Annotated in this window: 48 protein-coding genes (2 of these 48 running past the window's edge); 21 read left to right on the forward strand and 27 right to left on the reverse strand. The window is 71.0% G+C overall.

The window, feature by feature from the left end; genetic code table 11:
* From ABD932_RS31685 to ABD932_RS31700, 4 genes are all read left to right on the forward strand, one after another.
* Window positions 1–1,522: the end of a nitrate- and nitrite sensing domain-containing protein gene (locus ABD932_RS31685; RefSeq protein WP_345017923.1), read on the forward strand. It extends 1,733 nt beyond the left edge of the window; the window shows 1,522 of its 3,255 coding nt (coding positions 1,734–3,255); its start codon lies beyond the left edge, outside the window; its stop codon occupies window positions 1,520–1,522.
* A gap of 10 nt (window positions 1,523–1,532) precedes the next feature.
* Complete coding sequence (locus ABD932_RS31690) at window positions 1,533–1,946, forward strand: roadblock/LC7 domain-containing protein (RefSeq protein WP_004983065.1); 414 nt, start codon at window positions 1,533–1,535, stop codon at window positions 1,944–1,946.
* A 95-nt stretch (window positions 1,947–2,041) separates the two neighbouring features.
* A complete protein-coding gene (locus ABD932_RS31695; protein WP_126395317.1) occupies window positions 2,042–2,614 on the forward strand; it encodes a DUF742 domain-containing protein in 573 nt (190 codons plus the stop codon).
* The gene (locus ABD932_RS31700) at window positions 2,595–3,176 is read left to right on the forward strand and encodes a GTP-binding protein (RefSeq protein WP_026248371.1); all 582 of its coding nucleotides are present in this window, start codon (window positions 2,595–2,597) and stop codon (window positions 3,174–3,176) included. Before ABD932_RS31695 ends, ABD932_RS31700 begins: the two co-directional genes overlap by 20 nt.
* Before the next feature lie 77 nt (window positions 3,177–3,253).
* Here the strand turns inward: ABD932_RS31700 and ABD932_RS31705 are convergent, their stop codons facing one another.
* The 4 genes from ABD932_RS31705 to ABD932_RS31720 all read right to left on the reverse strand — a co-directional run bounded on the left by ABD932_RS31705 (window position 3,254) and on the right by ABD932_RS31720 (window position 8,226).
* Window positions 3,254–3,787, reverse strand: a complete 534-nt coding sequence (locus ABD932_RS31705; RefSeq protein ID WP_345017928.1) for a hypothetical protein — start codon at window positions 3,785–3,787, stop codon at window positions 3,254–3,256.
* Window positions 3,788–3,860: 73 nt separating this feature from the next.
* A complete protein-coding gene (locus tag ABD932_RS31710) occupies window positions 3,861–4,055 on the reverse strand; it encodes an acyl-CoA carboxylase subunit epsilon (protein WP_126395316.1) in 195 nt (64 codons plus the stop codon).
* A gap of 57 nt (window positions 4,056–4,112) precedes the next feature.
* Window positions 4,113–5,696, reverse strand: coding sequence for an acyl-CoA carboxylase subunit beta (locus ABD932_RS31715; protein WP_250090247.1), 1,584 nt, complete (start codon window positions 5,694–5,696; stop codon window positions 4,113–4,115).
* A gap of 154 nt (window positions 5,697–5,850) precedes the next feature.
* Window positions 5,851–8,226, reverse strand: coding sequence for a polysaccharide lyase 8 family protein (locus tag ABD932_RS31720; RefSeq protein WP_345017930.1), 2,376 nt, complete (start codon window positions 8,224–8,226; stop codon window positions 5,851–5,853).
* A gap of 152 nt (window positions 8,227–8,378) precedes the next feature.
* Between ABD932_RS31720 and ABD932_RS31725 the strand changes: the two genes are divergently transcribed.
* Both ABD932_RS31725 and ABD932_RS31730 read left to right on the forward strand, forming a co-directional pair.
* Entirely contained in the window at window positions 8,379–8,933 is a 555-nt protein-coding gene (locus ABD932_RS31725) for a YceI family protein (protein WP_425587541.1), read from the forward strand.
* A 124-nt stretch (window positions 8,934–9,057) separates the two neighbouring features.
* On the forward strand, window positions 9,058–9,696 hold the full coding sequence (locus ABD932_RS31730; RefSeq protein ID WP_345017931.1) for a hypothetical protein: 639 nt from the start codon (window positions 9,058–9,060) through the stop codon (window positions 9,694–9,696).
* Here ABD932_RS31730 and ABD932_RS31735 read toward each other — a convergent pair.
* Entirely contained in the window at window positions 9,665–10,261 is a 597-nt protein-coding gene (locus ABD932_RS31735; RefSeq protein ID WP_345017932.1) for a YdeI/OmpD-associated family protein, read from the reverse strand. The two genes, ABD932_RS31730 and ABD932_RS31735, sit on opposite strands and share 32 nt — an antisense overlap.
* A gap of 265 nt (window positions 10,262–10,526) precedes the next feature.
* Between ABD932_RS31735 and ABD932_RS31740 the strand changes: the two genes are divergently transcribed.
* Together ABD932_RS31740 and ABD932_RS31745 are read left to right on the forward strand one after the other, a co-directional pair.
* Window positions 10,527–11,759, forward strand: coding sequence for a Cmx/CmrA family chloramphenicol efflux MFS transporter (locus ABD932_RS31740; protein WP_345017934.1), 1,233 nt, complete (start codon window positions 10,527–10,529; stop codon window positions 11,757–11,759).
* 475 nt (window positions 11,760–12,234) lie between these two features.
* Window positions 12,235–13,017: a S1 family peptidase gene (locus ABD932_RS31745; protein ID WP_345017936.1), complete on the forward strand. Its 783-nt coding sequence runs from the start codon at window positions 12,235–12,237 to the stop codon at window positions 13,015–13,017.
* A 167-nt stretch (window positions 13,018–13,184) separates the two neighbouring features.
* Here the strand turns inward: ABD932_RS31745 and ABD932_RS31750 are convergent, their stop codons facing one another.
* Window positions 13,185–14,201, reverse strand: a complete 1,017-nt coding sequence (locus tag ABD932_RS31750) for a GlxA family transcriptional regulator (RefSeq protein WP_345017938.1) — start codon at window positions 14,199–14,201, stop codon at window positions 13,185–13,187.
* A 152-nt stretch (window positions 14,202–14,353) separates the two neighbouring features.
* Here ABD932_RS31750 and ABD932_RS31755 point away from each other — a divergent pair, with 152 nt between their 5' ends.
* The 4 genes from ABD932_RS31755 to ABD932_RS31770 all read left to right on the forward strand — a co-directional run bounded on the left by ABD932_RS31755 (window position 14,354) and on the right by ABD932_RS31770 (window position 18,358).
* The gene (locus ABD932_RS31755) at window positions 14,354–14,932 is read left to right on the forward strand and encodes a cysteine hydrolase family protein (protein WP_345017940.1); all 579 of its coding nucleotides are present in this window, start codon (window positions 14,354–14,356) and stop codon (window positions 14,930–14,932) included.
* Window position 14,933: 1 nt separating this feature from the next.
* Window positions 14,934–15,662, forward strand: coding sequence for an isochorismatase family protein (locus ABD932_RS31760; RefSeq protein WP_345017942.1), 729 nt, complete (start codon window positions 14,934–14,936; stop codon window positions 15,660–15,662).
* Between the two features lie 217 nt (window positions 15,663–15,879).
* On the forward strand, window positions 15,880–17,025 hold the full coding sequence (locus tag ABD932_RS31765) for a hypothetical protein (protein WP_345017944.1): 1,146 nt from the start codon (window positions 15,880–15,882) through the stop codon (window positions 17,023–17,025).
* Window positions 17,026–17,122: 97 nt separating this feature from the next.
* Entirely contained in the window at window positions 17,123–18,358 is a 1,236-nt protein-coding gene (locus tag ABD932_RS31770) for a CynX/NimT family MFS transporter (protein ID WP_345017946.1), read from the forward strand.
* Window positions 18,359–18,366: 8 nt separating this feature from the next.
* On the opposite strand, the gene ABD932_RS31775 is transcribed toward ABD932_RS31770, so the two are convergent.
* The 9 genes from ABD932_RS31775 to ureA form a co-directional block, all read right to left on the reverse strand.
* Window positions 18,367–19,683 carry a hypothetical protein gene (locus ABD932_RS31775; protein WP_345017948.1) on the reverse strand — a complete coding sequence of 439 codons (1,317 nt, stop codon included), beginning with the start codon at window positions 19,681–19,683 and terminating at the stop codon, window positions 18,367–18,369.
* A gap of 274 nt (window positions 19,684–19,957) precedes the next feature.
* Window positions 19,958–21,562, reverse strand: a complete 1,605-nt coding sequence (gene cimA, locus ABD932_RS31780; RefSeq protein ID WP_345017950.1) for a citramalate synthase — start codon at window positions 21,560–21,562, stop codon at window positions 19,958–19,960.
* Window positions 21,563–21,869: 307 nt separating this feature from the next.
* On the reverse strand, window positions 21,870–23,135 hold the full coding sequence (locus ABD932_RS31785) for a TolB family protein (RefSeq protein WP_345017952.1): 1,266 nt from the start codon (window positions 23,133–23,135) through the stop codon (window positions 21,870–21,872).
* Window positions 23,136–23,161: 26 nt separating this feature from the next.
* On the reverse strand, window positions 23,162–25,240 hold the full coding sequence (locus tag ABD932_RS31790) for a TolB-like translocation protein (RefSeq protein WP_345017954.1): 2,079 nt from the start codon (window positions 25,238–25,240) through the stop codon (window positions 23,162–23,164).
* A 124-nt stretch (window positions 25,241–25,364) separates the two neighbouring features.
* Window positions 25,365–25,970 (reverse strand): TetR/AcrR family transcriptional regulator, encoded by a 606-nt coding sequence (locus ABD932_RS31795; protein WP_345017956.1) that lies wholly within the window; start codon window positions 25,968–25,970, stop codon window positions 25,365–25,367.
* Window positions 25,967–26,458, reverse strand: coding sequence for a hypothetical protein (locus ABD932_RS31800; RefSeq protein ID WP_345017958.1), 492 nt, complete (start codon window positions 26,456–26,458; stop codon window positions 25,967–25,969). Before ABD932_RS31800 ends, ABD932_RS31795 begins: the two co-directional genes overlap by 4 nt.
* Before the next feature lie 9 nt (window positions 26,459–26,467).
* Window positions 26,468–27,520 (reverse strand): agmatine deiminase family protein, encoded by a 1,053-nt coding sequence (locus tag ABD932_RS31805; protein WP_345017960.1) that lies wholly within the window; start codon window positions 27,518–27,520, stop codon window positions 26,468–26,470.
* Window positions 27,521–27,540: 20 nt separating this feature from the next.
* Window positions 27,541–29,220 (reverse strand): urease subunit alpha, encoded by a 1,680-nt coding sequence (locus tag ABD932_RS31810; protein ID WP_345017962.1) that lies wholly within the window; start codon window positions 29,218–29,220, stop codon window positions 27,541–27,543.
* Window positions 29,217–29,897, reverse strand: a complete 681-nt coding sequence (ureA, locus tag ABD932_RS31815) for an urease subunit gamma (RefSeq protein WP_345017964.1) — start codon at window positions 29,895–29,897, stop codon at window positions 29,217–29,219. The genes ABD932_RS31810 and ureA overlap by 4 nt, the downstream gene beginning before the upstream one ends.
* A gap of 129 nt (window positions 29,898–30,026) precedes the next feature.
* Here ureA and ABD932_RS31820 point away from each other — a divergent pair, with 129 nt between their 5' ends.
* Complete coding sequence (locus ABD932_RS31820) at window positions 30,027–31,496, forward strand: cytosine permease (RefSeq protein WP_345017966.1); 1,470 nt, start codon at window positions 30,027–30,029, stop codon at window positions 31,494–31,496.
* A gap of 81 nt (window positions 31,497–31,577) precedes the next feature.
* Here ABD932_RS31820 and ABD932_RS31825 read toward each other — a convergent pair whose 3' ends face one another.
* Window positions 31,578–32,666 carry a branched-chain amino acid aminotransferase gene (locus ABD932_RS31825; protein WP_345017968.1) on the reverse strand — a complete coding sequence of 363 codons (1,089 nt, stop codon included), beginning with the start codon at window positions 32,664–32,666 and terminating at the stop codon, window positions 31,578–31,580.
* 263 nt (window positions 32,667–32,929) lie between these two features.
* On the reverse strand, window positions 32,930–33,973 hold the full coding sequence (locus ABD932_RS31830) for a 3-isopropylmalate dehydrogenase (RefSeq protein WP_345017970.1): 1,044 nt from the start codon (window positions 33,971–33,973) through the stop codon (window positions 32,930–32,932).
* Between the two features lie 142 nt (window positions 33,974–34,115).
* Here ABD932_RS31830 and ABD932_RS31835 point away from each other — a divergent pair, with 142 nt between their 5' ends.
* Window positions 34,116–35,696 (forward strand): purple acid phosphatase family protein, encoded by a 1,581-nt coding sequence (locus tag ABD932_RS31835; RefSeq protein WP_345017972.1) that lies wholly within the window; start codon window positions 34,116–34,118, stop codon window positions 35,694–35,696.
* Window positions 35,697–35,757: 61 nt separating this feature from the next.
* Here the strand turns inward: ABD932_RS31835 and ABD932_RS31840 are convergent, their stop codons facing one another.
* Window positions 35,758–35,889 (reverse strand): hypothetical protein, encoded by a 132-nt coding sequence (locus ABD932_RS31840; RefSeq protein ID WP_284060057.1) that lies wholly within the window; start codon window positions 35,887–35,889, stop codon window positions 35,758–35,760.
* 361 nt (window positions 35,890–36,250) lie between these two features.
* On the opposite strand from ABD932_RS31840, the gene ABD932_RS31845 reads away from it, so the two are divergent.
* Window positions 36,251–36,457: a DUF5988 family protein gene (locus ABD932_RS31845; protein ID WP_345017976.1), complete on the forward strand. Its 207-nt coding sequence runs from the start codon at window positions 36,251–36,253 to the stop codon at window positions 36,455–36,457.
* Window positions 36,458–36,520: 63 nt separating this feature from the next.
* Here the strand turns inward: ABD932_RS31845 and pruA are convergent, their stop codons facing one another.
* Both pruA and ABD932_RS31855 read right to left on the reverse strand, forming a co-directional pair.
* On the reverse strand, window positions 36,521–38,152 hold the full coding sequence (gene pruA, locus ABD932_RS31850; RefSeq protein WP_345017978.1) for an L-glutamate gamma-semialdehyde dehydrogenase: 1,632 nt from the start codon (window positions 38,150–38,152) through the stop codon (window positions 36,521–36,523).
* 33 nt (window positions 38,153–38,185) lie between these two features.
* Window positions 38,186–39,112, reverse strand: coding sequence for a proline dehydrogenase family protein (locus ABD932_RS31855; RefSeq protein ID WP_345017980.1), 927 nt, complete (start codon window positions 39,110–39,112; stop codon window positions 38,186–38,188).
* Window positions 39,113–39,219: 107 nt separating this feature from the next.
* Here ABD932_RS31855 and ABD932_RS31860 point away from each other — a divergent pair, with 107 nt between their 5' ends.
* Window positions 39,220–40,455 (forward strand): PucR family transcriptional regulator, encoded by a 1,236-nt coding sequence (locus tag ABD932_RS31860; protein ID WP_425587542.1) that lies wholly within the window; start codon window positions 39,220–39,222, stop codon window positions 40,453–40,455.
* Window positions 40,456–40,483: 28 nt separating this feature from the next.
* Here ABD932_RS31860 and ABD932_RS31865 read toward each other — a convergent pair whose 3' ends face one another.
* Window positions 40,484–42,052, reverse strand: coding sequence for an FAD-dependent monooxygenase (locus ABD932_RS31865; RefSeq protein ID WP_345017984.1), 1,569 nt, complete (start codon window positions 42,050–42,052; stop codon window positions 40,484–40,486).
* A 122-nt stretch (window positions 42,053–42,174) separates the two neighbouring features.
* Here ABD932_RS31865 and ABD932_RS31870 point away from each other — a divergent pair, with 122 nt between their 5' ends.
* The 4 genes from ABD932_RS31870 to ABD932_RS31885 are packed head-to-tail and all read left to right on the forward strand — an operon-like array spanning window position 42,175 to window position 47,105.
* Entirely contained in the window at window positions 42,175–43,671 is a 1,497-nt protein-coding gene (locus ABD932_RS31870; protein WP_345017986.1) for an ABC transporter substrate-binding protein, read from the forward strand.
* Window positions 43,672–43,688: 17 nt separating this feature from the next.
* Entirely contained in the window at window positions 43,689–45,443 is a 1,755-nt protein-coding gene (locus ABD932_RS31875) for an ABC transporter permease subunit (protein ID WP_345018095.1), read from the forward strand.
* On the forward strand, window positions 45,433–46,425 hold the full coding sequence (locus tag ABD932_RS31880; protein WP_345017988.1) for an ABC transporter ATP-binding protein: 993 nt from the start codon (window positions 45,433–45,435) through the stop codon (window positions 46,423–46,425). The genes ABD932_RS31875 and ABD932_RS31880 overlap by 11 nt, the downstream gene beginning before the upstream one ends.
* Complete coding sequence (locus ABD932_RS31885; protein WP_345017990.1) at window positions 46,422–47,105, forward strand: ATP-binding cassette domain-containing protein; 684 nt, start codon at window positions 46,422–46,424, stop codon at window positions 47,103–47,105. Before ABD932_RS31880 ends, ABD932_RS31885 begins: the two co-directional genes overlap by 4 nt.
* Here ABD932_RS31885 and ABD932_RS31890 read toward each other — a convergent pair.
* Window positions 47,092–47,676, reverse strand: coding sequence for a TetR/AcrR family transcriptional regulator (locus ABD932_RS31890; protein WP_345017992.1), 585 nt, complete (start codon window positions 47,674–47,676; stop codon window positions 47,092–47,094). The genes ABD932_RS31885 and ABD932_RS31890 overlap by 14 nt on opposite strands.
* Window positions 47,677–47,772: 96 nt before the next feature.
* Here ABD932_RS31890 and ABD932_RS31895 point away from each other — a divergent pair, with 96 nt between their 5' ends.
* Window positions 47,773–49,323, forward strand: coding sequence for an MFS transporter (locus ABD932_RS31895; protein ID WP_345017994.1), 1,551 nt, complete (start codon window positions 47,773–47,775; stop codon window positions 49,321–49,323).
* Between the two features lie 10 nt (window positions 49,324–49,333).
* Here ABD932_RS31895 and serA read toward each other — a convergent pair whose 3' ends face one another.
* The 5 genes from serA to ABD932_RS31920 all read right to left on the reverse strand — a co-directional run.
* The gene (gene serA / locus ABD932_RS31900; protein ID WP_126395276.1) at window positions 49,334–50,923 is read right to left on the reverse strand and encodes a phosphoglycerate dehydrogenase; all 1,590 of its coding nucleotides are present in this window, start codon (window positions 50,921–50,923) and stop codon (window positions 49,334–49,336) included.
* Between the two features lie 231 nt (window positions 50,924–51,154).
* Entirely contained in the window at window positions 51,155–52,153 is a 999-nt protein-coding gene (gene ilvC, locus ABD932_RS31905) for a ketol-acid reductoisomerase (RefSeq protein WP_126395275.1), read from the reverse strand.
* A gap of 117 nt (window positions 52,154–52,270) precedes the next feature.
* Window positions 52,271–52,795: an acetolactate synthase small subunit gene (gene ilvN, locus ABD932_RS31910; protein WP_030051183.1), complete on the reverse strand. Its 525-nt coding sequence runs from the start codon at window positions 52,793–52,795 to the stop codon at window positions 52,271–52,273.
* A 22-nt stretch (window positions 52,796–52,817) separates the two neighbouring features.
* Window positions 52,818–54,674 (reverse strand): acetolactate synthase large subunit, encoded by a 1,857-nt coding sequence (locus tag ABD932_RS31915; RefSeq protein WP_250092413.1) that lies wholly within the window; start codon window positions 54,672–54,674, stop codon window positions 52,818–52,820.
* Window positions 54,675–54,911: 237 nt separating this feature from the next.
* Window positions 54,912–57,671, reverse strand: partial view of a putative bifunctional diguanylate cyclase/phosphodiesterase gene (locus ABD932_RS31920; protein WP_345018001.1) — the 3' portion only. 246 nt of this gene lie beyond the right edge of the window; only the last 2,760 of its 3,006 coding nucleotides appear in the window; its start codon lies beyond the right edge, outside the window — the gene reads right to left on this strand; it ends in the stop codon at window positions 54,912–54,914.

Here is a 57,671-nt window from a genome sequence, read left to right on the forward strand (position 1 = left end):
GGAGGCCGAGATCCACGGCCGCGCCGTGACCGACCTCGTGCACCTGCTCGCCGAGCTGCTGGAGAACGCGACGACGTTCTCCTCCCCGCAGACCAAGGTTCGTGTCACCGCCACCCGTCTCCCCGACGGTCGGGTCATGATCGAGATCCACGACAAGGGCATCGGCCTCACCGCCGAGGACTTCGCCGACATCAACCACAAGCTGGCCAACCCGCCGACGGTGGACGCCGCGATCTCGCAGCGCATGGGCCTGTTCGTGGTCGGCCGGCTGTCCGACCGGCACGGCATCCGCGTCCAGCTCCGCCCCTCCGGCGAGCAGGCGGGCACCACCTCGCTGGTCATGCTGCCGGACGCGATCACGCACGGCGGTGGCGGCGAACAGCAGCCGTCCCAGGACGAGTTCACCGTCTCGCAGATCATCCCGGAGCAGGCCTTCCAGGGTGAGAACTTCAACCAGCAGCCGCTGCGTACGGCCGCCGAGCTCGGCTTCGACGACAGCCGCTACACCGAGGTCCCGGACGACATCCGCGAGCTGGACCCCGTCGGCCGCTCCCTGATGCGTGAGGAGCGCCGGGCGGCCCTGGAGGCCCAGGCGCACGGTCCGGAGGCCTCTGCCGAGGCACCCGCGTACGACGAGTTCACCGGTCAGCCCGGCTACGACGGCCGAGGGGGCTTCCCCGAGCAGCCCGGCGGCTACGACCAGCAGCAGGCGTACGAGGAGCAGCGGCAGACGCCGTACGAGGAGCAGCAGGCGGCGTACGAGGAGCCTCAGCGGGCCGCGTACGACGAGCCTCAGCGGCAGTCGTACGACGACCCGTACTTCGCGCCGAACGGCGGCCTGCCGCGCAACGACACCTTCGCGTCGGGCAGCGGCTACCCCGAGCCCGCGTATCCGGAGCCGACCCGCGAGGAGCCCGCGGCCGCGAGCCCGTCCGCCCCGGAGACCTTCCCTGCCTTCGAGCAGCGGCGTCACCAGGACGACTGGCCGCAGTCCAACGGCTACCGCAACGGCTACTCGGACGGTTACGCTCCGGAAACGGAATCCACGCAGGCCGATGACGCGAACGAGCGCGACCGCGTAGGCTTCGACCGTCCGGGACCGGCTCCCGCCGCCCCCCACGCGATGACCGACGCCGGGCTTCCGCGCCGCGGTTCCACCGCGAGCGGTGCCAACGGCGCACGGCCCGTGCGACAGGAAGCGCCGGCCCCCACGCCGGAGAGCAACGGCGACAGCTGGCGTTCGCAGAACGACGAGCGCTGGCAGCAGGCCTCGCAGCTCCGGAAGCCCAAGGCGGGCGGGGTCACCTCCTCCGGCCTGCCGCGGCGGGTACCCAAGGCCAACCTGGTCCAGGGAGCCGCCGAAGCCACCCCACAGGGCGGCCCACAGGTCTCCCGCGCTCCCGAGGACGTCCGGGGCAGGCTGAGCAACCTGCGCCGGGGTGTCCAGCGGGGTCGCAGTGCGGGAAGTGAAACGAACGGCCAGGGCTTCGGTCCTGACAGCACCTACAACCAGGAGCGTTAGTGTGAGCCCGATGAGCCAGGCGGCACAGAACCTGAACTGGTTGATCACCAACTTCGTGGACAACACCCCCGGGGTGTCGCACACGGTGGTGGTCTCCGCCGACGGACTCCTTCTGGCGATGTCCGAAGGCTTCCCCCGCGACCGCGCCGACCAGCTCGCGGCCGTCGCCTCCGGTCTGACGTCTCTGACGGCAGGCGCCTCCCGCATCTTCGAGGGTGGCAGCGTGAACCAGACGGTTGTGGAGATGGAGCGGGGATTCCTGTTCATCATGTCCATCTCCGACGGTTCGTCACTCGCGGTCCTCGCACATCCGGAGGCGGACATCGGCCTCATTGGGTACGAGATGGCGCTTCTGGTCGACCGTGCCGGTACGGTCCTCACGCCGGATCTGCGTGCCGAGCTCCAGGGCAGCCTGCTCAACTAACAGACAGTCGGTGCGTTTTGGCGTCCCGTAGCCGTAAGGTTTCGGGACGCGGCTCCACATGATGGGTGCCAGGCACAGTCGGAGGAGGAGAGAAAGTGGCAACACCCCCAGACGGTTCGTCATCGGGCAACTGGTCGTACGGCCCTGCCCAGGGGCACGGCGACGGTTCCCAGAACCGGTACAACTTCCCCTCCCAGCCGAGCCAGCGTCAGCCGTACGCCCCGCAGGGCCCCGGGCCCTCGCCGTACGACCAGCCGCCGGCACCGCGCATCCAGCCGGTACAGCCGCAGCGACGCGCCCCCGAGCCGGCGCCCGCCGGGGCGTCGAACAACCCCCTGGTGCGTCCGTACGCCATGACCGGCGGCCGGACGCGCCCGCGCTACCAGCTCGCCATCGAGGCGCTGGTGCACACCACCGCGCAGCCGCACCAGATGCAGGGCCAGCTGCCCGAGCATCAGCGGATCTGCAACCTCTGCCGTGAGATCAAGTCGGTCGCCGAGGTCTCGGCCCTGCTGACGATCCCTCTCGGCGTGGCCAGGATCCTCGTCGCCGACTTGGCGGAGGCGGGACTGGTCGCCATCCATCAGCCCGGCGGCGACGAGAACGCCGGCGGCCAGCCAGACGTGACACTGCTCGAAAGGGTGCTCAGTGGACTTCGCAAGCTCTAGCGGCGGTCCTTCCCGCTCCACCACCTCCGCGAAGATCGTGGTGGCGGGCGGCTTCGGCGTGGGCAAGACCACGTTCGTCGGCGCCGTCTCGGAGATCAACCCGCTGCGCACAGAGGCCGTGATGACTTCCGCTTCGGCGGGCATCGACGACCTCACCCACACCGGGGACAAGACCACCACCACGGTGGCCATGGACTTCGGCCGTATCACCCTGGACCAGGACCTGATCCTGTACCTGTTCGGCACCCCCGGTCAGGACCGTTTCTGGTTCATGTGGGACGACCTGGTGCGCGGCGCGATCGGCGCGATCGTCCTGGTGGACACCCGCCGTCTCGCCGACTGCTTCCCCGCGGTCGACTACTTCGAGAACTCGGGTCTCCCGTTCGTCATCGCCCTCAACGGCTTCGACGGCAACCAGCCGTACAACCCGGACGAGGTCCGCGAGGCCCTCCAGATCGGCCCCGACACCCCGATCATCACGACGGACGCCCGCCACCGCGCGGACGCCAAGTCGGCGCTGATCACGCTGGTGGAGCATGCGCTGATGGCGCGCCTGCGGTAGTACGCGGCGCCTGCGGCAGTTCGCACGCGTTTCGGCCCCGGCCGCTTCCTTCGGGAGGCGGCCGGGGCCGTTTCGCGTCACGTCCCGGCGGCGGCTCGCAGGATGTCCCGCATGGATCCCATCCCGTACTTGTCCTGGGCGCTGGACAGTTCGGCGACCTCCCGCAGGATCGGCCCCAGCTCGACGCCGGACTCGTGGGCCCGCGCGCAGAGGTCGTGCAGTGTCAGCAACTCGTCCCGGGTGTCGTTGCCCTGGTCGACGGCGGACATCCACAGCAGACGCGTCCGGAAACCCTCGGGTGTGGGCGCGAAGGGCGGGGCCACGGCCCAGCGGAATGACGTGCGGCGGCTCAACAGGGCCCGTACGGCGGCCCGTTCCGGCTCTCCCCCGCGCTCGTAGCGATCGATGAGGTCCCGCAGCGCGGCCTCCGCCTCCGCCCGCACGCCCGCCTCGTCCAACGGGTCGGGCCCCTCGCGCATCTTCCGTACCCAGTCGGGGTCGGTGATGTCCACCGGCCGACGGGCGATCGGCTCGACACACGCGTCGATCACGGCCACCCGTTCCTCGAGCTCCGCCCACTCCCCCATGCCGCCCCCAGGTGACTTCCGCACGGCCCCTCATCATGCCGACGGCCCCGCCCTCCCGACAGGGGGGAGGACGGGGCCGTGTTGGGCTCTGTGGGGCTCAGCGCCAGCTGTGCGGGGCGCGGAAGCCGGGCTCGCGCTCCAGGCGGCGCCAGCCGGCCTTGGCGCGGCCCCGGTGGGCCGGGGTGGTGTCGGCCGGCTGGGCGGCGGCGCGGGCCAGGAGGATCGCCGTGATGGCCGCGACTTCCTCGGGCTCGGCGTGACCCTTCTCGACGCGAATATCAGGGAGGTTCATGGGTGTCAGTCTCCGTGGCTGAGGTTTCCGCGGGGGTACCGCGAAGGATCCGCTGGGTTACTGCGGGGGGTTGCCGTGCTTGCGGGACGGCAGGTCGGCGTGCTTGGTCTGGAGCATCGCCAGGGAGCGGACGAGGACCTCGCGGGTCTCCGCGGGGTCGATCACGTCGTCCACCAGGCCACGCTCGGCCGCGTAGTACGGGTGCATGAGCTCGGACTTGTACTCCTTGACCATGCGGGCCCGCATGGCCTCGGGGTCCTCGGCCTCGGCGATCTGCCGGCGGAAGATGACGTTGGCCGCACCCTCCGCGCCCATCACGGCGATCTCGTTCGTCGGCCAGGCATAGGTGAGGTCGGCACCGATGGACTGGCTGTCCATGACGATGTACGCACCGCCGTACGCCTTGCGCAGGATCAGCGAGATCCTCGGCACGGTCGCGTTGCAGTAGGCGTAGAGGAGCTTCGCGCCGTGCCGGATGATGCCGCCGTGTTCCTGGTCGACGCCCGGGAGGAACCCGGGGACGTCCAGGAAAGTGACGATCGGGATGTTAAAAGCGTCACACATCTGGACAAAGCGCGCAGCTTTTTCCGACGCCTCGATGTCCAGGACGCCGGCGAGGGACTGCGGCTGGTTGGCCACGATGCCCACCACCTGACCGTCCAGGCGGGCCAGCGCGCAGATGATGTTCCGCGCCCAGCGCTCGTGGACCTCCAGGTACTCGCCGTCGTCGACGATCTCCTCGATGACCTTGGCCATGTCGTACGGCCGGTTGCCGTCGGCCGGGACCAGGTCCAGCAGCACCTCGCTGCGGCGGTCCGGCGCGTCCGAGGACTCCACCCGGGGCGGGTTCTCACGGTTGTTCTGGGGCAGCAACGACAACAGGTAGCGCACCTCGGCGATGCACGTCTCCTCGTCGTCGTACGCGAAGTGGCAGACACCGGAGGTCTCAGCGTGCACGTCCGCGCCGCCCAGGCCGTTCTGGGTGATCTCCTCGCCCGTCACCGCCTTGACCACGTCCGGGCCGGTGATGAACATCTGCGAGGTCTCGCGGACCATGAAGACGAAGTCCGTCAGGGCGGGGCTGTACGCCGCGCCGCCCGCGCACGGGCCGAGCATCACCGAGATCTGCGGGATGACCCCGCTCGCCTTGGTGTTGCGCTGGAAGATGCCGCCGTAGCCGGCGAGCGCCGAGACGCCCTCCTGGATACGGGCGCCGGCGCCGTCGTTCAGGGAGACCAGCGGCGCACCGGCCGCGATGGCCATGTCCATGATCTTGTGGATCTTCGTGGCGTGGGCCTCGCCCAGCGCGCCGCCGAAGATGCGGAAGTCATGGGCGTAGACGAAGACCGTACGGCCCTCCACCGTGCCCCAGCCGGTGATGACACCGTCGGTGTACGGCTTCTTGGCCTCCAGGCCGAACCCGACCGCCCGGTGCCGGCGCAGCTGCTCGACCTCCCGGAAGGTGCCCGGGTCCAGCAGCAGCTCGATCCGCTCCCGGGCGGTCAGCTTGCCCTTGGCGTGCTGCGCCGCGGTCGCCTTCTCGCTCGGGCCGGCCAGCGCCTGCGCACGGATCTCGTGCAGCTCGGCGGTCCGCCCGCGTGCGTCGATCGGCTCACCCGGTGCCTCTTCCAAAACGGTCATGTAGCGACCTTACGAAGGACACCAAGGAAAGCGAGCCGTTGACTCCGTACAGTCTCCGGACCCATTTCCTGGTACCCCTGAACAGAACCATGGCGGCATGCAGCCCTTCCGACTGGTCAGAGGGCGTGCGCGTTGTAGGGGTCGTACAAAGCCGTCAGCTGAGAGCCACCTCACAACGGTGGGTCGTACATACCATCCCCGGAGTGACACGGACCCGCAGTCGGCGGCCGGCGGAGAGGACCTCGACCGAGTCGTCCGCGCGCAGGACCCGCCCCACCGGGCGGTCCCAGATGATCTCCAGCGGCTCGCCGGTGCGCGGCGGCTCGCTCACGCAGAGGGTAGCGGTACGGGCCCGTCGGCGGAGCAGCACACTCGCACCGGCGGAGGCGGTGAGCGGGCCCGCCGTGCCCGCCTGCCAGAAGTTGGCGGCCGTCAGACCCAGGGAGGGGACGCCGACCGCCTGGCGGGCACGGTCGTTGGCGAGGACCGACAGCCAGCGGGAGCCCCGGGCGGCCCGTGCCGCCACCTCGTGCCGGCCGGCGCCGGGCATGAGCAGATAGACGTAGGTCGCGTCCGCGGGGTCCGTGCCGTGGTCCAGCCAGAGGGTCTGCCAGCGGCGGGTGCGGCACTCCGTCGTGCTGGTGGTGTTGATGTCGGCCCAGGCGCCGGTGCGGTCCTCGCGCAGGGTGCGCAGATCGCCGTACGGCACCACCCAGCCGCCGTGGCCCTCCAGGTGCGCCCAGCCGGGTCCGCGTACGAAGGCCGGGTCGCCGCCCTCCCCGAGGTTGCGGTTGTCGACGACGGTCTCGACGGGGACACCGTCGGTGCAGGTGATCCCGGCCCCGAGGCAGATCACGGCGTCATCGACGCAGAACCACGACTTGCGGGCCTCGAGCGTCGACCCCAGTCCCTTCAGGTGCTGCCCGATCGCCGCGAACTCGCCGTCGGTGGTGCCGCCGACCCACCGCACGTCGGGCTTGGGCACACCCCACTCGCCGCCGGCCTTGTCGGGGAGGCGGAGCGTGGAGAGGGTCGTGCCGGGGAGCCGGTACCAGTCGACGGTCGGCCAGTACCAGTCTGTGTACTGATCGGCCCGATCGGCCCGACCGGCCCGACCGGGCCGATCGCCGCGCCCTTCGGGCCACCAGGAGAGCATCCCTGCGCCGGTGTGCCAGCCGCGCGGGTTCTCGCCGTTGCCGCACTCGTAGTACGCGATGCGGTCGCTCGCCATGGCGATGTTCGCGACGAAGCGTGGGCGGCGGTGGACGGCCCGGTCCATCGCGGCGAAGAGGTGGTGGCCGATGGGCTCGGGCGCGGCGGCGACCGGCTGTGCGGCGACGGCGTGCAGCCGCGCGAGGTCGGCGACGCCGAACTGACGGGCCGTCAAGATCGGTGTGACGGTGTCCCGTTCGATCCATCCCTTGACACGTCCGTGCCAGCGCTCGCGTTCCGTCTCGCTCGCGCCGCCCGCGAGAAGGGCGATCGCGGCGATGATCCCCTGCCCGTGGTAGTGATCGCTGCGCAGGACGTGCCGGTCGTCGCTCTTGAGGTAACCCCGGCTGATGGCACGGCCGTTGACGCTGTCCATCACCAACCCGTCGTGGATGAGGGGCGCGTAGGCGCGCTCGACGCTGTCGAGGACGATCTGCTTGTTCGGGTCGGTCACCTCCCACTCGGAGCCGGCGAGCAGGGCGAAGAGGCGGCCGAGGCCGTCGAGCAGGACCTGGCCGTAGGTGCCGGAGTAGGCGACCCAGGTGTGCTGGACGAACGAGCCGTCGGCGTAGAGGCCGTCGCCCTTCGTGACGTACGGGAAGACCGGCGAGAGCGCGTCACGGGCGAGCGCGATCTTCGCCGGGGACCGGCCGAGGATGCCGCGCAGGGCGACGCTGCGGCACAGGTCGACGCGGTTGGCGCCGGTGGAGGTGCCGGAGTAGTCGGTGAGCACGGCGTCGGGGACGAAGTGGTCCACGGCGGCGCAGGCGGCGTCGATCCGGGCGGCGGTGAGGTGGTCGTACAGGGCGGCCGTGATGTCCATCAGCAGACGGGGGCTGCCGATCTGCCATTCCCACCAGTTGCCGTAGCGGGTGGTGGAGGGGTTGTAGACGGTGGCGGAGAGGTGGTCGAGGCCGCGCAGGACGTCGGCGAGGAGGGACGGGTCGGCGGTGGAGCCGGTGCCGGGCTGGACGTAGGCCTGGGTCATGGTCCACAGGCGGCCGTAGCTCTGGGTGATGCCGGCGGGTGGGTCGTAGGGGTGGCCGGGCCAGAGGGAGGTGCGGGCGGGGGCCATGGTGGCCCGGAAGCCGCGGGCGAGGGTGCCGGTCTCGGCGAGGCGGGCGGCGTACGGCTGTGCCGTCGGGTCGTAGCCGGTGCCGAGGGCGATGTCGAGCCAGCGGCGGCGGAGGGTGTCGTAGGCGTCGGCCGGGGCCGAGTGGGCGGCGGTGGCGGTGCCGGCGGTGGTGGCCAGGAGCGTCGCCGCGAGCAGGACGGCTCGGCGGCTGGGTCTTGTGGGCCCTGTGCGCTGAGAGGTCATGCCTGGGCATCTATCACCTCAGCGTAATCACGCCAACACTTTGCGGATGATGTTGAATCCCGAACGGAATAGGTCTACGGTCGGCTGCGTTGGTGTAGTTAAAGATTCAACATCACACCGCGCATCACTTACTTCCCCCGAAGGAGCACGTCATGGCGAACACCGAGCTCTCCACCCTGACCGGCGACTACACGATCGACACGGCCCACTCCACGATCGGCTTCACCGTCCGCCACGCCATGGTCACCAACGTCAAGGGCAAGTTCCTCGACTTCAGCGGCTCGCTGCACCTGGACGGCAGCGATCCGTCCGCGTCCACGGCGTCCATCGACGTCAAGATGGACAGCATCGACACCGGCTCCGCGGACCGCGACGGCCACCTGAAGAGCGCGGACTTCTTCAAGATCGAGGAATTCCCGACGATGACCTTCCGGTCCACCTCGGCGGAGGCCCTCGGCGACGACGACTACCGCATCACCGGCGACCTGACGATCCTCGGCACCACCAAGCCGATCACCATCGACCTGGAGTTCAACGGCGCCGCGAAGGACCCGTTCGGCAACGAGCGCGTCGGCTTCGAGGGCAAGGCGCAGATCCTGCGCTCGGAGTGGGGCCTGACCTGGAACGCCGCGCTGGAGACGGGTGGCGTGCTGATCTCGGACAAGATCAAGCTGAACTTCGACATCTCGGCGATCCGCAACGCGTGACCCTTCGGCGACCGCGCCGCGCGCCCTTTCTGCGCCCACTGAGCACACCCGCCCCCCACTCCCCCGTATCAGGAGGGCGGGTGCTCGGTCATGTAGGCAGAGATTCCGCATCGGGGGAGGCGCAATGCCCAACAAGACGGGACCGCAACGCTATCCGGGCGCGAGCCGCGACCGCTGGTACCAGGACGACTTCGACGGCAAGGCGATGGAGGTCAACGTCGTCGTCCTGCACACCACCGAGGGCCGCTCGTTGCCCGACTACCAGGGCGGTGCCCTGGCACCGAACCTCACGGCGGTGCCGGATCCGGCCGCCAAGAAGCTGAAGTGGTACCAGCACTTCGACATCGACGTCTCGTCTCGCGCGCTGCGCAACAAGCTGGGCGGCGTCGAGACGAACACACTGAACGTCTGCCAGGCCGAACTGGTCGGCACCTGCGACCCGAAGACCCACGCGAAGTGGAAGGACGCGGGCAAGGCGCACATCTACTGGCCGCAGGCCCCCGAGTGGGCCCTGCTCGGCGTCGCCCGCTTCCTGGCCTGGATGCACCTGGAGCATGACGTACCGCTGCGGGGTCCGGCCCTGTGGCCCGCGTACCCGAAGTCGTACGGGAACGAGGGCGGTCAGCGGATGAGCGGGGCGAAGTGGAACGGGTTCAAAGGGGTGTGCGGGCACATGCACGTCCCCGAGAACGCGCACGGGGATCCCGGAGCCGTCGACTTCGACCGGCTGATCAAGCTCGCGAAGGCGGCGCTGGAGGAGTGACGGAGGACTCCAGCTTCGCCACGGCGGCCTTCAGCTGGGCCGCCCGGCTCTTCGGGGTGCGAGCCCGGAGGATGCCGAGCATGGCGAGGTACTGCTCCGTCCTGCCAAGCCCCTCGAAGACGGCCTTGGCCCTGGGGTTGCGCTCCAGCGCGGCCGCGAGGTCCTCGGGGACGGCGGCGTCCTTCTGCGACTCGTACGCCGCCGCCCACCGTCCGTCCGCCTTCGCGGCAGCCACCTCCGCGAGCCCGGCGGGCCGCATCCGCCCGGCGTCCGCCAGCTCCTCGACGCGCCGCACATTGACCATCGACCACAGGCTGCCGGACCGTCGCGGGGTGATCCTCTGCAAGAAGTACCCGGCGTCCAGTCCCTTGCGCTGACCGGTGATCCAGCCATGGCAGAGGGCCACGTCGTTGACCTCGGCGGCGGTGACGGACGGGATGCCCGAGCCCTTCTTCGCGACCTTGATCCACAGGCCGGGATGCGGGGCGGGGTGGCTGGTCAGCCAGGCGTCGAGGGCGGTGGCGGAGTCGAAGGCGAGGGGGTCTGTGCCGTCCGAGGGGGTCATGGGAACACCGTAGGCGGCCTCTAGGTCAGGATCTGACCTAGAGAGGCCAGGCCAGGTGTCCTGATCGGAAATGGGTGGAGCCGCCGGCCCCGGTCCCGTTAGCCTGCGCTCGTGTCCAGCCCCGAAGCCTCCAGACTCCGGCCACCGGCTCTCCGGTGGCTGTTCGTGATGTCTGGCTGACGGGCCTACCCGTCGTCATCACCGCTGCCGGACGGCCGTTCGTCGTGCCGTTTTCGACTTCGACTTCGGGTTGCGGGGTTTCTTCGTGCCGTTTGCTCTCTTTCTGCTGGGCGTCGCCGTGTTCGCGCAGGGGACGTCCGAGTTCATGTTGGCCGGGCTGGTGTCGGACATCGCCCGGGATCTGGGGGTCTCCGTCCCCACGGCGGGGGCACTGACCTCCGCTTTCGCCGCGGGGATGGTCGTCGGGGCGCCGCTGATGGCCGCGCTCGGACGTCGCTGGTCCCGGCGAGGTGCGCTGCTGGGCTTTCTCGTCGCCTTTCTCGGCGTGCATGTAGTCGGGGCGCTCACCGACAGCTTCGGGGTGCTGCTGGCCACTCGGGTCGTCGGAGCGCTCGCCAACGCCGGGTTCCTGGCCGTCGCCCTCGTGACCGCCGTCGACATGGTCGAGCCGCGGGCCAAGGGGCGGGCAACGTCCGTCCTGCTGGGGGGAGTCACGCTCGCCTGTGTCGTCGGGGTGCCCGCGGGGGCGTTGCTCGGGCAGCTCTGGGGGTGGCGTGCCGCGTTCTGGGCCGTGGCGCTGGTGTCGGTGCCGGCCCTGCTCGCCGTGGTGCGGTCCGTGCCGGGTGGTGCCGGCGATTCCGCGCGTCCCGCTCTGCGGGGCGAACTGCGGTCCTTGCGCGGCCCCCGGCTGCGGGTCACGCTGCTGCTGGGCACCCTCGTGAACGGGGCGACCTTCTGTACGTTCACCTATCTCGCGCCCCTGGTCACGAAGGTGACGGGACTGGGCGGCGGGTGGGTGCCCGTCGTGCTCGCGCTGTTCGGTGCCGGGTCCTTCGTGGGGGTCGGCGTCGGGGGGCGGTTCGCCGACCGGCGGCCCGGAGTGGTACTGGGCGTGGGCGGCGGTGCCCTGTGCCTCGGGTGGGGTGCCCTCGCGCTCGGCGCCGGGACACCGGGCGTGGTGCTCGGGCTGGTCTTCGTGCAGGGGGCGCTGTCCTTCGGTGTCGGGTCCACGCTCATCTCCCAGGTGCTGTACGCCGCTCCCGGTGCGCCCACGCTGAGCGGTGGGTTCGCGACCGCCGCGTTCAACGTGGGCGCGGCGCTGGGGCCTTGGCTCGGCGGTACGGCCATCGGGGGCGGGCTCGGGTACCGGTCACCGCTGTGGGTCAGTGCCGTGCTGGTCGCGCTGTCCCTGGTGGTGGCGGGCGGGGCGGGCGGTCTGGCCCGGCGGCGAAATCGGGGCGCGGGCCGGAGTCGTACTCGGGCATCCTCAGAAGAGGTCTCCCCTGCCCCTGGCCGCCGTTCGCGCTTGACTGCGTGAACGCGGTATCGACTGGATGCCGTTCGGTGGGGACGAGGTCCGCTGGGACCGGGTGTGCGCGCCGGGGGTCGACGGGCACTGGCGTGCGTGGATCACCGTCCATGTGGACGCCGGTGCCTGTGGCGGCTCGGGCTGCATCCCGATCAGCCGACCGCTGCCGTCAACTCCCCGTCGCCGCCCGGCTGGTGGCATGCGGCCGGGGAGCGGTACGCGCGGCGGTGGCCGGCCGAGAGGACCGTGTCCTGAGCCGAAAGGCCCGTGTCCTGAGCCGGGAAGCCCGTGTCCTGAAACGGGCGTGGCCGGAATTGACCCCTTGTCCGGGCAGTCACAGGATCCACATAATCCAGCAACAGAATTGACCGGCGCATGTCACCAACCAGAAGGTGCTCCCCGTCTTCTCCCTATCTGACATGCCCCCGACATTTCAGCGCTCTCTCCACGTTCGCATGTCCAACCCCCCACGGAAGGCATCACGTTGAAGAAGCTCCTCACCGCCCTCAAGAGATGCGCGGTCCTCGGCGCCGCCGCTCTCGCGATCGTCAGCCTTCAGCCCGTCTCGACCGCGCAGGCCGCCGACTCGCGCGTCGTCGGCGGAACCCGTGCCACGCAGGGCGAGTTCCCGTTCATGGTCCGGCTCTCCATGGGCTGTGGCGGCGCGCTCTACACCCAGCAGATCGTGCTCACCGCCGCGCACTGTGTGGGCTCGACCGGCCCGAACACCAGCATCACCGCGACCGCCGGCGTCGTGGACCTGCAGTCCACCAGCGGTCGGGTCCAGGTCCGTTCCACGTACGTGTACCGGGCCCCCGGCTACAACGGCAACGGCAAGGACTGGGCGCTGATCAAGCTCGCCCAGCCCATCAACCTGCCGACGCTGAAGATCGCCACGACCACGCAGTACAACACCGGCACCTTCACCGTGGCCGGCTGGGGCGCGGCCACCGAGGGCGGTAGCCAGCAGCGCTACATGCTCAAGGCCAACGTGCCGTTCGTCAGCGACGCCCAGTGCCGTGCCTACAGCGGCTACAGCGGGCTCATCGCGAACGAGGAGATCTGCGCCGGCCTCCCGTCCGGCGGCGTCGACACCTGCCAGGGCGACTCCGGCGGCCCGATGTTCCGCCGCGACGCGAGCAACGCCTGGATCCAGGTCGGCATCGTCAGCTGGGGCATAGGCTGCGCCCGGCCCAACGCGCCCGGTGTCTACACCGAGGTCTCGACGTTCGCCTCGGCGATCGCGTCGGCCGCGTCGTCGCTCTGACCGCTCGGCGCCGCTGACCTGTCAGCGGTCCGACCCCTTCAGCACCACGGGCCCGGTGTCCTTCGGACGCCGGGCCCTTGCCGTGCCCCGCCGCTCGCGCCACCGCACGCACCCACGCGGCGAGCAGCACGGCCGCCACCGGCAGCCGGTGGCGCAACGCGCCCGGCTCACTCCGCTTCGGACGCCTCCCGGACCGGCGCGGCGCGGAACCGCGCCCGGTACTCGCTCGGTGTCGTGGCGAGGCGGCGGCGGAACGCCCGGATGAGCGTGTCGACCGTGCCGAACCCGCAGACGGAGGCGACCCGTTCGAGCGTGTCGTCGGTGGTCTCCAGCAGGTTGCCGGCCAGCTCGACCCGGGCCGACTCGATGTAGGCGTGCGGTGTCGTGCCGAGTTCGGTCTTGAAGATCCTGGTGAGCTGCCGGTCGCTGACATGCGCGTACGCGGCCAGGTCCGGGACGGTCAGGCGCCGGCCGATGTTGTTCAGGATGTGGTGCCTGAGGTCCTCGATGCGCCGGGTCGGCGACACCCGGTCCAACGGCACGCTGAACTGGGACTGCCCGCCGGGCCGTTTCAAGTACATCACGAGCTGGCGGGCGACGCGCAGCGCGACCTGCTCGCCGAAGTCCTCCGCGACCAGGGCCAGGGACAGGTCCAGGCAGGCGCTGATCCCCGCGCCGGTCCAGACCTCGCCCTCCTCGCGGATGAAGATGGGATCCGGGTCGACCCGGACGGCCGGATGGTCGGCGGCGAGCCGCTGCGCGGTCGACCAGTGGGTGGTGGCGCGCTTGCCGTCGAGGAGCCCCGCGGCGGCGAGGATGTGCGCACCGACGCACACCGACGTCACCCGCCGGGTGCGGGTGGCCAGAGCCTTCACCCACGCCACCGTGCCGGGGTCGGTGATGGGGTGGATCCGGCGCTCGCTGTCCACCTCGACGGAGCCCGGCACCAGCAGCGTGTCGATCGCCCGTTCCGCGACGTCACGGAACGTGGTGTCGGGCAGGATCCGCACCCCGGCCGCCGTCGTCACCGGCGCCGTGGTCTCGGCGGCCAGGACGACCTCGTATCCGACTCGCTCCGCCGTCTCGCGCGGGACGAGGGAGAACACCTCCGGCGGGCCGGTGACATCGAGGAGGTCGACGCCCTCGAACAGCACGATCACGATCAACCGGTTGACGGTCCCCACCCTGTAACCCCCTGTTTGGCCTGCGGTCGCGGGCGTCGGTTTCTGCAAATAGCACGTCATTGCCGACAGCCCGGTGCGAGCCATAGCGTCGCATACGTGTTCAACAACTTGTTGAACAACTCGCTGGAGTCCCCGACCCTTGGAGAAGACCTGTGGCAAGCAAGACGCTGCGCGCACTCGGCGGTGCCGACGAAACCCCCGCGGCCCTCGCGTCCTCGACGCTGATCCTCGTCGACTACCAGAACACCTACACCCGCGGTGCGATGGAACTCGACGGCTGGCAGCCCGCCCTGGAAGCGGCGTCGGATCTGCTGTCCCGTGCCCGCGCGGCCGGAGCCGAGGTCATCCATGTCCAGCACGACGGCGGCGAGGGGTCGCCGTACGACATCCGCGCGGAGATCGGCGAGATCCACCCCCGCGTGGCACCGATCGACGGCGAGCCCGTGGTGGTCAAGCAGGCCCCGGACGCCTTCCACGGCACCGACCTCGGCAAGCTCGTGGACGAGGCCGGGAACGAGTCCGTGATCGTCGCCGGGTTCATGACCCACATGTGCATCGCGTACACCTCGGCGTCGGCGGCCCTGCGCGGCAACAGGCCCACGGTCCCGGCGGACGCGTGTGCCACCCGGTCGATCGTGAACGTGTCCGCCGACGAGCTGCACCGCAGCGGGCTGGCGGCCATCGCCGACGCGTACGGCGTCGTCGTCGCGTCCGGGAAGGAGCTGGCCTGACATGGCGGGGCAGGAGCAGGGCGGCACGTCCCGCCGTGGGTTCCTGAAGGTCGGCGGTGCGGCCGTCGTCGGCGGCGCCGCGGTGTTCGGCGCCACCCGGCTGGGCGACTCCCCCGCGCAGGCGGCGGAGGCGGACACATCGGGTACGACGACGCTGCGCAAGCTCAACGGCCTGGCCGACAAGCCGGCTTCGCTCGCCTCCGCCACCTTGATCATGGTGGACTACCAGAACACCTACACCCGCGGCGTGATGGAACTCGACGGCTGGCAGCCCGCCCTGGACGCCGCGGCCGAGCTGCTGCGCGCGGCCCGCGAGGCGGGCGGGACGGTCATCCACATCGTCAACGACGGCGGGGCGAACACCCCGTACGACGTCCGCCGGCCGATCGGCCGCATCCACGACAAGGTCAAGCCCGCGAAGGGCGAGCGAACCGTGGTGAAGAAGGCCCCCAACGCCTTCGTCGACACCGACCTCGGTGACCTCGTCGACCGGGCGGGCAACGAGAACCTGGTCATCGCCGGGTTCATGACGCACATGTGCGTGACGTTCACCGCGGAGGGCGCGTTCCTGCGCGGGAACAAGCCCACCGTGGTCGCCGACGCCTGCGCGACGCGGCCACTGCCGTCGGTGGGCGGCGGAGTGTCCGCCGACCAGATCCACCAAAGCGCGCTGGCGACCATCGCCGACCTGTACGGCGTCGTCGTTCCCTCCCACACCGCGCTGACCTAGGGCGAGTCCGACAGGCCCCGGCGCGGGCCTGTCGCGCCCGCGACTCCCCCTCTCCGGCGCCCCCGCAGCCCCACGCTGCCGGAGAGGGATCCACCTCTCGCATCGCTCCCCGCGTCCCGGCCCTTCGTGGCTCCCGGCGGGTCAGTTCCCCCCACACACCACCGCTTTCCCCCCAGGCGGGAACACCTGACGACCGATTCGTTACGGAGAGCAAGTCATGGCAACACGCCGGACATTCATCGGTGGCGCGGGCGGCATCGGCGCCGCGACATTCCTGGGCCACACGGCTGCCCAGCCGACCACGACAACCGTCCTCGACGCCGCCCCCGCCGCGGAGGCGGTGAGCGCCCAGACCGCCGCGAGGGACTCCATCCGCGCGGTGAACGCGGCGATGCGCACCAACTACGCGGCGCTGAAGGCCGACCTGGTCAAGAACCTCGGACCTGTGATCGTGGTGCAGAACGACGCGAAGGGCGGCACCTTCACTCTCGTCCACGGGGGCAAACGGTACGTCGAACACCCGGTGGCGGAGGAGTTCGAGCTGGCGAAGTCCATCGCCCACGTGCCGCTGGGGATCTTCTCCACGGTCGCTGAGTACCTGTCGGACAAGGTCCCCAACGTCCCGAACGCCGACCGGATCGACGCCCACGACCTCGACATGGTGGCGATGCAGGGCCCCGGCACCGACGCCTGGACGACGCCGCTGCAGGCGTTCGCGGACAAACTGACCACCGCGAAGGGCAATCTCGCCGCGGCCAAACTGCCGCAGGCACTGCACAACTCCTGCGCGAAGATCCTCGACGAGGCGCTGACGTTCATCGCCGACTCCATCCGGTCCCGCGCCTTCGACATCGCCTCGTTCCAGGTCTTCGCGGGGCGCGTGTACCCGGCGATCCGCGTGAACATGCAGTACGCCGCCGAGGCACAGATCTCCGGGGTTCAGGGCCTGTGCAAGAAGTGGCGGGCGCAGCTCGGCGAGGCCGCCTGGGCCGACCTGTACACGGTCGTGCTGTCGATCTGGACGACGTCGGTGCTGAACCAGGCGGAGATCATCATCAAGCCGATGATGAACCAGAGGAAGGTGGACAGCCATCTGATCGACATCCCCACGGCGCAGTTGCCGTCGGACCCGATCGGGGTGGCGCTGGACAACCTGGCGCGGATCGTTCAGGACAACATCGCCGCGGAGCTCGTGTTCGTCTCCGACGAGAAGGTCGCCGACGCCCTCAAGGGCAAGGAGGACCTGCTGTCCGACGAGATCCTGAAGCAGCTCGGCACGCCCGCCTCCGCCGGCGCGACCGGTGTGGCGTTCCGCACCGCCGGCAGGGCCAAGTGTCCGGTCAACCACAGCGTGAGCATCTGACCGAAGCCCACGGGCACACCGAGCACTTCTCGAAAGCCCGGCGGCCCTCTCCTGGACGGAGGAGGGGGCCGCCGTCGCGTCCACGGGGGAAACACACGTGACCACCAGACTGTGGCTCATCACCGGTCTGATACTTCTGGCCGTCAATCTACGCGCGGCGATCACCGGGACCTCGCCGCTCATAGGGAACGTCCGGCAGGCTTTGGCCCTGTCCGGCACCGAGGTCAGCGTGCTGGCGACGTTGCCGGTGCTGTGCCTGGGCGCCTTCGCCTGGCTCGCGCCCCGGCTGGCCCGCCGGTTCGGAACGCAGGCGGCCCTGTGCGGCGCCCTCTGGGTGCTGGCGCTCGGCGCCGCCGTGCGGGCGGTTCCGTGGCCGACGGCGCTCTTCGCGGGGACGGTGCTGGCGGGGGCCGGCATCGCCGTCGGCAACGTGCTGCTGCCCGCGATCGTCAAGGACCACTTCGGCCGACGGATCGGCCTGTTCACCGGCCTCACCATGACCCTCATGGCCATCTCCGGGGCGCTTGCCGCCGGAGCCGCGGTGCCGCTGGCCGTCGCGACCGGATGGCAGTCCGCGCTGGCGGTGTGGGCGGTGCCCGCGGTGCTGGCCGCGGCGGTGTGGGGGCTGTTGGCCGCGCCCGGAGCGGACGGCAGACATCGCAGAACCCCGCCTCCGGCGCCGAGGACGACGGGCGGGTCCTTACTGCGCTGCCCGCTCGCCTGGTGGGTGTCGGCGTTCCTCGGACTGGTGTCGCTGCTGTTCTACGCGCTGGTGGCGTGGCTGCCGCAGATCATGCAGGCGAGCGGCTACACACCCGCTCAGGCCGGGCTGATGATGTCGCTGATGCTGACCGTCGGCATCCCGCTGGGGTTCGTCGTCCCCCTCGCCGCCGCCCGCATGCGCGGCCAGCGGCTCCTCGTGGTGGCCGTGACGGCGGCGCAACTGCTCTCCCTCGCGGGCCTGCTGCTGGCCCCCGCTCTCGGCTGGGCGTGGGTGTGCCTGCTGGGTGCGGCGACCGGCAGCGCCTTTCCGCTGGCGATGACGCTGCTCGGGCTGCGCGCGGACGGCCCGCAGGTTGCCGCCGATCTCTCGGGGATGGCGCAGACCATCGGCTATCTGCTGGCCGGCCTCGGCCCGCTGGCCCTGGGCGTCCTCCACGACGTCACCGACGGCTGGCGCGTGCCCCTCGCCGTCCTGATCGCCCTGGTCGTGCCGGAGGCGATCGCCGGGCTGCTCGCCGCCCGGCCCGGCCATGTACGCCCCGGCGGCCGCGAGGACCGCCCGGCGCAGCACACCGCCGCACGCGCCGACGGTCGCCTCGTCCGCCTGTAGCCGGATCCTCAGAAGCCTCCGCCGTCGAACCCTCCCCCGCCGAAGTCCCCACCGCCGAACCCGCCCCCGAAGTCCCCGGAGTCGAAGTCCGCCCCGGACACGTCGCCGCCCTCGTAGCCGCCACCGCCGTACCCGTACCCCGCCCCGTAGTCGGCCGCATAGGCCGGCATGGCCATCATGCTGCCCAGCATCGTGCCGATGAGGAGGCCTGGGAGGATGCCGCCGCCGAAGTAACCACCTGCCCAGGGGCCGTAGGCGGGGCCGGCGTCCCAGTACGGCCGGCGGCCGTGCTCGGTGTCGACCTCGCGGATCACGGGGTCGCGGCCCTCGGCCAGGCGGGTGCGGTCGGCCGCGCAGACCGGGACCTCGCGGGCCGCGCCGCCCGGTGGGGTCCAGGTCTCGTCGGCCATCGCCGGACCGTGCCGTGGATCGAAGAAGCACGGCGGCCGGCGTGCCGGGAGCGGCCGGTGCTCCCGGCGGGCGGCCAGCTGGGTGAGGGAGAAGCGGCCGTCCGCCAGGGCCTGGGTGACCGCCTTGACGTCCTCCGGTTTTCGGGCCCCGTCCATGAGCCGTTTCGCTTGTTCGTAGGCGTCCAGGGACCCCTCGTAGTCCGCGCGCATCGCGTCGTCGGCGCCGGGCTCGGCCGGATGGAAGTCCAGGCGGTCCAGTTCCTCGCCGAAGGCGGTGATGTCCTCGTCGACCACGACCCGCAGCTTCTCCAGCGCCGCCCGCTGCTCCGCCTCGTGGCGCTGCCGGTTGCGCCGGACCAGCGCGTACGCGCCCGCGCCGCCCGCCGCCAGCACCACGCCGAAGGCGATCAGACTGCTGACGTCCACGCCCTCGCTGCCCCCGCCGTCGCTCCAACTGGCGGGTGCCGTGCCGCCCACGTTGCGCAGCGCCGCGTCGACGAAGTCGTTCAGCTGGGCCTTGGGGTCACCGGCGGACTGCACCGAGGCGACCAGGTTGTCCACCGCCTGCCGGGACATCACGGCGGAGTCGGCCGCCGCGTCGAAGCGGTCATCGACACGGACGCCGTACAGGCCCGTGACACCCGTCTCCGTACGGAGGTTCAGCAGGAGGTTCTCGGTCGGCTGATCGGCCGGGAGGACGGCGACGAAGACCGGCTTGTCGGCGTCCTTGATCTTGTCGGCGAGCGCCTCGGCGTCGGCCGACGACAACTGGTCCGAGGCGGCGGGGTCCACGTAGACGGGATCCTCGCGCAGCGCCTCGGCGACCTGGGTAAGGTCCGTGGCCGCATGTGCGCCGGGCGCGCCGGCCGTGAGCACCGCGACTGTCGCGGCGACCGGCACGATCAGCAAGCGCATGAGACCCCGAAAGTGCGGAGTCCTCATACCCTCGACGCTACCTGATGGGCCGGACAAAAGGGTCGGTCCCGGCGGGGGAATCCCACCGGGACCGATGCCGTGCCGCGCTGCCGCACGACGGCTCAGTCTGCGCGGTACGCCGCCCGCAGCCGCTCCACCGCCGCCCCGTACCGGCCCGTCACCAGCAAGATGGTCGGCCTCGGCGAAGGGCCCCGCGACAAATGGGGCCTCAGGCGCGGCACCCCGCCGGCGCAGGCGAAGGTGACCGGTGCGGCTACTCCGCCGGCGTCACGCCCGCCCGCAGCAGCCCGTACGTGTACGCATCCTCCAGCGCCTGCCACGACGCGGCGATGACGTTCTCGGCGACGCCGACCGTCGACCACTCCCCCGCCCCGTCGGACGTGGAGATCAGGACGCGGGTGGTGGACTGGGTGCCGTGGACGCCCTCCAGGATGCGGACCTTGTAGTCGACGAGGTCCAGCTTGGCGAGCTGGGGGTAGATCTTCTCCAGGGCGACGCGCAGGGCCCGGTCCAGGGCGTTGACCGGGCCGTTGCCCTCCGCCGTGGCGACGATGCGCTCGCTCTTGGCCCACAGCTTGACCGTGGCCTCGTTGGCGTGCGTGCCGTCGGGGCGGTCCTCGACGATCGCGCGCCAGGACTCGACCTGGAAGTACTTCAGGGGCTTGCCCTCGACCTCGGCGCGGAGCAACAGCTCGAACGAGGCGTCGGCCGCCTCGTACGTGTAGCCCTTGAGCTCGCGTTCCTTCACCCGTTCCACGACCCGGCCGACCAGCTCCCGGTCGCCGCCCAGGTCGATGCCGAGCTCCTTGCCCTTGAGCTCGACGGAGGCACGGCCCGCCATGTCGGAGACCAGCATCCGCATGGTGTTGCCGACCTGCTCGGGGTCGATGTGCTGGTAGAGATCCGGGTCGACCTTGATCGCGGAGGCGTGCAGGCCGGCCTTGTGCGCGAAGGCGGAGACACCGACGTACGGCTGATGCGTGGAGGGGGTGAGGTTGACGACCTCGGCGATGGCGTGCGAGATGCGGGTCATCTCGCGCAGGTGGCCGTCCGGGAGGACCTTCTTGCCGTACTTCAGCTCCAGGGCCGCCACGACCGGGAAGAGGTTGGCGTTGCCCACCCGCTCGCCGTAGCCGTTGGCCGTGCACTGGACGTGGGTCGCGCCCGCGTCCACGGCGGCCAGCGTGTTCGCCACCGCGCAGCCCGTGTCGTCCTGGGCGTGGATGCCGAGCCGGGCGCCGGTGTCGGCGAGGACCGTCGAGACGACCGCCTGGACCTGGGCCGGGAGCATGCCGCCGTTGGTGTCGCAGAGGATCACCACGTCCGCGCCGGCCTCCGACGCCGTGCGGACGACCGCCTTCGCGTATTCGGGGTTGGCGCGGTAGCCGTCGAAGAAGTGCTCGCAGTCGACGAAGACGCGGCGGTCCTGCGACACCAGGTAGGAGACGGTGTCGCGGACCATCTCCAGGTTCTCGTCCAGCGTGGTGCGCAGGGCCAGCTCGACATGCCGGTCGTGGGACTTCGCGACAAGGGTGATCACGGGGGCGCCGGACTCCAGCAGCGCCTTGACCTGCGGGTCCTCGCTCGCCTTGCCGCCCGCGCGGCGGGTCGCGCCGAAGGCGACCAGCTGGGCGTGCTTGAAGTCGATCTCCTGCTGGGCGCGGAAGAAGAACTCGGTGTCCCTGGGGTTGGCGCCGGGCCAGCCGCCTTCGATGAAGCCCACGCCGAAGTCGTCCAGGTGACGGGCGATGGCCAGCTTGTCGGCGACGGTGAGGTTGATGCCCTCCCGCTGGGCGCCGTCGCGCAGGGTGGTGTCGAAGACGTGGAACGAGTCGTCGAGCTCGCTGGATACCGACATGGTCGTAAGGCTCCTGTACTGGATCTCGGTCTACCGGAATGACCGGCTCCACCGCCCCCACCTATGGTCCCTCACGCTCTCCGCCCGGCTGCGGGTGGGCCGGGAAACAGAAAAACCTCTCGCGGGTGCGAGAGGTCTGCGCGCGGGTCGAGGACGACGGTGTCCACCCGTACCTGGTCGTACGTGGTGGTCACTGCGGACCGGCGCGCCTGCTGCCAATAATCATGGCGAACGAGAGCACGGGGGCAGTCTGGCACAAGTCGCCCCCGTGCTCACCGTCCGTCTCAGGATGCGAGCACTGTGCTGATCACCGCAGGCGGCGGACGAAGCCGTCGCCCAGGCCGTTCGTGTCGCCGGCGACCAACTGGGCGGAGCTCGAACCGAGACCGAGCAGCTTGTCGCCGCCGAACGAGGTGGCGTAGACGCTGTCGTCGGTGACCGGGCCGCCGGCGAGCGAGGCGCTGGCCAGGGTGGAGGTGCCGGTGCGCAGGTCCCTCACGTGGATGTTGTCCTGGCCCTGGGACGGCCTGAATCCGTAGGCGACGTAGCGGCCGTTGCGGCTGATCTCGGGGCCGGCGATGACCGCCGAGCCGCCCGAGCCGTCGTGGACGATGCCGCGGGTGGTGTCGGTGCGCAGGTCGCGCACATAGGTCGACGTGTTGACGGCGGCGCCGTCCGGCACCAGGTCGTCGCCGACGTAGGTGAAGGCGAGGTGGCGGCCGTCCGCCGAGAGCGAGGGGTCGAGGCCGTTGCGCTGGGCGGGCTTGCCCTGCGGGGTGACGTCGGCCTGTTCCTCGCTGCCGGTGCGGCGGTCGTGGACCATCAGCGAGCCGCCCCCGCCCCGCGGCTCGAAGCGGTCGTACGCCACGTAGCGGCCGTCCGCGCTCATGTCCAGGTGGTACGAGCCCCGGCTCGGGTGGTCGCGGTTGGTGACGCGTTCGACGGTGCCGGTGCGGCGGTCGGTGACGTACACGACGGGATAGATGACCGTCTCGCCCGTCTCCACCCGGTTCGGCCGGGCGTTGAAGGCGACGTACCGGCCGTCGTCGGAGATGGCCGCGTCGCCGTGCGCGTAGGCGGAGCCGCTGTCCGGGGTCGTGCTGACCCACTCGGTGCGGCCGGTGACGCGGTCGTGGACGTAGATGTCCCTGGCCCAGTACTCCTTCGGCGCCGGCCAGTCCTTGAGGTTGTCGGCGGTCGAGACGAGGACGACGTAGCGGCCGTCGGCGCTGATGGCCGCGGGGTCGGTGCCGCTGTCGGCCTGGGTGCCGTCCGTCGCGACACTGATCCGCTCCAGCTTCCCGGTGCGCAGATCGCGTACGAACGTGTCCGCCACGCCGTTGGTGTCGCCGGGCACGAGGTTCGGTGCGTTGGATCCGAACGCGGCGTAGCGGCCGTTCGCGCTGAGGTAGGGGCCGGAGGCGTCGCTCGTGCCCTGCTCCCCCGTGCCGGAGACGGTGACCCGCTCGGTGGACGGGGCTTGGGGCGCGGCGCCCGCCTGCGTCGCCGTCAGCGCCATCGCCGCGGCGACGGAGACAGCGGTGAGTACGGTGAGCCGCTTGCTCTTGTGCATGGTTGTTCCCCCGTGGTCGGTCGTTGTCATTGCACTGTCCGTAGGAAGACGTCCGACACCCCGTTGGTGTCTCCCTCCACCAGATCGGGTGACGCCGACTCGAAGGCGACGACGGTGCCGTCGGCGTTGACGGAGGGGTGCCGGGCCGGGAGGTCGTTGCGGCCGCCCCAGCGGTCGACGCTGATCAACTGCCGCTTGCCGGTGGCGAGTTCGAGGATGTACACGGCACCGCCCGAGGTGTAGGCGACGCGTGTGCCGTCCCCGGAGAGCGAGGGCTGGGTGCCCCTGACCCGAGTCGTGGTCCCGGTGTTCAGGTCGCGGACGTAGGCGTCCCGGCCCTGCTGGAAGGCGACCTTGCGGCCGTCCGCGCTGAGGGAGGGGGCCGAGGCACCGCTGCCGGCCTTCTCCAGGGCGCCGGTGTCCAGGTCGCGGACGTGGATGTCACCGCCCTGCTCGAAGGCGACGTACCGGCCGTCGTAGTTGATCGACGGGTTGCCCGCCGCCTCGCCGGTGGGCGCGCTGACCACGTCGGTGGCGCCGTTCTGGAACCGGTAGCGGTAGACGCGGGGTTGCGGGTTCGGGTCGGTGTCGGTGGCGGGCAGGGTGGCGGCATAGGTGAGCCACTGGCAGGTGGGGTCCACCTGGGGCTGTCCCATCCAGGTGAAGCGGACGCCCTGGTAGGAGCCCAGGCTGGTCAGCTTGCCGACCGCGCGGTTGCGGATGTGGATCCCCGGGCCGCCGTCGGAGTCGAGCGGGGCCGCATAGCCGACCATGCGTCCGCTGTAGCAGGGCGTGCCCTCGTGCGAGGGGCCCTGGGCCGTGGAGTCGACCTGGGAGATGCCGCCGACCGCGTTCACGAAGACGTTCGTGTCCTTCGGATCGTCGGTCCCCTGTGAGGTGAAGGCGACGACCTTGTCCTCGCCCATCACCGGGTCGTACGACGCCCTGGACCGCTGCTGCCCGTCCGACGTCGTGCTGATCCGTTCGGTGACGGACGGCATCGGCTCCGGGTTCCTGCGGAGCGCGCCCGAGAAGACGAACACGTCGGACTCCCCGTTGGTGTCGCCCGGCACCAGGTGGGACGCCGTCGAACTGAACGCCACCGCACGCCCCTTGGCGGCCAGCATCTCGTCTCCCGGCTGGGCGGCCGGCGGCAGGGCCGCCCCGCGCAGTCCCGTCCGCAGGTCGCGCACCCGAACACCGTCCTCGCCCGCGACGACGGCGTACCGTCCGTCGGCCGTGGCCGAGAAGGCGGTCCCCTCGGCCACGCGCCGCGAGTCGCCCGTGCGGAGGTCGTGGACGTACACACCGTTCTCGGCGTTGAGGAGGACACGGTGACCGTCCGCGGTGATGCGCACCAGGTGCGCGACGCCGAGGCCCGTGTCGACCTGGGTCCGCTCGCCCGTCGCCCGGTTCTTGACGAACACGTCGACCGGGTCCGTCTCGGAGTCGACACGGACGCCGTACGCGACCCGCTCGCCGTCACCGCTCACCGAGGCCCCGGCCGCCTTGTCGCCCTCCTCGGCCGGTGAGATCAGCTCGTCGGTGCCGGTGACCGTGTCGCGAACGTACAGCAGCCGGAAGTTCTCCGAGCCGTGGCGGTTGCCGATGGTGTACGCGACCTGCGTGCCGTCCGGACTGATCGACTGCACACGGCCCAACTCGTTGAAACCGGGCGGGTTCTCGGGCCACAGCCGCTCCGAACGGCCGGTGGCGCGGTCGTACAGGTAAGGGGCCATGAACCGGGTGCCCGCGGAGAAGGCGATACGGCTGCCGTCGGCGCTCGGCAACGGATAGCCGTAGGTGTGGCCGCTGCCGAGGTCGATCCTGGTGAGTTCACCGGTGGGCAGGTCCTTCACCAGCAGGCACCTGGAGAAACGTGTGCAGCCGAAGCTCGGCGCGGTGGAGGTGAACGCGACATGGCGGCCGTCGGCGCTGATCGCGGCGCTCATCGACTCCCCGTCGGACTGGGTGCCGTCGGCGGCGGTGCTGACCCGCTCCACCACCCCGGGTGTGTGCGGCGCGGCGGCTGCGGTCGCCCCGGCGAGCGCGAGCAGCAGCGCCGTCCCTAAGGAGACGCCGGACACACGTGCGGCTCTGGACATGTTCCCCCCCTGTGGTCCCCGTGGACGCTTGTCCCCCGGCCCCGCGCCGAGGGCTCCCCAAGAGGCAAACGCACCACGCGCTACAGGGTCAATCCGACGTATTGCGTACAACCTGGACCTTTGCTCAGGTGTCCGCGAGGAGGCTGTCGTCGAGGAACTCCCGTACGTGGCGCAGAATTTGCGCTCGGTCGGTGCCTCTCAGCCCGATGGCCACATGGATGGAGAACCCGTCGAGGAGGGCCCGCAGCCGGGCGGCGAACCGGTCCGGGTCGACCGCCCGGAACTCCCCCCGCGACACACCCTCGGCGACCAGCGCCACCAGGTCCCGGTGCCAGGCGCCCTCGATGGCGGCCTGCCGGTCGCGGGCGGCGTCGTCGGCGTTCTGCGAGCGGTTCCAGACCTCCAGCCAGAGCGTCCAGTGCGGGTCGCGGTGGCCGTCGGGGACGTACAGGTCGACGTACGCGTCGAGCCGTTCCCGAGCGGTTGCCGTCCGCGTCAGCAGCCGGCCCCGCTCGGCGCCGAGCCGGCCCTCGCTCCACTCCAGGGTGCGCAGCAGCAGCTCGTCCTTGGAGTGGAAGTAGTACAGAAGATGCCCGCTGCTCATCCCGACCGCACGGCCGAGCGCGGCCATGGTGAGCTTCTCCAGGCCGAGCTCGGCGATCATCTGCATGGCGGCGGCGAGGACTTCGTCGCGGGGCGGGGCCGGGGTACGGCGACGGGGTGGCGTCATGCGGCGGCCGCCACGCGAACCGTGTCCGGGACGAGCCGGGTCTCGTAGCCGCTCGTGCAGTCGGCGGCGACGATCGCCACCTCGGCCCCGCAGGCGCAGACGTGGTTGATCCCGGCCCGGCCGTCCGGACCGCAGCAACCGATGAGGCGGTGCGGGTCGGGGTGAGGTGCGATCTCCACGACGTCGTCCGGGTGCAGGACGTAGGTCCCGCACGGCCCGGCGGAGACCAGGAAGCCCCGCTCGTCGGACATCCACATGCCGCCGGGCACGATGCCGTCGTACTCCTCGTCGGGGCCGACCGGCTCGAACGACGCCCCGAACGGCAGCGGGTCGACGACGTACGTCCCGCGCGGCACGCTCGGCGGGCCGTGCCGTCGGCCGTCCGGGCCCGGGAGCCCGTCCCAGCCGGGGTACTCGGGCATCTCGTCGAGCCGCCGGACCGGCCCGGTCAGCCGGGTTCCGCACGTGGCGCAGAGCAGTACGTTCACCCGTACGTTCTACCTGACCGCGGCCCTCGGCTGTTGCTGGGTGATGCAGTGGATGCCGCCCCCGCCGGCGAAGACCGTCCGCGCGTCCACCAGCGTCACCGTCCGCTCCGGGAAGAGCCGCCGGAAGATGCCGGCCGCGATCTCGTCGCGCGGGTCGTCGAAGCCGCAGAGCACCACGCCGCCGTTGCAGAGGTAGTGGTTGATGTAGGAGTAGTCGGCCCAGTGGCCGTCGGCCTCCAGGACGGTCGGGGCGGGCACCTCGACGACCTCCAGGCGGCGGCCCCGGGCGTCCGTCTGTGACCTCAGCAGACCGAGGACCTCCTTGGTCACCTCGTGGTCGGGGTGCGCCGGGTCCGGCTGCACATGGGCCACGACCACGCCGGGGCGGGCGAACGCGGCGACGATGTCGACGTGGCCGAGGGTGCCGAAGCCGTACGGGGGGTAGTCGCCGGTCAGGCCGCGCGGCAGCCAGATCGCCTTGCGGGTGCCGAGCATGGCGTGGATCTCGGCCTCCACCTCCTCCCGCGTCCAGTGCGGGTTGCGCTCCGGGCCGAGCTGGACCGTCTCCGTGAGCAGGACCGTCCCTTCGCCGTCCACATGGATGGCGCCGCCCTCGTTGACGAGCTTCGAGGCGTACGTCCGCGCCGCCCCCGCGAGGTCGGAGACGTACGCGGCGATCTTCGCGTCGTACTCCCAGCTGGCCCAGTCCTGGGCGCCCCAGCCGTTGAACGTCCAGTCGACGGCGGCGAGTTCACCCTTCCCGTCGGTCAGGAAGGTGGGGCCGATGTCCCGCATCCACGCGTCGTCGAGCTCCCGTTCGACGGTCTCCACACCCGGCCCGAGCAGCGTCCGGGCCTCCTCGGACTGGCCCGGACCGCACACCACCGTCACCGGTTCGAAGCGGCGGACGGTGCGGGCGACCGACGCCCAGGCCAGGCGGGCGGCCGTGAGGTCCTCGGGGTCCTCGAAGGTCACGTTCGGCCCCGGCCAGGCCATCCAGGTGCGCTCGTGCGGGATCCATTCGGCGGGCATGCGGAAGCCGTCGGCGGCGGGAGTGGTCATGGCGGGTCCTTGTCCGAACGTCACAGGAAGTACAGGCGGTTGAGGGAGACGGAGTCGGCCGGCTCGGAGCGCAGCGGCTCGCCGTCGAGCGTGACCAGGCCGGTGCGCTGGTCGACGTCGACCGCTCCGGTACGGGAGTTCAGGCGCAGGTCGGCCGGCCCGATGCCGCGCGTGCCGCGCACGGCGACCCTGCGGCGCCGGGTGGGCATCGTGTCGGCGCCCTGGTCGAGGGCGGCCCGGGCGACGAAGGCGACCGAGATGTCGGCGGGTGTGGCGCCATACGCCCCGAACTGCGGGCCCAGGACGAGGGGTTCGCAGGTGTCGGTGGCCGCGTTGGGGTCGCCGACCACGCCGTACGCCGGGAACCCGGACTTGAGCACCAGCTGGGGCTTGGCCCCGAAGTACTCCGGCCGCCACAGCACGATGTCGGCGAGCTTGCCGACCTCCAGCGACCCCACCTCGTGCGCGAGGCCGTGCGCGATGGCCGGGTTGATGGTCAGCTTGGCCATGTAGCGCAGGACGCGCTCGTTGTCGTGGCCGTCGTCCGGGGCGCCGAACTCGGCCTTCATCTTCCCGGCCATGGCGAACGTACGGCGCACCGTCTCCCCGGCCCGCCCCATGCCCTGCGCGTCCGACGAGGTGATGCCGATCGCGCCCAGGTCGTGCAGCACGTCCTCGGCGCCCATCGTCCCGGCGCGGATGCGGTCGCGGGCCATGGCGGCGTCGCCCGGCAGGTCGGTCTTCAGGTCGTGGACGGAGACGATCATGCCGTAGTGCTCGGCGACCGCGTCCCGGCCGAAGGGCAGGGTGGGGTTGGTGGAGGAGCCGATGACGTTCGGGACGCCGGCCATCTTCAGGACGTTCGGGACGTGTCCGCCGCCGCAGCCCTCGATGTGGAAGGCGTGGATGGTGCGGCCCTCCAGCACCCGCAGGGTGTCCTCGACCGACAGGCACTCGTTCAGCCCGTCGCTGTGCAGGGCGACCTGGACGTCGTGCTCCTCGGCGACACGCAGCGCGGTGTCCAGCGCCCGGGTGTGGGCGCCCATGTCCTCGTGCACCTTGAAACCGGAGGCGCCGCCCTCGGCGAGGGCCTCGACCAGAGGCGCGGGCGAGGAGGACGAACCGCGGCCCAGAAAGCCGATGTTGACCGGCCACGCGTCGAAGGCGTTGAACGCGTGCCGCAGCGCCCAGGGCGAGTTGACCCCGACGCCCCACACCGGCCCGAACTCCTGCCCGATGATGGTGGTCACGCCCGACGCCAGCGACGCCTCCATGACGCGCGGCGACAGCAGATGGACATGCGTGTCGACCGCCCCGGCGGTGGCGATCAGCCCCTCGCCGGACACGATCGAGGTCCCGGTGCCGACCACGACGTCGACCCCGTCGAGGGTGTCGGGATTCCCGGCCCGCCCGATCGAGCAGATCCGGCCCTCCCTGATCCCGATGGAGACCTTCCGGATCCCCAGCGCCGCGTCGATGACGACGACGTTGCTGACGACGACGTCACAGGTCTCCCGGACGGCGGCCGCCTTGAGATGCAGCCCGTCCCGGGCGGTCTTGCCGAACCCGGCGAGGAACTCGTCGCCGTACCGCTGGGAGTCGGCCTCGACGCGGATCGTCAGCCCGGAATCGCCGAGGCGGACGCGGTCGCCGGCGCGGGGGCCGTGGGTGGCGGCGTAGGCGTAAGGGTCGATGCTCATCGGTCCGCTCCCAGATATCCGCAGGCGGCGGCCCTGCGCAGGGCCTCTTCCTTCGCCCCCGGCGCGTCCAGCGCCCCGTCGACGAGACCGGCGAACCCGATGGCGATCCGGTCACCCCCGATCGGCACGAGCCCGACCTCGACGCTCTCCCCCGGCCCGAACCGCGCCGAGGACCCGGCGGGCACGGCGAGCCGCATGCCGTAGGCCGTGGCGCGGTCGAAATCGAGCCTCGGATTGGCCTCGAAGAAGTGGAAGTGAGAGGTCACGGAGACGGGCACGGTGGCGGTGTTGACGACCGTCAGCCGTACGACGGCCTCCGGCTCGGCGTGCTGAGGCCCCGGCAGCAGCTCGCCGGGAGCCTGCGGACCGTGCCCGCCCCCGATCGGATCGGACACGACCGCGAGCCGCGAGCCGTCGTCGAAGACCGCCTCGACGTGAACCTCGGTGACGACGTCCGCCACGCCCGGCAGCACGTCGTCCGGCCCGAGCACGCGGCGGGCTCGCTCGATGGCCTCGGCGAGGCGGGCGCCGTCGCGGGCGGCCTCGCACACGGTGTCCGCGATCAGCGCGGTCGCCTCCGGGACGTTCAGCCTCAGTCCCCGGGCCCTGCGCGCCCGGGCCAGCTCGGCGGCTCCGAAGAGCAGCAGCCGGTCACGTTCCGTGGGGGTCAGTCTCACGACGCGGCACCTCCTTGCCCGACTTCACTTTAGAGCATCACTCTAAACACGAGATTCCTAGAACCGAAAGGTTGACAGCAAACATCGGTCCCTTCAGATTGAACGTCACTCAAACCCAGGGAGACACCCATGCCGATGGAACAGCGCGGAGTCGACACCATTCCCGACGAGGAACGCACGAGCGGCCCACGGGACCTCGTCTCGATCCTGCTGGGGTCGAACCTCTGCCTCGGGGTGATCGTCTTCGGCTGGCTACCCCCGTCCTTCGGCCTGAACTGGTGGGAGTCGGTCACCTCGATCGTGGTGGGCACCCTGCTCGGCACGGCCCTCACCGCCCCGCTGGCGCTGATCTCCCTGCGCACGGCGACGAACCTCTCCACCTCCTCCGGCGCCCAGTTCGGGGTCCGGGGCCGCCTGGTCGGCTCGGTCGTCGGCCTGCTGCTGGCGCTGGGCTACTCCGCGCTGACGGTGTGGATCGGCGGCGACGTGATGGTGAGCGTGCTGGGCCGCCTGGTCGGCATGCCGGCGAACGACGTGTCGTACGGCGTCGTCTACGCGCTCCTCGCCGCCGCGACCGTCGCCGGGGCGGTGTACGGCTACCGCGTGCTGCTCGCGATGTCCCGGGTCCTGGCCATCGGCATGACGGCACTGCTGGTGCTGGGCGTGATCGCGTACGCCCCGCACTTCACGACCGACGCGCTGCCCGAGACCGGCGGCTATCTGCTGGGCGGCTTCTGGCCGACCTGGCTGCTGGCGATGGTGGCGGCCGGCCTGTCCGGCCCGATCGCCTTCATCACGCTGCTCGGCGACTACACCCGCTACATCTCCCCGGCCCGCCACACCTCCCGCCGGGTCCTGCACGCCACCTGGCTCGGCCTGATCCTCGGCCTGCTGGTCCCGCAGCTGTTCGGCACCTTCACGGCATACGCGGCCCGGGCCGCCCTCGACTACGCCGGACCGCTCGTCTCGGCGTCCCCCGCCTGGTACCTGGTCCCGCTCCTGCTGGCCGCCTCGGCGGGCTCGGTCGGCAACGCCGGTCTGATGCTCTACTCCATGGGCCTCGACCTGGACGCCATCCTGCCGCGCGCGTCCCGGGCGACGGCCACGTACGCGGTCGCGGTGATCGCCACGGCCTGCGTGTTCATCGGCCACTACCACTCGTCCGCACAGGACGCGATGACGTCCTTCGTCCTGCTGCTCACGGCCATCGGCACCCCGTGGGCGGTCATCACCCTGATCGGCTTCGCCCGGTGCCGTGGCGTGTACGACGCGGAGGCCCTCCAGGTCTTCAACCGCCGGGCGCGGGGCGGGATCTACTGGTTCCGGGGCGGCTGGAACGTCCCGGCGACCGTGTCGTGGGCGCTGGGCGCGGTGGTCGGCCTGCTGGCGGTCTCACTGCCGTCGTACGAGGGGCCGCTGCTGGGGCTGACCGGCGGGGTGGACTGCAGTTTCCTGCTGTCGGGGCTGGTGGGAGGGGTGGCGTACGTGCTGTGGTCGGCCCTGGGTTCCGCTAGGACCGAGTCCGGGGCCGACCACACCGAGGCCGAGGCCGACACCTCTCAACGCCGGTCCGGGCATTCCAGCCCGTCCGGCGTTTGAGGACGAGGCCCTTTCGGGGCCGAAGCGGGGGTCTGGGGGCGGCAGCCCCCAGCGACCCCGCCGACAACGCCGGGCAACCGATCAGCCCAGCTTGTGCATCCAGCCGTGCTTGTCCTCGGCCTTGCCCCGCTGGATGTCCAGGAGAGCCTGGCGGAGCTTCAGCGTCACCTCGCCGGGCTCCCCGTCCCCCTGCTGCCACTCCGCGCCCGTGCGCTTCACCGTGCCGACCGGCGTGATCACAGCGGCCGTACCGCAGGCGAAGACCTCGGTCAGGGTGCCGTTCTCGGAGTCGCGCTGCCACTGGTCGACGGAGACGCGGCCCTCCTCGGCCTCGTAGCCGAGGTCCCGGGCGACGGACAGAAGGGAGTCACGGGTGACGCCCTCCAGGATGGAGCCGGTGAGGGACGGGGTGATGATCTTGTCGCCGTACACGAAGTACAGGTTCATGCCGCCGAGTTCCTCGACCCACTTGCGCTCGACCGCGTCGAGGTAGCAGACCTGGGCGCAGCCCTCGGCCGCGGCCTCGGCCTGGGCCAGCAGGGACGCGGCGTAGTTGCCGCCCGTCTTGGCGTCGCCCATGCCGCCCGGCACGGCGCGGACGTGGTCCTCGGAGACCCAGATGGACACCGGCTTCACGCCGCCGGGGAAGTAGGCGCCGGCCGGGGAGGCGATGACCAGGAACAGGTACTCACTGGCGGGCTTCACACCGAGGCCGACCTCGGTCGCGAACATGAACGGACGCAGGTAGAGGGACTCCTCGCCGCCGTGGGCCGGGACCCAGGCCTCGTCCTGCCGCACCAGCGCGTCGCACGCCTCGATGAACGTCTCGACCGGCAGCTCCGGCATGCCGAGCCGCCGGGCCGAGGCCTGGAAGCGGGTGGCGTTCTTCTCGGGGCGGAAGGAGGCCACGGTCCCGTCGGGCTGGCGGTAGGCCTTGAGGCCCTCGAAGATCTCCTGCGCGTAGTGCAGGACCATGGTGGCCGGGTCGAGGGAGATCGGCGCGTACGGCACGAGCTCGCCGTCGTGCCAGCCCCGGCCCTCGGTCCACTTGATCGTCACCATGTGGTCGGTGAAGTGGCGGCCGAACCCCGGGTTGGCCAGTATCGCCTCGCGCTCGGCAGCGGCGAGCGGGCTGGCGGAGGGCTTGAGCTCGATCGTGGGCGTCGTCATGAGTGGATGTCCTTCACCGGTTTCGTTGTGGCGGGCCGCGCTCACGCCATGACTGCCAGTGGCCAGTGCTAGGACGTCCGAGCATTCCGTCATTCCGCGGCTCCGCGTTCGATTATCGCAAGCGGGAGCCGTGGAAGAAATCGGCCTGATCGGCGTGAATCGCGACCCAGGGGTTGATGGTGTCACCCGGCGGCGGACATGGGGAAGCCGCCGGGTGCGGAGTGACCCGGCGGCTTCGAAAGTTGTTCGAGGAGCGCGGCGGGTCAGCCGGCTACTCGTACGGCCAGCGCGTCGCCGATCTCCGACGTGCTGCGGGCGGGCTTGCCGGTGCGCTCGGCGAGGTCGGCGGAGACCGCCTCGTCGATGCGGGCGGCCTCGGCGTCGTAGCCGAGGTGGCGCAGGAGCAGGGCGACGGACAGGACCGTGGCGGTCGGGTCGGCCTTGCCCTGGCCGGCGATGTCCGGGGCCGAGCCGTGGACGGGCTCGAACATGGACGGGAAGTCGCCGGACGGGTTGATGTTGCCGGAGGCTGCCACACCGATGCCGCCGGAGACGGCCGCGGCGAGGTCGGTGATGATGTCGCCGAAGAGGTTGTCGGTGACGATGACGTCGAACCGCTCGGGCTGGGTGACCAGGTAGATGGTCGCCGCGTCGACGTGCATGTACTCGGTGGTGACCTCGGGGAACTCCTCGGCCACCTTGTTGAAGATGTTCGTCCACAGGTGACCCGCGAAGGTCAGCACGTTGTTCTTGTGGATGAGCGCCAGCTTCTTGCGCGGGCGGGCCTGCGCGCGGACGAAGGCGTCACGGACGACGCGCTCGACGCCGTACGCCGTGTTGACGGACACCTCGGTGGCGACCTCGTGCTCGGTGCCCTTGCGGATGGTGCCGCCGTTGCCGGTGTACGGGCCCTCGGTGCCCTCGCGGACGACGACGAAGTCGATCTCGGGCTGGCCGGCGAGCGGGGTGGCGACACCCGGGAGGAGCTTCGACGGACGCAGGTTGACGTGGTGGTCGAAGGCGAAGCGGAGCTTGAGCAGGAAGCCGCGCTCCAGGACACCGGACGGGACACCCGGGTCGCCGATCGCGCCGAGCAGGATGGCGTCGTGCTGCTTCAGGGCGTCGAGGTCGGCGTCGGTGAGGGTCTCACCGGTGGCGTGGTAGCGACGGGCGCCGAAGTCGTACTCCTTGGTCTCCAGCTTCACATCCTGCGGAAGGACGGCGGAGAGGACCTTCAGGCCTTCGGTCACGACCTCCTGGCCGATGCCGTCACCCGGAATCACTGCGAGATTGAGGCTGCGAGACATGTCGGCACCCTACTCCCCGTCCCATGGGATGACATGCGGTGTCCGCGATACGGACACCCTGATGGGGGACGGCGTTTGCGTGTCGACTGGCGTTCACCCGTATGTGGGGCGGGTGTTGGCCGTCGCTGGGAAGTTTCCCCCCATGGACATCCCCGACTTCGGCATCCCCCCGCAGCTCGCCCGCCGTATGAGCATGGCGGAGCAGCACGAGTACCTGCGTACGAAGCTGTCCCGGCGCCGCACGCTGGTGACCGCGGGTGCGGTGGCGGGTGGGCTGTTGACGGGCTGCGCGGGTTCGGAGTCGGGCACGTCCGGTGCGAAGCCCTCCGCTTCGGCTTCGGCGTCCGCGTCCTCCGCCACGAAGGTGCCGGGCTCGGCCGTCGCCCCCTTCGGCCGCCATCTCGCCTTCGGCGCCGACCCGAAGACCCAGATGCGGATCTCGTGGCAGGTACCGGTCGCGGTGAAGAAGCCGTACGTCCGGATCGGGACCCGGCCCGACGACCTGGGCCGCAGGATCGAGGCCGAGGTGCGCGATCTGCATACGCCGGGGGTCACGGGCGTCCGCGCGGCCCTGGACCAGTACTACGTGCACGCGGCCCTGGACGGCCTGCTGCCCGGCACCACGTACTACTACGGCGTCGGCCACGACGGCTTCGACCCCGCCTCGGCGGCGCACCGCTCGACGATCGCGTCCTTCCGCACGGCGCCGTCGCGCCCGGAGAAGTTCGTCTTCACCGCCTTCGGCGACCAGGGCGTCAGCAAGGCCGCGGCCGCCAACGACCACATCCTGCTGCGCCAGGAGCCCGCCTTCCATCTCCACGCGGGCGACATCTGCTACGCCAACGTCAAGGGCCGGGGCGAGGAGTCGGACGGGTACGACCCCGGCTTCTGGGACCTGTTCCTCAAGCAGAACGAGGAGGTCGCGCGGTCGGTGCCGTGGATGGTGACGACCGGCAACCACGACATGGAGGCGTGGTACTCCCCCGACGGCTACGGTGGCCAACTCGCCCGCTGGTCCCTGCCGGACAACGGCTTCGACCCGCGCAGGGCACCGGGCGTGTACGCGTTCACGTACGGCAACGTCGGCTTCGTGGCGCTGGACGCCAACGACGTGTCGTACGAGATCCCCGCCAACCTCGGCTACACGGGCGGCAAGCAGACGGCGTGGCTGGACGACAGGCTGGCCGCGCTGCGCGCCGACCCGGCGGTCGACTTCGTCGTCGCCTTCTTCCACCACTGTGCCTACTCGACCTCGTCGCACGCCTCCGACGGCGGCGTGCGCGACGAGTGGCTGCCGTTGTTCGCCAAGCACCAGGTGGACCTGGTGATCAACGGGCACAACCACGTCTACGAGCGGACCGACGCCATCAAGGGCGGCGAGGTGGGCCGGCGCGTGCCGATCGGCGCGTCGACCGACCCGACGCGGGACGGGACCGTGTACGTCACCGCGGGCGGCGGCGGCAAGGATCTGTACGGCTTCCCGGCGGGCGTCAAGGAGAGCTACGAGGGGCACGTGCGCGATCGCGAGTCCGTCGACACCTTCGAGTGGACGAAGTCGCGGGCCTCGAAGGCGGAGACCGTGGAGTGGTCGCGGGTGCGCTACCGGGGTTTCTCCTTCCTCAAGGTGGAGGCGGAGAGCGGTACGGCACCGAAGTTGAAGGTGTCGGCGCTGGCGCAGAGCGGTGACCGCATCGACCATTTCGAGGTGCGGCGCGGAGCGTGAGCCCGCGCCGCACCCCGGCGGGTGCGGCTCCCGGCTCTGCCGAAAGGGGCTGGTGTCCGGCTCAGTGGCCGGTCGAACCGCCGTTGTCGCGGCGGTCGAGGGCGCGCTGGAGGGCGGCCGCTGCGTTCTTGCGGTCGGACTCGGTCGTCCGGGAGATGTGACGGACTCGACGGCGGGCGGTCGTCTCGGCCATGAGGAATCGACTCCTTCGGAATCCTGGAGTGCACAGATGCGGAGTGCACAAAGGGGTTACGAGACGCCGGATGGGGCGGGGAGCGGTGCCGCAGGGGTTGCCTGCACGGGGCCCGGCTCACGACCGCCATTCGCTTGATCGAGCGAGACGTTCGGCTTCTACAAAGCTAAGCGAGGACGGCGTGTCTGTCTCCACAATTACTCGGACTTCCTACTATCTGAGACGGTGGAGTAGGTCACACGCCACTGACCTGCACTTTTGCCGTCACCCCGGCAGTCACCCCCGCCGCCGGGATCGCCCACTCGGCTGATCCTCCGCACTGCACGGGACAGACCGCGACGACGAGGGGAACGGTGAGGTCATGAACGACACGGCGAAGGTGTTCCTCGAAGGCGGCCCGGACGATCTGCCCGAACGGATCGTGCCGACCCCGTCCCCCGGCTCGGACGTGAAGATCAAGGTCCGCGGGGGATACGAGCACTTCCGGCGGACGCCGCGGCAGGCGGACACGGCGGAGGGCGCGCTGCCCGTGTACGAGTGGTGGGAGCGGACGGAGATCGCCGAGTAGGCGCCGGAAACAGAGCGAGGGGCCGGGCGAATCGCCCGGCCCCTCATACACGCTGACCGACCGTCAGCCCATGTGCGGGTAGGTGTAGTCGGTCGGCGGGACCAGCGTCTCCTTGATGGCGCGGGTCAGCGTCCAGCGCATCAGGTTCTGCGGGGCGCCGGCCTTGTCGTTGGTGCCGGAGGCGCGGCCGCCGCCGAAGGGCTGCTGGCCGACGACGGCACCGGTCGACTTGTCGTTGATGTAGAAGTTGCCGGCCGCGTAGCGCAGCTTGTCCATCGTGTGCGCCGCCGCCGCGCGGTCGCCCGCGATGACCGAGCCGGTCAGCGCGTAGGCGGACACCGACTCCATCTGCTCGAGCATCTCGTCGTACTTGTCGTCCTCGTAGACGTGCACGGCGAGGAACGGGCCGAAGTACTCGGTCGTGAAGACCTCGTTCTCCGGGTCGGAGCACTCGACGACGGTCGGGCGGACGAAGTAGCCGACCGAGTCGTCGTAGGAGCCGCCCGCGACGATCGTGCAGGTCGGGTCGGACTTCGCGCGGTCGATCGCGGCCTTGTTCTTGGCGAAGGCACGGTCGTCGATGACGGCGCCGATGAAGTTGGACAGGTCGGTGACGTCACCCATGGTGATGTAGTCGACCTCGGCCGCGAACTCCTCCTTGAAGCCGGAGTTCCAGATCGACGCCGGGATGTACGCCCGGGACGTCGCCGAACACTTCTGGCCCTGGTACTCGAAGGCACCGCGGGTCAGGGCGGTCTTCAGGATCGCCTTGTCGGCGCTCGGGTGGGCGACGACGAAGTCCTTGCCGCCGGTCTCGCCGACGATGCGCGGGTAGGAGCGGTACTTCTCGATGTTGTTGCCGACCGTCTTCCACAGGTACTGGAAGGTCTTGGTCGAGCCGGTGAAGTGGATGCCGGCGAGGTCGCGGTGCTCCAGGGCGACCTTGGACACCTCGATGCCGTCACCGGTGACGAGGTTGATGACGCCCTTGGGCAGACCGGCCTCCTCCAGGAGCTGCAGGAGCAGCACGGCGGCGTGGGTCTGCGTCGGGGACGGCTTCCAGACGACGACGTTGCCCATGAGAGCCGGAGCCGTCGGCAGGTTGCCCGCGATCGCCGTGAAGTTGAAGGGTGTGATCGCGTAGACGAAGCCCTCCAGCGGGCGGTGGTCGAGGCGGTTCCAGACGCCCGGGGAGTTCGCCGGGGGCTGCTCGGCGAGCAGGTCACGGGCGTACTTGACGTTGAAGCGCCAGAAGTCGACGAGCTCGCAGGGGGTGTCGATCTCGGCCTGCTGGGCGGTCTTGGACTGACCGAGCATGGTGGAGGCGGCCAGCGTCTCGCGCCACGGGCCGGCCAGCAGCTCGGCGGCGCGCAGGATGATCGCGGCACGGTTGTCGAAGGACATCGCACGCCAGGCCGGCGCGGCGGCGAGGGCCGCGTCGATGGCGTCCTGGGCGTCCTGCTGGGTGGCGTTGCCGTAGGTGCCGAGGCGGGCCTTGTGGTTGTGCGGCTGCACGACGTCGAAGCGCTCACCGCCGCCCATCCGCCGCTCGCCGCCGATGGTGCAGGGCAGGTCGATCGGGTTCTCGGCCAGCTCCTTCAGCTTGACCTCCAGCCGGGCGCGCTCGGGCGAGCCGGGGGCGTAGCCGTGCACCGGCTCGTTGACGGGGGTGGGGACCTGGGTCACAGCGTCCATAAGTTCCGTAACTCCTTACTGAGCGGTGGTGGTTCAGCCCTTGGTGATCATGCTTCGTACGAAGAACCGCAGGTTGGCGGGCTTCTCCGCGAGCCGGCGCATGAAGTAGCCGTACCAGTCGGTGCCGTAGGCGGTGTAGACGCGCATGCGGTGGCCCTCCGCGGCCAGCCGCAGGTGCTCGTCGCTCCTGATGCCGTACAGCATCTGGAACTCGTACTCGTCGAGCTTTCGCCCGGCGCGCCGCGCGAGTTCCTGGGCGACGGAGATCAGGCGCGGGTCGTGGGACCCGATCATCGGGTACCCGGCGCCCTCCATCAGAACCTTCAGGATCCGCACATACGCCTTGTCGATCTCGTGTTTCTGCTGGTAGGCGACCTCGGCGGGCTCCTTGTAGGCGCCCTTGACCAGACGTACCCGGCTGCCGTTCTCCGCGAGGCGGCGGGCGTCGGCCTCGGTGCGGAAGAGGTAGGCCTGGATGACGCAGCCGGTCTGTGGGAAGTCCCGGCGCAGTTCCTCGTGGATGGCGAACATCGAGTCGAGGGTGGTGTGGTCCTCGGCGTCGAGCGTGACCGTCGTACCGATGGCGGCGGCGGCCTCGACGACCGGGCGAACGTTGGCGAGCGCGAGTTCGTGGCCGCCCTCCAGCGCCTGGCCGAACATGGACAGCTTGACGGACATCTCGACGCGCTCGCCGAGCCCGAGGTCCTTGATCCGGTCGATCAGCCGCAGGTAGGCGTCCCGGGCGAGTGCGGCCTGTTCGGGACGGGTGATGTCCTCGCCGACGACGTCCATCGTCAGCTCCAGGCCCTTGCCGGTGAGGTCCTCGATGATCGGCACGATCTCGTCGACGGTCTCGCCGGGGATGAACCGGTCGACGACCTGCTTGGTCACCGGTGCCGCCGAGATCAGACGTCGCATCCGGTCGCTGCGCGACGCGGCAAGAATCACGGGACCCAGCACGGGGCACCTCCACAAACCAGCAGATAGAACCACCGTGAAACCTAAGGATCCCTCCGATCGTCGACCATCGACAGCTGTCACGCATCCGTGCCGCAGATCTCAGACAGATGTATGAAAGCCCTGGGGTTATGCGGGAGAATTACCGGGTGACAGCCGATTACAAAGGCGACTACCAGGAGCTGGTCGACGAGATCTCGGAGCTGCTGGGCGTGCCCGCGACCCTGGAGAACCGGGACTTCGAGCTGATCGCCTTCGGTGCCTACGACAGTGAGGGCGAGCTCGACGCGTCGGCCCTGGACCCCGTGCGCACCCGCTCGATCCTGACCCGCCGCTCCACGGCGACGGTCCGCACCTGGTTCGAGGGCTTCGGCATCACGCGCGCCACCGGACCGGTGCGCATCCCGCCCACCCCGGAGGCGGGGGTCTATCGCGGACGTATCTGTCTCCCCGTACGCCATCGGGGTGTGGTGCTGGGCTACGTCTGGCTCCTGGAGGACGATCCGGGCCCGACGGACCAGCAGCTGACGGCCGCCATGGAGGTGACCGCCCGCATCGGCGCGCTGCTCGCGGACGAGGCACAGCACGGCGCGGACCTCAGCCGGGAGCTGCGGGCCGCGCTGACCGCCGAGCGCGGCTGGCCGCGGGACATGGCCGTCGCCGAACTGCGCACGGCCCTCGGCGCACGCGCGGACGGCGTCCATACGGTGGTCTGCGTGGCCCCCTGGCCGTCGGCGGACCCCGACGACGCCCCGTCCGTGCGGACGGTGCCGCACGCCACCGCGCTGTGCACGGTCCCGTGGGGGCCGAGCGGACAGAGCCTCGCGGTGCTCGTACGGCTGCGCTCGCCCGAGGTGCGGACGGCGGCGCTGGCGGCGGCGTCCCGGCTGCTGAAGGACGCCCCCGCGTCCCGGCCCCTCCCGCCGGGCCGGGCACAGGTGGCGGCCGGCCTCGGCGAACCGCGCACCGGGCTCGCCGAGCTCGGCACCGTCTGGCAGGAGGCGTCGGCCGCGGCCCGCGCGGCGCTGGCGGAACCGCGGCTCGGGCCGGTGGCCGAGTGGTCGCGCATCGGGGCGTACCGCCTGCTGACCGCGCTCTCCCCGCAGACGGCCCTCGACCCCGCGGTCGCCCCGCTCCTCTCCCCCACCCACCAGGAACTCGCCCGCACCGCCGAGGCCTACCTCGACTGCGCGGGCCAGGCCGGCCGCACCGCAGCCGAGCTGGGCATCCACCGGCAGACCCTGTACTACCGCCTCTCCCGCGTCGAGCAGCTCACGGGCCTGGACCTGGACGACGGCGAGGACCGGCTGCTGCTGCACATGGCGCTGAAGGCGGCGCGACTGTAGGCGCCCCGCGTTGCCGCCGAGCCGCTGATCAGCCGGAGGTGACGGCGGCGAGGGCGTCGTGCAGCGTGCCGTCGCCCGGTGGGCCGTCGCTCCAGCGGGCGGCGATGTGGCCGTCGGGGCGGACGAGCAGGGCTCCCTGTGGGCCTAGGCCCCAGAGGTCGGCGTGCTCGTCGGGAAGGGGTTCGACGCGCAGCGGCCACGGTGCGGTGGCGCGGGGCGTCCAGGGGGTGGGGGCCGGGGTGAGCAGGGTGAACCATGCGCCGAGGGCGTCGAGCGTGGAGCGGCCGTCCGTGAGCCACAGATGCGGCATGCGGTGGCCCGGTTTCGCCGTGGGGGCATAGGTCGTGCCCGTGCCGGACGGCTCGGGCGGAGCCCCGTCGTCGGACAGGACGGCAGCGGAGCGGTAGGCGACGCCGAGTACCAGGCCGAGTTGCGCGAAGTACTGTTCCGACCAGGGCGGTTCGATCCGGTCCGGCGTCCCTTCCGCGCCCGCCCGGAGCTGCTCGCGGCGCACGTCCTGCACCTGGAACATCAGCTTGGAGTTCTCCACCGCCTGGCCGAGGGTCCGGTGGGCGACGGGCTGCCGCTCCGTCTCGTAGCTGTCCAGCAGGCCCGATCCGGCCCACCCGCGCAGCACGCCCGCCAGTTTCCAGCAGAGGTTGTGCACATCGGCGACACCGACGTTCATGCCCAGGCCGCCGGCCGGCGGGATCGCGTGCGCGGCGTCGCCGGCCAGCAGGATCCGGCCGTGGCGAAAGCGCTCGGCGACGAACGCGTTCACCACCCAGTGCTGCACCCGCAGCACGTCGACGGCCACGTCGGCGCCGAGCGAGCGCGCGACGAGGCGGGGCCAGTCGGCGCCCGCGGTGTCCTCGGGCGTCGGCACGAACCAGGCCCAGCCTCCCTCGGGGTACAGCGGCAGGAACGATCCCTGCGAGGTGAGGTAGACGCCGGCGGGCTGCCGGGCGGACCAGTGGTCGAGGTCGGCGTCGAACACGACGGTGGTGACGCGGCCGACCGCGCCGGGGCCCGTGGTGTCGATGCCCAGCCGTTCACGGACGGTGGAGTTCGCGCCGTCGGCGGCGAGTACGTAGTGGGCGCGGACGCGGGACTCCGCACCGCTGCGACGGTCGAGGAGCAGGGCCACGACGCTCTCGTCCTCTTCGGCCAGGCCGATCAGCTCGACACCGAACCGCGTCTCCGAGACCGCCGCGCCGAGCAGGGTGGGCTCCAACCGGTCCTGCGAGGTGACCACGCCGATCGCGGGGCTCTCGGGTACCGGCGCGTTGACCCCGATCATGGCCGCCGTGGCGAAGTCGGGGGCGTGCAGCGTGTCACGGAAGCGGATCCGGCCGTACTCCGGTGCGAACGCGGCGGCCGTGATCCGCTCGGCGAGTTCGAGCTGACGGAAGATCTCCATCGAGCGCACGTTGACCAGCCGGGACCGGGGGAACGGAGACAGCTCCCGGTGCTTCTCGACCAGCAGGACCCGCACTCCCCAACGTTCGAGCAGCGCCCGTGCGGTGAGCCCGACGGGCCCGCCGCCGACGATCAGTACCTCCACCTCGGCGCCTGGCACCGGCATGTCGGGCTGCATGAGGTCCATCATCCGCACCCTGCGGTCCCCCGCAACGACACCCCGAATTATTGGAAATGATTGTCATCATGCTACGGTCACGGCAACCGCTCTCTTGATCGCCCTTTTACCCGGAGGGTCCCTTGCGCCTGCCCGCCCGCCGTCTGCTCCCCGTCACCGCCGTCACCGCGGCCTCCGCACTGCTCACCGGCTGCTTCGCCGGAGCGGAGTCGTCCGCGGACGCGGGGGCGGGCGGCAAGCGCATCCGTGTCGCGCACATGCTGCCACCCCGCTCCGGCCTGTCCCCCCTGAGCGACGACGCCTTCAAGCTCTCGCGTTGGTCGACGGCCGAGACCCTGGTGAAGCTCGACGAGGAGGGCGATGCCCGGCCCGCCCTCGCCACCGAGTGGCAGCAGTCCGGCCGCACCTGGACCTTCGAGATACGCGACGGCGTCACCTTCCACGACGGCACGAAGCTCGACGCGAAGGCCGTAGTGCAGTCGCTCACCAAGGCCGTCGGCGCCTCCCCCAAACCCCGCATCCTCGACGGCGTGGAGCTGACCGCGAAGGCCGAGGACGCCGACACGGTCACGGTCACCACCGGCACCGAGGACCCCCTCGTCCCGCAGCGGCTGAGCTCGCCCCAGCTCTCGATCCTGGCCGCCAAGGCCTACAAGGGGAAGACGGTGAACCCCGTCGGCGCCGGCACCGGACCCTTCGAACTCGTCGAGGTCAACGGCACCTCCTCCGCCACTCTCGACCGCTACGACAAGTACTGGGGCGGCAAGGCCAAGGCCCCGGGAATCGACGTCACGTTCGTGCCGGACGGGACGGCCCGCGCCGCCGCACTGCGCACCGGCGAGGCCGACATCGTCGAGGCGATTCCGGTCTCCCAGGCCGCCGTCCTCGATCAGGACCTGATCACCGAGGTCCCGATGCCGCGCACCAACACCCTCTACCTGAACACCGAGAAGGGCGCCTTCAAGGACGCCTCGCTGCGCGCCGCCGCCCGGGAGGCGATCGATGCCAAGTCGATCGTCGAGGGCGTGTACGAGGGGCGCGCCGATGTCGCCAAGGGGCTGCTGGGGCCTGCCCTGCCGTGGGCGGCCGAACTGCGCACGCCCGTCAAGCACACGAAGGCCGGCAAGCCGAACGGCACGACGATCACCATCGGCACCTTCACCGACCGGGCCGAACTGCCCGAGGTCGCCGCCACGCTGCAGCAGCAGCTGCAGAAGGCCGGGTTCAAGGTGAAGCTCGACGTCCGCGAGTACGCGAACATCGAATCCGACGCCCTCGCGGGCAAGTTCGACGCGTTCATCCTCTCCCGCGCCACCGTCCTGGACTCCGGCGACCCGGCCGCCTACCTGTACAGCGACTTCGCCTCCGACGGCTCCTTCAACCTCTCCCAGCTCGCCGACTCCTCCGTGGACGCGGAGCTGAAGAAGGCCGGCGGGACGAAGGCCGGCGACGCCCGCCGCAGGGCGATCATCGAGGCCGAGGCCGCCGTGCTCGCCACCGACGCCGCCGTGCCGATGCTCCACGAGCGGGTGATCCAGGGCGACGCCAAGGGTGTCGTGGACGCCGCTCACGACCCGCGCGAGCGCGAACTCGTCACCCTGAACACGTACGTCAAGTGAGACGCACGGCAAGGAACATGGTCAGCCCGGCCGGGCTGACCCGCCTCCTCTGTCTCGTCGCCGTCCTGGCCGCCGTCGGCCTGCTGCCCTGGCTCTCGCACAGGGACCCGGCGCTGACCGTGCTGCGCGCCCGGTCGGCCGAGCAGGAGCCGACCGAGGAGGCCCTGTCCGCGATCCGCCAGGACCTCGGCCTGGACGCCGGTCCCCTTTCCCTGCTGGGGAGTTGGGCCTCGGACCTGCTGCGCGGCGACCTCGGTACCTCCTGGGTGTCCGGCACCGACGTCCTGCCCTCCGTCGTGGCCGGCCTCCAGGTGTCGCTGGGGCTGATGGGCGCCGCGCTCGGCGTGGCCGTCGTGCTGGCCGCGGTGCTGGTGGCGCCGGTGCTGGTACGGGGGCGGGGGTCGGCCGGGGCGTTCGCCGCCATGCTGGCCGCCGTGCCCGAGTTCCTGCTGGCCACCGTCGCGCTGCTGGTGTGCGGGGTGTGGCTGGGATGGCTGCCGACGGCCGGGTGGGCGGGCCCCGAGTATCTGGTGCTGCCCGCGATCGCCCTCGGCGTCCCGGCGGGCGGTCTGCTCGGCCGGCTGGTCGCGGACGCGCTGCCCGCCGTGCTCGACGAGCGGTGGGTGGAGCTGTGGCGGGGCGCCGGAGTGAGCCGGGCGCGGATCGCGGGGGCCGCGCTGCGCCGCGTACTGCCGCCGCTGGTACCGCAGTTCGGGATGGCCGCCGTCGGGCTGACCGGGGGCGCGGTCGCGGTGGAGATGGTGTTCGCGGTGCCCGGCATCGGCCGTACGGCGCTCGGCGCGGCCAAGTCGCAGGACCTGCCGCTGCTCCAGGGCTCGGTGCTGGCGTTGCTGCTGCTCGGTCTGGTCGCCGGCGCGGCGGCGGCGCTCACCCGGCGACGCCTGCTGGGCCCCGCGCTGCGTGACGCCGGCCTGACGCTGCCCCCGGCCCGCCCGGTCCGCGCCCACCCGGCGATCCCCATGACGCTGTTCGCGGTCCTCGCCGTGTCCATCGGCTGGGGCCTGCTGCGCGACCCGTACACGGTGAACACCGCCGCCCGCCTCACGGCCCCCTCCTGGGCCCACCCGCTCGGCACCGACGCCCTCGGCCGCGACGTGCTGGCCCGGCTCGGCCACGGCGCCGCCTCGACGGTCGGCACGGCCGCCGCCATCTGTGCGCTGAGCCTGCTGGTCGCGCTCGCGCTGGGCTTCCTGCCCGGCGTCGCGGCGGGCGCGGCGGACATCGCCAACGCCCTGCCCCCGGTGATCGTCGGCATCCTGGTCGCGGCGGCGGCCGGTCCCGGCACCGGCGGGGCGGCCCTCGCCGTCGCCCTGATCTCCTGGCCCGCGCTGTCCGCGCACGCGGCGGCACTCGTGCAGGAGGTGCGGGCGTCGGCGTTCCTCACCGCCCAACGGGCCATGGGCGCGACCCCGTTCTGGATCCTCACCCGGCACGTCCTGCCGTCCGTCGCCGCCCCGGTCGCCCGCCACGCCCTGCTCCGCCTGCCCGGCATCGCGCTCGCCCTGGCCTCCCTCGGCTTCCTGGGCCTCGGCGCCCAGCCGCCCGCCCCCGAATGGGGCCTGCTCCTCGACGAGTCCCGTGCCTATGTCGAGCGGGCACCGTGGGCGGCCCTCGCCCCGGCCGTCGCACTCGCCCTGCTGGCGGGGCTCGCGGTGTCGGGGGCGGCGGCCGTGCAGGGCCGGAGGGTACGACGAGACGGGCCTGCGGCGCACAAGGCCGCCAGGAAGAAGGAGGCCCCCGTTGCCGTCTGACGTTCACCTCTCGGTACGCGACCTGCGGATCGCCTTCGAAGGGATCGAGGCCGTGCGCGGCCTGTCCTTCGACGTCCGCCCCCGCGAGACCCTCGCGATCGTCGGCGAGTCGGGCGCGGGCAAGTCCCTCACGGCCCGGGCGCTGCTGGGCATGCTGCCGCGCGGCGCGACGACGAGCGGCACGATCGATCCTGACCTCACGGCGCACCGCGGCCGCCGTATCTCCCTCGTCCCGCAGGACGCCCTGTCCGCCCTATCCCCCGTGCACCCGGTCGGCGACCAGCTCGCCGCCGCCGTACGGTCGGTGTCCCGCGTCTCCCGCAAGGAGGCCAGGGCACGGGCGGTGGCCGCGCTCGACCGGGTCGGCATCCCGGACGCCGTACGCAAGGCACGGGCGTATCCGCACGAGTACTCCGGCGGCATGCGGCAGCGCGCAGTCATCGCCATGGCGACGATCAACGAACCGGACGTCGTCGTCGCCGACGAACCCACCACCGCCCTGGACGAGGACCGCCGCGAACAGGTGCTGCGGGTATTGGCCGAACGGCGGGATGCGGTGGGAGCGGCGCTGGTGCTGGTCACGCACGACATGGACGTCGTACGGGACCACGCCGACCGCGTGCTGGTCATGTACGCCGGCCGCCTCACCGAACTCGGCCCCACCGACGAGGTGCTGGCCCGCCCCCGCGCCCCCTACACGGCGGGCCTGCTGGCCTCTCTCCCCCAGCACACGCCCCCCGGCCGCCGCCTCCCCGCCCTGCGCGGCACCCCGCCCGCCCCGGCCGCCCTCCCACCGGGCTGCGCCTTCGCCCCGCGCTGCCCGCTCGCGGCGGACGCCTGCCACACGGCGCAACCGGAGCCGCAGGAGGCGGAAGGCCGCCTGGTCGCCTGCCACCGGTGGCAGGACCTCCCGCACCCGGCAACGGAGTTGTTCCGGGAAGTGCCCGCGCCGGCTCAGGAAGAGGAGCAGCAGCCCGCATGAGTGACGACGCTCTGCTCGACGTCCGCGACCTCGTCGTCCGCTACGGCGACATGACCGCCGTCGACCATGTCTCCTTCACCGTGGCCCCCGGGGAGACCCTCGCCCTCAACGGCCCCTCCGGCTGCGGCAAGTCCTCCACGGCCCTGGCCGTGCTCCAGCTGCGCCGACCGTCCTCCGGCGAAGTGCTTTTCGAGGGACGGGAGTTGACCACCCTCTCCGAACGCGAGCTGCGTCCGGTCCGCCCGCGCATACAGCCCGTCTTCCAGGACCCGTACGGCTCACTGAGCCCGCGCCACCGCATCCGCGACGCGGTCGCCGAACCGCTGAAGGTGCAGGGCCGCTGGAACGGCACCGACGGCCCCGTCTGCGTCGCCGAACTGCTCGACCGGGTCGGTCTGGACCCGTCGTACGGCGACCGTCACCCCCACGAACTCTCCGGCGGACAGTGCCAACGCGCCGGAATCGCCCGCGCCTTGGCCTCCGAGCCACGCCTGCTGGTCCTCGACGAGCCGGTGTCGGCGCTCGACCCGTCGGTGCGGGCCGGGGTGCTGAACCTGCTCGCCGACCTCCAGGACGAGCTGGGGCTCGGCTACCTGTTCATCTGCCATGACCGTGCGGTCGTACGGCACTTCGCGGACCGGGTGATCGAGATGCGCGAGGGACGCGTCATTTCCGGGTAGTGGCCTCGATCACCTGACGGAGGCCCTCGGTGAGCTGCTCCGCTGTGGGCGCGGTCTTGGGATCGAAGGTCCACTGGGCGATGAGTCCGGTCATCAGGGTCACGTAGAACATGCCCAGGGTGTCCGCGACCTCGTCCGAGACGTCCTCCTCCCGGCCGCCCATGAGCAGCGGAATCAGACCACGCCCGGCCTCCCGCTGCGCCACCGCCAGATGGTCGCGGACCTCGGGCAGCTGGTCGCCCATGACGACGATCTCCATGCTGAGGCGCCACAGCGAACCGGGCTCCCGCATGGTGCCGATGATGTTCGACCACACCTCCTGGAACCGCTCGATCGAGCCTGGCTCCCCGCCGATCCCGGCGGTCCCGTCGCCCTCGAAAGCGTCGCCCATCCCCTCGACCAGCGCCACGTACGCCTGCGCCAGCAGCGCGTCCTTGGAGCCGTAGTGGTAGCCGATCGAGGCCAGGTTGGTCCCCGACTCCTTGACGATGTCCCGCGCCGTCGTGCGCACGAACCCCTTGTCGAGCAAGCAGCGCTTGGCGCCCTCGAGCAGATCCTCACGGTGTCCCATGCGACCACCCTACCGTCGATCCATACAGCCGTCCTATACGATCGTCTTACACAGCCGTTCTAGACAGGCGTTTAAGACGCGCGTACATTCACCGCCATGACAACGAACCCGACGAGCACCACACCCCCGCCCACCCGCGCCGGCCGCCGCGAATGGACCGCCCTCGGCGTGCTGATGCTTCCGCTGCTGCTGGTCTCGATGGACGTCTCGGTCCTCTACTTCGCGATCCCGTCGATCAGCGCCGACCTGGAGCCGAGCGGCACCCAGCAGCTGTGGATCTTCGACATCTACGCCTTCGTCCTGGCCGGCCTGCTGATGACGATGGGCTCGCTCGGCGACCGCATCGGCCACCGTCGCCTCCTGCTGATCGGCGCCGCCGCCTTCGGCACCGCCTCACTGGTGGCGGCATACGCGGACAGCGTCGAGACCCTGATCGCGGCACGCGCGGTCCTCGGCATCGGCGGCGCCACCCTGATGCCGTCGACGATGGCCATGCTCCGCACGATGTTCACGGACCCCGCCCAGCGCGCGAAGGCGGTCGGCGCGTGGTCCGGCGTGATGACGGCCGGGATCGCGCTCGGCTCGGTGATGAGCGGGGTACTGGTCGAGTACTTCTGGTGGGGCTCGGTATTCCTGGTCAACCTGCCGGCGATGGCACTGCTTCTGGTCCTCGGCCCGCTGCTGCTCCCCGAGTCGAGGAACCCCGAGCCCGGCCGCTTCGACTGGTTGAGTGTGCCGCTGTCGATGGCCGCGGTACTCCCCGTGATCTACGGCCTGAAGGAGCTCCCGTCCGAGGGCTGGAACGTCCGCTACGTCGTCTCGATCACCGTCGGCCTGCTGTTCGCGGCCCTCTTCGTGCACCGCCAGCGCACGGCCTCGGCACCGATGATCTCCCCGACGCTGTTCCGCGGACGGGGCTTTGCCCCCTCGGTCGCCCTGAACCTCGTCTCCGCGTTCGGGGTGATGGGTTCGGCCTACTTCACCACGCAGTACATCCAGTCCGTGCTCGACAAGAGCGCGCTGGAGGCGGCCCTGTGGGCGCTGCTCCCGTCGGTGCCGATCGGGGTGGCCGCGCCGATCGCAACCCAGCTGGTGCACAAGGGCGTGGGCCGCGCCCACGTCGTCGCGACGGGCTTCGGGATCGCCGCGTCGGGGTTCGGGCTGCTGGCCCTCGCCGGTACCGACTCGATGGTGCTGGTGCTGGTCGCGTGCGCGGTGCTCGCCGTCGGGTGCGTCGTGGTGATGTCCCAGATCATGGACCTCGCACTGAGCAGCGCCCCGGTGGAGCGGGCAGGCACCGCGTCCTCCCTGATGGAGACCGGCACCGAGTTCGGCGGCGCCCTCGGCATGGCCGTCCTCGGCTCCATCGGTACGGCGATCTACAGCCGCGAGGTCCCCGCGTCGGCACCGGACGTGGCGCACGAGACGCTGGGCGGAGCGCTGGCGGTCGCCGATCAGGTCCCGGGGCTGGCCGCGGCCGCGCGGCAGGCGTTCACCAGCGGGATGCAGGGGGCGGCGATCGCGGGGGCCGTGCTCCTGGCGGGGGCGGCGGTGCTGGCGGCGGTCACACTACGCCGGGTCGAGACGCGGGAGCCGGCATGCGAAACGCCGGACGAGCCGAGCGAACTCAGCACGTCCGGCGTTTGAGAAGGCTGTGTCAGACGAGGTTCACCGACCGGGCCGACGTCGCGCCGATCTCCTCGGCCACCTCCGTCAGCACCGCCTGGGTCACCGTGTCGTCGACCGTCAGGACGGCCAGCGCCTCACCGCCGGCCACCGACCGCGACACCTGCATGCCGGCGATGTTGATGCCGGCCTCGCCGAAGATGCGGCCGACCGTGCCGACGACACCCGGGCGGTCCTCGTACTTCAGGACGACCATGTGCTCGGCGAGCGCGAGGTCCACGTCGTAGTCGCCGACCGCGACGATCTTCTGCAGGTGCTTCGGACCGGCCAGCGTGCCGGAGACCGACACCTCCTCGCCGTTGCCGAGCGTGCCGCGCACGGTCACGACGTTGCGGTGGTCGGTCGCCTCCGAGCTGGTGGTCAGCCGCACCTCGACGCCACGCTCCTGGGCGAACAGCGGGGCGTTGACGTACGACACCGTCTCGTCGACGACGTCCTCGAAGACACCCTTGAGGGCGCTGAGCTCCAGCACCTTCACGTCGTGCTGGGTGATCTCGCCGTACACCTCGACGTCGAGGCGGACCGCGACCTCACCGGCGAGCGCCGTGAAGATACGGCCGAGGCGCTCGGCGAGCGGCAGACCCGGCTTGACGTCCTCGGCGATGACGCCACCCTGGACGTTCACCGCGTCCGGGACCAGCTCACCGGCGAGGGCGAGGCGCACCGAGCGGGCGACGGCGATACCGGCCTTCTCCTGCGCCTCGTCGGTGGAGGCACCGAGGTGCGGGGTGCTGACGACCTGGTCGAACTCGAACAGCGGGGAGTCCGTGCAGGGCTCCTTCGCGTACACGTCCAGACCGGCGCCGGCGACGCGGCCCTCCTTGAGCGCCGAGTACAGCGCCTCCTCGTCGACGATCCCGCCGCGCGCGGCGTTGACGATGCGCACGCTCGGCTTGACCTTGCGCAGCGCCTCGTCGCCGATGAGGCCGAGGGTCTCGGGGGTCTTGGGCAGGTGGACGGTGATGAAGTCGGAGACCTCGAGCAGCTCGTCCAGCGACAGCACCTTGACGCCCATCTGCGCGGCGCGCGCGGGCTGCACATAGGGGTCGTACGCGACGACCTTCATGCCGAAGGCGGACATGCGCTGCGCGACGAGCGCGCCGATACGGCCGAGGCCGACCACACCGAGGGTCTTCTCCGCGAGCTCCACACCCGTGTACTTGCTGCGCTTCCACTCGCCGTTCTTCAGCGCGGCGTTGGCCTGCGGGATGTTGCGGGCGGTGGCGAGGAGCAGACCGCAGGCCAGCTCGGCGGCGGTCACGATGTTCGAGGTGGGGGCGTTGACGACCATCACGCCGGCCTTGGTGGCGGCGGAGACGTCTACGTTGTCCAGGCCGACGCCGGCTCGTGCGACGACCTTGAGCTTGTTCGCGGCGGCGATCGCCTCGGCGTCGACCTTGGTGGCGGAACGGACCAGGATCGCGTCCACGTCGGCGATGGCCGGCAGCAGCTCGGCCCGGTCCGCTCCGTTGCAGTGGCGGATCTCGAAGTCGGGGCCGAGCGCGTCGACCGTGGCAGGCGACAGCTCTTCGGCGATGAGTACGACGGGTTTCGAGCTCACGTGAGTCCTCACATGTCCATTGCGGACGGCCGTCCCGACGGCCGCAGGCGGTGGAGGGGTGGTGGCCGCGTGGAAGACGCACGACGCTGTGGGCCTGACGCGTATGTTGTGCGCCAGTGTAGTGGCGCGGCGGAGGCCGTCTTGCGCCTCTGCGGAAGGATCACCCGTCCGTGATGCGACGGGTTGGACAACGGGGCCGGAGCAGTACGCTCCGGCCCCGTCGGCTGAGGCTTACGCCTCCTCGTTCACCCAGCTCATGAGCTTGCGCAGCTCCTTGCCGGTGGTCTCCAGCAGGTGCTCGGAGTCCTGCTGCTTGTACTCGTTGTACTTCTTCAGACCACCGTGGTACTCGTCCATCCAGGCCTGGGCGAAGGTGCCGTCCTGGATCTCGGCGAGGACCTTCTTCATCTCGGCCTTGGTGGCGTCGGTGATGATCCGCGGGCCGGTGACGTAGTCGCCCCACTCGGCGGTCTCGGAGATCGACCAGCGCATCTTCTCCAGGCCGCCCTCGTACATGAGGTCCACGATCAGCTTCAGCTCGTGCAGGCACTCGAAGTACGCGATCTCCGGCTGGTAGCCGGCCTCGGTCAGCGTCTCGAAACCGGCCTTGACCAGGGCGGCCGTACCACCGCAGAGGACGGCCTGCTCACCGAACAGGTCGGTCTCGGTCTCCTCGGTGAAGGTCGTCTTGATGACGCCGGCGCGGGTGCCGCCGATGCCCTTGGCGTACGACAGGGCGAGCGCGAAGGCGTTGCCCGTGGCGTCCTGCTCCACGGCGGCGATACACGGAACGCCGCGGCCCTCCTCGTACTGGCGGCGGACCAGGTGGCCCGGGCCCTTGGGGGCGACCATGCAGACGTCGACGCCGGCCGGGGGCTTGATGAAGCCGTAGCGGATGTTCAGGCCGTGACCGAAGAACAGCGCGTCGCCGTCCTTCAGGTTCGGGGCGATGTGCTCCTCGTAGACCTGGGCCTGGATCGGGTCCGGGACGAGGATCATGATGACGTCGGCCTCGGCGGCGGCCTCCGACGGGGTCACCACGCGCAGGCCCTGCTCCTCGGCCTTCGCCTTGGACTTGGAGCCCTCGTGCAGACCGACACGCACGTCGACACCCGAGTCACGGAGCGACAGCGCGTGGGCGTGGCCCTGGCTGCCGTAACCGATGACCGCGACCTTGCGGCCCTGGATGATGGACAGGTCGGCGTCGGCGTCGTAGAACAGCTCGGCCACTTTGGGTTCTCTCCTTGTGTGCAGGTGTTGCGTCCCACCGTATGACGGCGGGGGTGAGGGAAGTCTCGGGGTCTCGGTATACGGGCGGCCGGATTCCCCCGGCCGCCCGAAAACTGCCTATGCCGAACGGTCGAGCGCGCGCAGCGAGCGGTCCGTGATCGAACGCGCGCCGCGTCCGATCGCGATCGTGCCGGACTGGACGAGCTCCTTGATGCCGAACGGCTCCAGCATCTTCAGCATGGCCTCCAGCTTGTCGCTGGAGCCGGTGGCCTCGATGGTGACGGCCTCCGGGGAGACGTCGACGGTCTTGGCGCGGAACAGCTGGACGATCTCGATGATCTGGGAGCGGGTCTCGTTGTCGGCGCGCACCTTCACCAGAACGAGTTCGCGCTGAACGGCCGAACCGGGCTCCAGCTCGACGATCTTCAGCACGTTGACGAGCTTGTTGAGCTGCTTCGTCACCTGCTCCAGCGGCAGGTCGGCGACGCTCACCACGATGGTGATGCGGGAGATGTCGGGGTGCTCGGTGACACCGACCGCGAGCGAGTCGATGTTGAAGCCGCGACGGGAGAACAGGGCGGCGATCCGGGCGAGGATGCCCGGGGTGTTCTCCACCAGGACGGAGAGCGTGTGCTTGGACATGGTCTTTTTACGTCTCTCTCGCTCAGTCGTCTTCGTTGTCGCCGAAGTCGGGGCGGACGTCCCGGGCGGCCATGATCTCGTCGTTGGAGGTGCCGGCGGCGACCATCGGCCACACCATCGCGTCCTCGTGGACGATGAAGTCGATGACGACGGGGCGGTCGTTGATGGAGTTGGCCTCTTCGATGACCTTGTCGAGGTCCTCCGGCGACTCGCAGCGGATCGCGTAGCAGCCCATGGCCTCCGACAGCTTCACGAAGTCGGGGACGCGGGTGCCGGCGCTCGGCTGCTTGCCGTCGGCCTCGGGGCCGGAGTGCAGCACGGTGTTGGAGTAGCGCTGGTTGTAGAAGAGGGTCTGCCACTGGCGGACCATCCCGAGGGCGCCGTTGTTGATGATGGCGACCTTGATCGGGATGTTGTTCAGGGCGCAGGTGGTGAGTTCCTGGTTGGTCATCTGGAAGCAGCCGTCGCCGTCGATCGCCCAGACGGTCTGGGCCGGGGCTCCGGCCTTGGCGCCCATCGCGGCCGGGACCGCGTAGCCCATCGTCCCGGCGCCGCCGGAGTTCAGCCAGGTGGCGGGCTTCTCGTACTGGACGAAGTGCGCGGCCCACATCTGGTGCTGGCCGACACCCGCCGCGAAGATCGTGCCCTCCGGGGCGAGTTGGCCGATCCGCTCGATGACCTGCTGCGGGGAGAGCGAGCCGTCCTCGGGCTGGTCGTAGCCGAGCGGGTAGGTCTCGCGCCAGCGGCTGAGGTCCTTCCACCAGGCCGAGTAGTCGCCCTGGTGGCCCTCGGCGTGCTCCTTCTGGACGGCCTGGACCAGGTCGGCGATGACCTCGCGGGCGTCCCCGACGATCGGCACGTCGGCGGCGCGGTTCTTGCCGATCTCGGCCGGGTCGATGTCGGCGTGGACGATCTTGGCGTACGGGGCGAAGCTGTCCAGCTTGCCGGTGACGCGGTCGTCGAAGCGGGCTCCGAGGGCGACGATCAGGTCGGCCTTCTGCAGCGCGGTGACGGCGGTGACCGCACCGTGCATGCCCGGCATTCCCACGTGCAGCGGGTGGCTGTCGGGGAATGCGCCGAGCGCCATCAGGGTGGTGGTGACGGGCGCTCCGGTGAGTTCCGCGAGGACCTTCAGCTCGGCGGTGGCGCCGGCCTTGATGACGCCGCCGCCGACGTAGAGCACGGGCCGCTTGGCGGCGGTGATCAGCTTGGCGGCCTCGCGGATCTGCTTGGCGTGCGGCTTGGTGACGGGCCGGTAGCCGGGCAGGTCCATGGTGGGCGGCCAGGAGAACGTGGTCCGCGCCTGGAGGGCGTCCTTGGCGATGTCGACCAGGACCGGGCCCGGGCGGCCGGTGGCGGCGATGTGGAACGCCTGCGCGACCACCCGCGGGATGTCCTCGGCCTTGGTGACCAGGAAGTTGTGCTTGGTGATCGGCATGGTGATGCCGACGATGTCCGCCTCCTGGAAGGCGTCCGTGCCGATCGCCTTGGAGGCCACCTGCCCGGTGATCGCCACGAGCGGCACCGAGTCCATGTGGGCGTCCGCGATCGGCGTGACCAGGTTGGTGGCGCCGGGGCCGGAGGTCGCCATGCAGACGCCGACCTTTCCGGTGGCCTGCGCATAGCCGGTGGCGGCGTGACCGGCACCCTGCTCGTGGCGGACCAGGACGTGGCGCACCCGGGTGGAGTCCATCAGCGGGTCGTACGCAGGCAGGATCGCACCGCCGGGAATGCCGAATACCGTGTCGGCGCCGACCTCCTCGAGCGAACGGATGAGGGACTGCGCTCCCGTGACGTGCTCGGGGGCGGACTGGTGTCCTCCGGATCGGGGCCGCGGCTGCGGATTATGGGCCCCGGTGGCCTGCTCGGTCATCGGCATTCTCTTCTCGATGCTGAGGGTTTTTGCGAGGTTTGGGCGGAGTTTCGATGCTGCACGACTGGCGCCTGTGCAACAAAAAACCCCTCGTGCCATAAGGCAAGCGAGGGGAGCGCGCCGGGTGTGGTCGCTGGGAGTTCCGGGTCCGTCCGGACGTCACCAGCTTCAGCCGACGCGCTTTCCAAGTACGAGGATTCGGGTGCGCATGGCACTGACCCTCCCCCCGGCACACACTCACTGTCAAGTGGGTGGGACGGGAGTCTCATTATGTGAGCGAAGGGCACTTCCGCCTCCCAGAACGGCGGGCACACCACTGGTGTACACCCCCGAACCTCCCCCCGCGAACGCGGGCTCCGCCGGTCCGTGCGGTACCGGATAGTGGCTGGAACTGAGCGCTCGGCGCAGCCGGTACTCGTCCAGTGGCCCGGAGAACGCCATGCCCTGCCCGTGCGTGCATCCCATCGCGCGCAACGCGACCACCTGCTCCGGCAGGTCCACGCCGTCGGCCACGGACTGCAGCCCGAGGTCGCCGGCGATCCGCAGCAGCCCACTGGTGATCTTGTGCAGCCGCGCGGACTCGACGACCCCCTCGACCAGGCCGCGGTCGAGCTTGAGGACGTCGACGGGAAGACGGCGCAGGGCCGTGATCGCCCCGTATCCGCTGCCGAAGCCGTCCAGGGCGATCCGGACACCGAGTCTGCGCAGGCCGCTGAGGCGGCGCTCCAGCTCGTCCAGCGAGACACGGGGGTCCAGATCCGACAGTTCGATGAGCAGCGACCCGGACGGCAGCCCGTGCCGGGTCAGCAGCGCCTCGATCGAGCCGAGCGGCATCGACCGGTCCAGCAGCCGGCGCGCGCCCATCCGTACGGCGACGGGTACGGCGAGTCCGGTCGCGGTGCGCTCGGCGGCCTGCTCGACGGCCTCCTCCAGCATCCAGCGGCCCAGCTCGGCGGTCTTGTCGCTGTCCTCGGCCACCCGCAGGAACTCGGCGGGTGTGAACAGCACCCCTTGCGAGGACCGCCAGCGCGCCTGGGCGGCGACCGACATGATCCGGCCGTCCTGCAGACACACCACCGGCTGGTGCAGCAGCGCGAACTCGCCGTCGTGCAGCGCGGCACGCAGACGTGTGGCCAGCTCCGCCTTGCGTACGACGTCCTGCTGCATCTGCGGCTTGTACAGCTCGACGCGGCCCTTGCCGCCCGCCTTGGCCCGGTACATGGCCAGGTCGGCGTTGCGCAGCAGCTCGCCCGCGCCGAGGCCCGGCTCGGCGAAGGCGACGCCGATGGAGGCGTTCACCCGGACATCGTTGCCGTCGATGAGGTAGGGCTGTGACAGCGTCACCCTGAGGCGGTCGGCGAGCTCCAGGATGTGTCGTTCGCGGGCGGTGCGGTCGCGGGTGTTGTCCCCGACGATCAAGGCCGCGAACTCGTCGCCGCCCAGCCGGGACGCGGTGTCCCCGCGCCGGACCGTGTCCTGGAGTCTGCGGGCGGCCTGGACGAGCAGTTCGTCCCCGGCCTGGTGTCCGATCGTGTCGTTGACGCCCTTGAAGCCGTCGAGGTCGATGAAGAGGACGGCCGTGTTGCGCAGGGCGAGGCCCCGGTCGGAGGCGCGGCGGCCGGACAGGGCCTGCTGCACGCGCTTGGTGAACAGCGCGCGGTTGGGCAGGTCGGTGAGCGGGTCGTGCTCGGCGTTGTGCTGGAGCTGCGCCTGCAGGCGCACTCTTTCGGTCACGTCCCGGCTGTTGAAGATGAGGCCGCCGTGGTGCCGGTTGACGGTCGACTCGACGTTGAGCCAGCCGTCCTCGCCGGACCGGAAGCGGCATTCGATGCGCGTAGTGGGTTCCTCAAGTGGGCTGGCGGCGAGGAAACGGCGCACCTCGTGCACCACGCAGCCCAGATCCTCCGGGTGGATGAGATTGGCCAGTTCCGTACCCACGAGCTCCTCGGCGGAGCGGCCGTAGACCCCGGCGGCGGCCGGGGAGACGTACCGGAGCATGCCGTTGGTGGCGGCGATCATGATGACGTCGCTGGAGCCCTGCACCAGGGAGCGGAAGTGGTTCTCCTTCTGCGCCAGTTCCTGGGTGAGGGTGATGTTGTCGAGCAGCATGATGCCCTGGCGCACCACGAGGGCGAGGACGACCGTGCCCCCGGTGATGAGCACCACGCGGTCGACGCTGCGGCCGTTGAGGACGTTGTAGAGGATCCCCAGCGTGCAGACGGCGGCCGCGAGGTACGGCGTGAGCGCGGCCAGGGAGCCGGCGATCGGCCGGGTGACCGGGTACCGGGTGTGATCACCTCCCTGATGGGGCGTGTGGTGGTGACTTCCGGCGCGCTGTCCGGGCACATGCTCGTGCACCACGCGCGTGTGCCCCGTGTGATGCCGGTCGGCGTCCTCGTGCCCGCGTCGGGGCGTGGCCCACGGGGCGTACGCCAGGAGCAGCGATCCGGCGAACCAGCCCGCGTCGAGCAGCTGGCCGGAGCGGTAGCTGTTGTGCAGCAGCGGCGAGGTGAACAGGGCGTCGCACATCACGGTCAGCGCGAGCGCGCCGATGGCGGTGTTGACCGCGGTGCGGTTCGCCGAGGAGCGGCGGAAGTGCAGCGCGAGCACCATGCTGACCAGGGCGATGTCGAGCAGCGGGTAGGCCAGCGACAGCGCGGTGTGCGCGACGCTCGGCCCTTCGGACTTGGCCGCCTGGGCGAGGGCGAGGCTCCAGGCCAGCGTCAGCAGCGAGCCGCCGATCAGCCAGGCGTCCAGCCCGAGGCAGACCCAGCCGGCCTTGGTCAGCGGCCGCTTGGCGAGCACCAGGAGTCCCACGATGGCGGGCGGCGCGAAGCACAGGAAGAACCCGTCGGCGTAGGAGGGGCTGGGCACGGGCTGCTCCAGGACGACCTCGTACCACCCCCAGACCAGGTTGCCGAGGGCCGCCATCGCCGAGGACAGGGCGAACAGCAACCAGGCGGGTCGAAAGCGGATACGGCTGCTACGGGCGTAGCGGAAGCA

The organism is Streptomyces shaanxiensis (assembly GCF_039537145.1).
GTDB lineage: Bacteria > Actinomycetota > Actinomycetes > Streptomycetales > Streptomycetaceae > Streptomyces > Streptomyces shaanxiensis.

Excerpts from the sequence above, each read along its gene's own strand:
- ABD932_RS31785 (WP_345017952.1), bottom strand. The coding sequence starts at position 23,135 with ATGCACAAGAGCAAGCGGCTCACCGTACTCACCGCTGTCTCCGTCGCC.
- ABD932_RS31690 (WP_004983065.1), top strand. The coding sequence starts at position 1,533 with ATGAGCCAGGCGGCACAGAACCTGAACTGGTTGATCACCAACTTCGTG.
- pruA (WP_345017978.1), bottom strand. The coding sequence starts at position 38,152 with ATGGACGCTGTGACCCAGGTCCCCACCCCCGTCAACGAGCCGGTGCAC.
- ABD932_RS31825 (WP_345017968.1), bottom strand. The coding sequence starts at position 32,666 with ATGACGACGCCCACGATCGAGCTCAAGCCCTCCGCCAGCCCGCTCGCC.
- ABD932_RS31840 (WP_284060057.1), bottom strand. The coding sequence starts at position 35,889 with ATGGCCGAGACGACCGCCCGCCGTCGAGTCCGTCACATCTCCCGGACG.
- ABD932_RS31775 (WP_345017948.1), bottom strand. The coding sequence starts at position 19,683 with ATGCGCTTGCTGATCGTGCCGGTCGCCGCGACAGTCGCGGTGCTCACG.
- ABD932_RS31715 (WP_250090247.1), bottom strand. The coding sequence starts at position 5,696 with ATGACCGTTTTGGAAGAGGCACCGGGTGAGCCGATCGACGCACGCGGG.
- ABD932_RS31710 (WP_126395316.1), bottom strand. The coding sequence starts at position 4,055 with ATGAACCTCCCTGATATTCGCGTCGAGAAGGGTCACGCCGAGCCCGAG.
- ABD932_RS31915 (WP_250092413.1), bottom strand. The coding sequence starts at position 54,674 with ATGCCGATGACCGAGCAGGCCACCGGGGCCCATAATCCGCAGCCGCGG.
- ABD932_RS31725 (WP_425587541.1), top strand. The coding sequence starts at position 8,379 with ATGGCGAACACCGAGCTCTCCACCCTGACCGGCGACTACACGATCGAC.
- ABD932_RS31730 (WP_345017931.1), top strand. The coding sequence starts at position 9,058 with ATGCCCAACAAGACGGGACCGCAACGCTATCCGGGCGCGAGCCGCGAC.
- ABD932_RS31865 (WP_345017984.1), bottom strand. The coding sequence starts at position 42,052 with ATGCAGCCCGACATGCCGGTGCCAGGCGCCGAGGTGGAGGTACTGATC.
- ABD932_RS31830 (WP_345017970.1), bottom strand. The coding sequence starts at position 33,973 with ATGTCTCGCAGCCTCAATCTCGCAGTGATTCCGGGTGACGGCATCGGC.
- ABD932_RS31835 (WP_345017972.1), top strand. The coding sequence starts at position 34,116 with ATGGACATCCCCGACTTCGGCATCCCCCCGCAGCTCGCCCGCCGTATG.
- ABD932_RS31895 (WP_345017994.1), top strand. The coding sequence starts at position 47,773 with ATGACAACGAACCCGACGAGCACCACACCCCCGCCCACCCGCGCCGGC.
- ABD932_RS31790 (WP_345017954.1), bottom strand. The coding sequence starts at position 25,240 with ATGTCCAGAGCCGCACGTGTGTCCGGCGTCTCCTTAGGGACGGCGCTG.
- ABD932_RS31765 (WP_345017944.1), top strand. The coding sequence starts at position 15,880 with ATGGCAACACGCCGGACATTCATCGGTGGCGCGGGCGGCATCGGCGCC.
- ABD932_RS31735 (WP_345017932.1), bottom strand. The coding sequence starts at position 10,261 with ATGACCCCCTCGGACGGCACAGACCCCCTCGCCTTCGACTCCGCCACC.
- ABD932_RS31795 (WP_345017956.1), bottom strand. The coding sequence starts at position 25,970 with ATGACGCCACCCCGTCGCCGTACCCCGGCCCCGCCCCGCGACGAAGTC.
- ABD932_RS31885 (WP_345017990.1), top strand. The coding sequence starts at position 46,422 with ATGAGTGACGACGCTCTGCTCGACGTCCGCGACCTCGTCGTCCGCTAC.
- ABD932_RS31720 (WP_345017930.1), bottom strand. The coding sequence starts at position 8,226 with ATGACCTCTCAGCGCACAGGGCCCACAAGACCCAGCCGCCGAGCCGTC.
- ABD932_RS31860 (WP_425587542.1), top strand. The coding sequence starts at position 39,220 with ATGTATGAAAGCCCTGGGGTTATGCGGGAGAATTACCGGGTGACAGCC.
- ABD932_RS31875 (WP_345018095.1), top strand. The coding sequence starts at position 43,689 with ATGGTCAGCCCGGCCGGGCTGACCCGCCTCCTCTGTCTCGTCGCCGTC.
- ABD932_RS31810 (WP_345017962.1), bottom strand. The coding sequence starts at position 29,220 with ATGAGCATCGACCCTTACGCCTACGCCGCCACCCACGGCCCCCGCGCC.
- ABD932_RS31820 (WP_345017966.1), top strand. The coding sequence starts at position 30,027 with ATGCCGATGGAACAGCGCGGAGTCGACACCATTCCCGACGAGGAACGC.
- ABD932_RS31805 (WP_345017960.1), bottom strand. The coding sequence starts at position 27,520 with ATGACCACTCCCGCCGCCGACGGCTTCCGCATGCCCGCCGAATGGATC.
- ABD932_RS31845 (WP_345017976.1), top strand. The coding sequence starts at position 36,251 with ATGAACGACACGGCGAAGGTGTTCCTCGAAGGCGGCCCGGACGATCTG.
- ABD932_RS31890 (WP_345017992.1), bottom strand. The coding sequence starts at position 47,676 with ATGGGACACCGTGAGGATCTGCTCGAGGGCGCCAAGCGCTGCTTGCTC.
- ABD932_RS31760 (WP_345017942.1), top strand. The coding sequence starts at position 14,934 with ATGGCGGGGCAGGAGCAGGGCGGCACGTCCCGCCGTGGGTTCCTGAAG.
- ilvN (WP_030051183.1), bottom strand. The coding sequence starts at position 52,795 with ATGTCCAAGCACACGCTCTCCGTCCTGGTGGAGAACACCCCGGGCATC.
- cimA (WP_345017950.1), bottom strand. The coding sequence starts at position 21,562 with ATGTCGGTATCCAGCGAGCTCGACGACTCGTTCCACGTCTTCGACACC.